Below are 57,671 nucleotides of genomic sequence, written 5' to 3' on the forward strand. Positions count from 1 at the left end.
AGACGGAGTTAGGTCATGTATCTGATTACATGTATCGCCTAGCTTTAGCGCATCCGAACATCGCATTTACGTTGAAGCATAATGGAAACCAATTGATGCAAACCTTAGGTAATGGAGATTTACAACAAGTTATCGCTGCGATTTATGGTACAGCGGTAGGGAAGGGTATGCTTCCAATCAAAGGGGAGACATTGGATTACCAAGTGCATGGATTTATTTCCTTACCGGAGATTACGCGTGCGAACCGTGGTGGGATTACTCTGATTATCAATGGTAGATATGTGCGTAATTTTGCAATAAACGCTGCAATCTTACAAGGTTATCATACCTTATTACCCATCAATCGTTATCCAATTGTCGTGCTTCATATTGATATGGACCCATCACTGATTGATGTGAATGTCCATCCTTCCAAGCTGGAAGTGAGATTTAGTAAAGAAACGGAGCTCACTCAGTCGGTAGATCAGCTGATTAAGATGACACTAGGTCGTGAGGTGTTAATTCCTCATGCTGGGGCAGGGACTGTATCGACTCGCACTAAAGGTGTTGTGATTCAAGAACAGATGGATTTATATCGCCCACAAGCTGAAAATCGCGCTCAGAGGCCACCTTCTAGCTCTATACAGCCCAAAGTAGATCGTCCATTGCCAGCAGATAATCAGTCTGATTATCGTAAGGATAACCTGCCAATTTCTTATTCGAAATTTCCGGAGTCAGATCAACCGAAGTCTGGTAATTTGCCCTCGAATCGTTTCCAAGGTACAATGAACAGGAGTGCCGAGCCCATACGCAATTATAGTCCATTGCCTTCTCGGACGGAATATTCGGCTGCAGATATTCGCCAAGGGACACGAGCATTTATGGATGCGATGCCTCTTCCACAGGAAGAAAGCAAGACAACTCCATCGTTCCCAAGTTTATCTCCAATAGGACAATTGCATGGCACCTATTTATTAGCTCAAAATGAACAAGGATTGTACATGATTGATCAGCATGCAGCACATGAACGGATGAATTATGAATACTATTTCCACAAGTTCGGCAATCCGGAGCAAGCGAGTCAGCAGCTGCTTGTACCGTTAACGCTGGAGTTTACACCGTCAGAAGCACAAATATTGGAGCAGAAATTGAACCAATTAGAGCTAGTTGGTGTACACTTGGAAAGTTTTGGTGGAAACTCTTTTATCGTAAGATCCTATCCGCACTGGCTGCCAGAGGGTGAAGAGAAAGCCATTGTGGAAGAGATGTGTGACCTGCTGTTGAATGAGAAAAAAGGAATTGAACTCGCCAAGCTTCGTGAGAAAGCGGCGATTATGTGCTCTTGTAAAGCATCAATTAAAGCAAATCAGAATCTAAGCATAGCAGAAATGGAAGCCCTACTAGATCGACTCGGGGCTTGCTCCAATCCGTATACGTGTCCGCATGGTAGACCGATTGTAGTCTCCTTTACTACCTATGAATTGGAAAAAATGTTTAAACGGGTGATGTAATCAGCGTGATAGTAACAACTTCGTATTCTCCTTCTTCGGAACTGCTTGCCAAAGCGCATGACCTAGCAGCGCAGCTGGGTTGGCGGTTTGTGCCGCGGTTTCGGGAATCCATGGAAAGCCTGAGAATCAGTCATAATTGTGACCAGATATTACTCGTAGGCAGAGATCAATTGCAATGTTTTGTGGGAGATGCTCCTCCTATTTATTTTCATCCCAGCATGGCACAAATTCGAGTTAAACGCTTAATGCATGGGGAACAAGATGGACTCATAACGGCAGCAGATGTTCAACAAGGGGATAGCGTTCTAGACTGTACAGCTGGCTTAGCTGCGGATTCAGTCGTGCTCTCTTATGCGGTTGGGGACACAGGAACAGTTGTAGCATTGGATAGTCAGCTTGTCATCTGTTTGTTATTAGCAGAGGGATTACAGCGGTACGCCTCAGAGGTAAAAGCGCTTGAGCAGGCGATGAGGCGCGTGGAGATCAAATGCAGTGATCATCTTTCTTATTTACAGCAGCAGGCTGATAATAGTGTAGATATTGTTTATTTTGATCCGATGTTTCGTCGTCCTATTGAGGAGTCCAGCTCCATTAGTCCACTACGCAGAGTCGCTAATCCGGATGCGCTAACGGCAGCAGCTGTCAGTGAAGCCATGCGCGTTGCACGCAAACGGGTTGTAATGAAAGAAGTCTTTTATAGTGGTGAGTTCGCTAGACTCGGCTTTACAACCGTACATCGGAGTGGCTCGAAACTAGCTTACGGAGTGATTACATGTTAACAAATATAGAACCGAAACCGCCGCTTCTCGTCTTGGTAGGGCCAACAGCAGTAGGAAAGACCCAATTAAGCTTAACCCTTGCAGAACAGTATAAGTGTGAGATTATCTCCGGTGATTCGATGCAAGTGTATCGAGGTATGGATATTGGAACAGCTAAAGTGAGTATGGAAGAGCGTGCGCGCGTTCCACATCACATGATCGATATCCATGATCCAAGCGATGCTTTTTCAGTAGCAGAATTCCAAGAACGTGTGAGAGACCTAATTCCCCAGATTAACAATCGGGGACATTTACCTTTCATCGTGGGTGGAACCGGACTCTATGTGGAGTCTGTCTGTTATAATTATCAATTCTCAGAAGCTAATTCAGATGAACAGCTGCGACAAGAACTAGATACATATGCGATTGAGCATGGTGATCAAGCTCTTCACGATATGCTAAGAGAAGTTGATCCTGCATCTGCAGATCGATTGCATCCGAATGATCGTAGACGAATCATACGCGCAATTGAGGTATTTCGTGTAACCGGAACGAAACTTTCTGAGCAGCTTGCTGGTCAGAAGAAGGAGTCTCCTTACAACTTATGCATTGTAGGTTTAACAATGGATCGAGCACTTCTTTATAAGCGTATTGAAGAGCGTGTGGATGAGATGATGCAGCAGGGATTACTGGATGAGGTTAAACGATTGCTTGCTGAAGGATATGATCCCTATTCCGTAGCCATGCAAGGGCTTGGATACAAAGAAATGGTCGGCCATTTGCAAGGTGAATATTCGCTCGAGGGTGCTATAGAGCTGCTCAAACGAGATACAAGACGTTTTGCTAAACGTCAATTATCCTGGTTCCGCCATATGAAGGATATTCACTGGGTGGATGTTACGGAGATCACAAATTTTTCTGCCCATTTGGCAAATATTAATGATATAATAACAGGAAAGATTGTACAATAAAGCGAATATACTTCAAGACAAAGTTTCGTACACAATAGACGACCAAATAATGAGAGCTTATTTATGAGGGGGACCTTCTGATGAAAAATTCCATTAATATTCAAGACACTTTTCTTAATCAGTTACGTAAAGAAAGCATTCCGGTTACCGTTTATTTAACGAACGGTTTTCAAATCAGAGGGATTATTCGTGCATTTGACAATTTTACAATTATTATTGATTCCGAAGGCCGTCAACAAATGGTGTATAAGCACGCCATTTCTACTTTTACACCACAACGCTCGGTGTCTTTGATGCAAGAAAGCCAGCCCAATGTATAGAAACGCAACCTTTACCACAAATTGAACGTATAATACAATACGACGCAGGAGAGCAACCTTATCCAATAGGGTTGTTCTTTTGTTAAGTCATCATTATAGAAAAGACTCGATGAATAAATCGGGCTCGAGAAAGAAAGGGAGTCGGTAGAGGATGGAATCATCTAACAAGAAGCCTAACCGCAGGTCCAGCTCACAGCCGAAAAAAAATAAGAAAAAGTTTAATTTTAAAAAGTTTATTTTCGGTTTAGTCATTACCATGATTGTAGGGATGATTTGCGCAGTAGGATTGTATATTTTCATTATGGTTAATGGGAATCGAATGCTAGAAGAGAATCAAGACAAGTATGAGATGCCAGTAGCAAGCAAGATTGTAGATCGTGACGGAAATGAAATTACAAGCTTATACCGTGAAAATCGTGAAATTGCAAGTGCAGGTGATATTCCTCAATTAGTAAAAGATGCGTTTATTGCAACAGAAGACCAACGTTTTATGAGTCATAAAGGAATAGATTTTATGGGTATCGGGCGTGCGATTGTGAAGGATATTACGCACCGTGGAGCTGTTCAGGGTGCATCAACGATTACACAACAGCTTGCTAAAAATATGTTCTGGGAAAAAGCACCGAAAACTTTTTTCCGAAAAGCGACAGAAGCGTCTCTTGCGATTGCTTTAGAAAATAAAAATACAAAAGACGAAATCATCACAATGTATTTAAACCGGATCTATCTGGGCAGTAATGCATATGGGATTAAGGCCGCGAGTAAGAAATACTTTGGGAAATCGGATCTAAAAGACCTTCAAGTATGGGAAATAGCGACTTTAGCAGCACTTCCAAAAGCTCCGACCACATACTCGCCGCTTCGAGATCCAGATAAATCCAAGGAACGCCGTGCTGTTGTGCTTCGATTAATGACGGACCAAGGATTCATTACGGAAGCACAGCGACAAGAGGCTGCTGCCATTGATTATGATCCGAAGAATAGTAGTGCAGATAACCAAGCCTATCCTTCATTTACGGATTATGTCTTGAAAGAAGCCCAGGATGAGTACGGCATTGAAGAAGGAAATCTTCGCATAGGTGGCTATACCATCAAAACGACAATGGATCCAAATGCACAGAAGATTATGGAATCGACTTATTCACAAGATAAATTTTTCCAGAAACCTGCTAATGATGGAACCAAGATTCAAAGTTCGATGGTGATTCTTGATAATAAGGATAGTGGGATCATTGCCATGATTGGTGGACGTGATTTCAAGACGAAAGACTTTAACCGTGCTTATCAGGCAGAACGGCAGCCAGGTTCGGCATTTAAGCCGATTGTCGCATATGCTCCAGCCCTTGAGAGCGGTAAATACACGCCATATTCGATGTTAAATGATAAGAAAGAATGTTTCGCGGGGTATTGTCCGAACAACTATAACAATCAATATCAAGATCAGGTTACCATGATGGAAGCTGTTCGTGTTTCGAAGAACATTGCACCGGTATCCTTGTTAAATGACATGGGAGTCACGACGGGCTTGGATATGGCTATAAAAATGGGTATTCCACTTGATCCGAAGAAAGATAAAAACTTAGCAATCGCACTTGGTGGTCTAACCACAGGTGCTACCCCAATGCAGATGGCAGAAGCTTATACCATTTTCGCTAATGGAGGAATTAAGAATAAAACGCACGCCATTATTGAAATTAGTGGTACAGATGGCAAGAAGAAAGAGTTTAAGCAAGAGAGTAAACAAGTTCTATCTTCAAAAACAGCGTATTATATGACGCAAATGCTACAAGGTGCCGTACAAGGCGGAACAGGTAAAAATGCGGGATTCGATCGCCCGGTTGCAGGGAAAACGGGTTCAACAGGGCTTGATTGGAAAGGTCTTGAGAAATATGACCGTGATGTTTGGTTTGTGGGGTATACGCCAGAATGGACAGCATCGGTATGGCAAGGCTTTGATAAAACAGACAAGAATCACTATGTGACTGTTGGCAGTGGAAGTACTGCAACTATTTTTAAAGAAGTCATGTCTAAGGCACTAGCGAAAATGCCGAAAAAAGGATTTACGAAGCCAAAAGATGTGGAAGAACTTAAAGAACCGGCTAAAGGTATTACGGATCTGGCTGCCTCATTTGTTCGTGAGACGAAGTCTGTGAAGCTATCTTGGAGTGCACAAGGTGACAAATATCAATACCAAGTGTTCCGTAGAGGTCTATTAGATGTTGATTACAAGCAAGTAAGCACAGTAGCAACTCCTGAGTTCAACGACATTGCGGTTGAAGCAGGAGATAAATATTCGTATTATGTAATAGGCACAAACGGAACGAATACGACTGAGAAATCGAATGCTGTTGAGGTGGAAGTGCCGCAAGATGGATTAATACCAACGCCGAGTCCATCACCATCACCAGACATTTCACCATCACCACCTCCAGGTGGGACAACTAAACCAACCAAATCGCCGCCTCCTACGCCAGGAGATGGAGGAACCAATCCAACACAAACCCCTCCGTCTGTTCCAGCAAATGGAAGTGGTAATGGAAATGGAAATAAGCATGGCAATGGTAACGGTAATGGTAAGGAAAAACCTAACAAGAATGTAAGTGGCGATCCGAATGCAAATCGAGAAATTATTACGGATGAAGGCCAAGATTAATACTTTCGAAGAAGCAATGAACATGAATGAAAGGGACGTTAACTAAACATGAAAACATTTCGTTTCAATAAACGTAACTTATTAGTTTCAATCACTGCGCTATCCCTTCTTATGGTCTTATCGGGTTGTGGGCAAAAGAATGCAGCACCATCTGCTACTCCAAGCACACCACCACCTGCAACTCAGGTACCGGCAACACAAGGTAAACAATGGGATGCTCCACCTCCTATGACGATTAAACAAGATAAGAAATACGAGGCGCAAGTAAAGACGAATAAAGGTGACTTTACGATTGAATTGTTTGCAAAAGATGCGCCGATGACAGTGAATAACTTCATCTTTTTATCTAAACAAGGCTTCTACAATGATATAGTGTTTCACCGAATCATCAAGACGTTTATGATCCAAACGGGCGATCCGAAGGGGAATGGAACAGGTGGCCCTGGATATAAGTTTAAAGATGAACTAAGTAAAACTCATCAGTATGAGCCTGGAATTGTTGCTATGGCAAATTCAGGAAAGAACACGAATGGATCGCAGTTTTTCATTTGTTCGGGTACAGATTCAGACAGTTTAAATTCACAGCCTAACTACACGATTTTTGGTAAAGTTACAAAAGGGATGGAAACTGTGATGACGATTGCAAGCACACCTGTTGTGATGAATTCGAATTCATCCGATCGTTCGCCAAGCAAGCCAGTAGATGAAATAAAAATTATGTCCATTGAGATTGTAGAGAAATAACAGCAGGTCAAGACAGAGAAGCGTGGAAGCACGCTTCTCTTTGTTTAATCACTTTTAAATTTAAGAATGACTGGGAGGCCTAACTGAATGAAGCGAATAAGTCAGAATAACAAGACTCGTAACCTTCTTCTCCTATGCGGTCTACTTGTGATGGTGGCACTAGCTTGGGTTGGATATGTACAGTGGAAAATACAATCTGCGCCGTATGGGAAGACGCCTGATCATGCCGATGTTGGCATTGTGCTTGGTGCCGCTCTCTGGAAAGATGTCCCGAGCCCTGGTCTTGCTGAGCGGTTGGATCACGCGGCAGATCTTTATACCAAAGGCGTCTTTTCACAAATCATCGTATCGGGTGGTATGGATGCAGGTGGGATGATTACGGAAGCAGAAGGAATGAAGCGCTATTTAATAAATAAGCAAGTTCCTGAGTCTAATATATCTCTTGAAGATCGATCAACATCGACTTATGAAAATTTATTGTTTTCCAAGCAGATCATGAATGAACATAATTGGCAAAGCGCAGTCATTGTAACCCATCATTATCACGGAGCAAGGGCACTTGATATTGCGAATTTTTTAGGATTACCGAATACATATTTATCAACAACAGATTCCAAAGTACTATATATGCCATGGCATCAAGCCCGTGAAACGTTAGCTTTTACAAAATGGAAGTTGGAGTCTTGGTTTTTGTAACCAAATTGATACCTAAATTTAAAAATCTGCGCTTATAATTAATAAGCGTATATTTATTCATCTAGGAAAGTAGGTTGCATGGATGAGAAGAGCTTCAAGAAGATCAACAAAAACACGAAAAGTACTATGGATTATACTTGCAACACTTCTGGTAGCAGTTATAAGTGCGGGATCTTTTGCTGGATATTTATACTTTAAAGGGAATCAAATATTAGATAAAATAAGCGTTAGCGGATCAGATTCCACGGGCAAAGAAGTAACAACGACTGATGTAGCACCAGCCAAACCGATTACACTTCTACTTATGGGGGTCGATTATCGGAAAGAAACAAGTTCAATGAATTCTGATGTTATCATGGTAGCATCCTTAAACCCGGAGACGAAGTCAGCTACGATTGTGTCTCTTCCACGTGATTTTCAGATGAAGCCAAAGGATAATAATTTGCAATCAAGAAAAGCGAACTATTATTACCCTCATTTTTATTTGCAAGATAAGCTAACTGCCTTTTCGAATACTAAAAAATTGTTTAGTGATTTCTTACAAGTGCCGATTGATGCAGCGGTGACGATTGATTTTGATGGATTCCGTAAAGTCATTGATGAACTTGGCGGTATAGATGCAAATGTTAGCATGGATATGCGTTATGTAGATGAAGAAGATGGCACCAATATTAACTTAAGAAAAGGCCAGCAAAAGTTAAATGGTAAACAGGCGCTGGATTATGTACGCTATCGTAAATCGAATATGGGAACAGAAGGAACAACCGATTACGACCGAAATTTACGGCAGCAAGAAGTCATGAACCAGGTGTTGGAGAAGGTAATGTCTCTTGGTGGAGTAATGAAGTTAGGACAACTGATGGATGTAGCAGGAGATAGTATTCGCACAGATATTCCAAGTAAGCATTTAGTAGGATTTTTCCAAAAATATATTGGCATTGATCGTTCTAAAATTGACTACATTAGTCTTGAAGGTGAGTGGGAAAGTCCTTATATTGTATTAACACCCAAAGACATTGACCGCGCTAGAGAGGCATTAAAGACTGAACTACAGATTCCTTAACGTCATTTTTTCGTTCAGATTTCATATACAAAACCATCCTAGAAGCCAATTTGGTAGGGATGGTTTTTTTGTGTTTATTTTTTCGAAAATACATTGGTCATGCGCACGAAAGTTTGTGTTGACAAAAAAAGTTTCCCGAGTACAATAAATATTATCAAGCACAAATTTTTCTAGTCATTCATACAATAAATCATATTTTTTTAACTAAAAAGTTGTGCGTGACCAATAAATTTAGAGCTGTGCAAAGCAAGCTGTGAATAAATTAGATACACTTGATTACATTAAAGGAGAGAAGTTATTATGAACAGTGATCTGCAAGCATCATCACTTCCAAGTAATAAACAAGGATGGCGAATGGATAAAGAAAGTCGAAGTTTACCTGAGGTTTATCGTTCGATCAAAGTACCGACAAGCGGTTCATGGATCAAGAAATTTTTAGCTTTTGCAGGACCGGGGTACTTAGTAGCTGTTGGATACATGGATCCTGGTAACTGGGCAACGAGTATTGCTGGAGGGGCTCAATTTGGTTACACGCTATTATCAGTCATCTTATTATCTAATCTTATGGCTATTCTATTGCAAGCACTTGCCGGAAAGCTTGGAATTGTCACCGGACGAGATTTAGCTCAAGCATGTCGGGATCACTATTCAAAGCCAGTAGCGATGGGCTTATGGGTGATATGTGAACTTGCAATTGCTGCTTGTGATTTGGCAGAGGTAATCGGGTCTGCAATTGCCCTGCAACTATTATTCGGTATCCCGCTTATATATGGGGTACTCATAACAGCGGTCGATGTATTGCTTGTCTTATTTTTACAAAATAAAGGGTTTAAATTTATTGAAGTATTGGTCATTGTCCTCATCGTCACCATCGGTGGTTGCTTTGCGTTTGAACTGTTTTTGGCTAAGCCCAATATGGGCGAGATGATGGCGGGATTCGTTCCAAGCTCCCAAATTGTGACCAATCCAACAATGCTTTATATTGCAATTGGGATTTTAGGGGCTACTGTCATGCCGCATAATCTATACTTGCACTCATCAATCGTTCAAACACGGGCATTTGAGAGTACAGAGCTTGGAAAGCGTCAAGCAATTAAATATTCGACTTGGGATTCAACGATTGCTCTATTCTTTGCACTATTCATTAACGCAGCTATTCTGATTCTCTCTGCCGCAACTTTCCATCATGCAGGTATGACGGACGTGGCTGAACTAAATGATGCGTATAATCTGCTTACCCCATTATTAGGTACAGCGGCAGGTTCAATTCTGTTCGGGGTTGCATTACTTGCTTCAGGTCAGAACTCAACGCTTACTGGAACTTTGGCAGGTCAGATCGTTATGGAAGGCTTCCTGAATATTCGATTAGCACCATGGCTTCGCAGATTAATTACACGCTTAATTGCAATCATTCCTGCGGTCATTGTAACTGCGATATATGGTGAAAAAGGAACTGTAGATTTGCTGATCTTATCTCAAGTAATCTTATCCTTACAGTTATCATTTGCTGTTGTACCTTTAGTACAGTTCACAAGTGATAAGAAGAAGATGGGTGTATTTGCGAATAAGATGTGGATTAAGGTGTTGGCTTGGAGCGTGACGATTGTGATTATCGTATTAAATGCCTACTTATTATATGAAACATTGTTTGGCGGTTAATAACCCTTCGATATAGAAGAGAAATCAGCTACTTTTTTTAAAAAAGTAGCTGTTTTTTGTTATCCAAAAACCAATGAAATATGTTTGGACAAAAATCTGAATTATGTGTATATTATAGTTCTCATGCAGAGATAGGGGAGGGGAAAATATGAGATATCGTGATTTTCATCGGAATGTGAAATTAAGAATATGGCTATCTTTTATGAACAACATGATTCGAAACATGGTATTGCCATTTATGGCTATTTATTTTGCGGATAGACTTGGGGCATCCATAGCAGGTGTACTTATTGTTTCATTCATTGTGATAGGTCTAATTTGTTCAATCATCGGCGGTTACTTGTCAGATCGAATAGGACGTAGACAACTAATGATTCAAGCAGAAGTTGCTATGCTGGTTGGGTATATCGGCATGATGATGTTCAATTCCCCCTGGTTTCACTCAGCTTGGATAACGTTTGCCATGATGCTTGTCGTTTCGGCGGCAGGAGGGATTCATACGCCAGCAAGCCAAGCTATGTTAGTGGATGTGACGGAACCTCATACACGGAAGTATATGTATCAGATGTTATACTGGCTCCGTAATATTGCAGGTGCAATTGCTGCGATCATTGGAGCGTACTTATTTAAGGATTACTTTTTTGAACTATTAATAGGTTTGTGTCTAGCTACGATGATCTCGATTATAATAACTGTGGTATTTATTCAGGAGAGCTATTTTCCTAAAAAAGATCAAGGTAACCAGAAACAGTCGGGCTTTTTGCATCAAATGAGTCAAATGGGTAAAAGTTATGCCGCTGTACTTAAGGATACAACCTTCGTAATTTTTATTATATCTAGTATGCTAATCGGGTCTGTAGAATTTCATTTAACCAATTACGTCGGAGTACGATTATCACAAGAAATAACAGAGGCATCAATCTTCTCTTGGGGAAGTCTGAACTGGACGGTTGATGGAATTCGAATGATGGGTTTATTGCAATCCGAGAATACGGTTCTTATTGGTTTATTTTCAATTCTAATGGGGTATATTCTTAAAAAATATAATGAGAAAAGAATTGTGTTTATTGGATTTACCTTATACGTTCTTGGGTATAGTTACATTGCATACAGTAACTCCCCGTGGATGCTTATACTTGCGATGTTAATAGCAACAATTGGTGAATTATTCTTTGTACCAGTAAAGCAAGCGTATTTCAGCTACATTACTCCTGATCATGCACGGAGTTCCTATATGGCAGTTAACGAAATGTCATTCCAAGTGGCTATGTTTATAGCAGGGGCAATGGTATCTCTAGGTTCAGTACTTTCATCGGTGATGATGGCAAGTATCATTTGCATTTCAGGTATTGTGGGCATTTTCTTGTTCGCATTGATCCTGCCCAAATTAGATGACAAGCGTGATGCAATGATAGCGAGTAGTTCGCAGGGCATTTCTGCTTAGGAGTACAAATTAAATAAGAATAGGCTGTCTCAAGTTGGTAATACCTTGAGGCAGCCTATTTATGATTATACTAAATGACAAGCAACGAAATGATTCCCACCCATGTCTCTAAAAGCAGGTATTTCTTGTTTACAACGATCAACTGCAATTGGACAACGGGTATGGAATTTACAACCTGAAGGTGGATTTGCAGGGCTCGGAATATCGCCTTGCAGTACGATCCTCTCTCTTCGAAGAGTTGGATCTGGTACCGGAATTGCAGATAACAATGCTTTGGTATACGGGTGAAGCGGTTGGTTGAATAACTCATCACGAGGTGCAAGTTCTACCATCGATCCCAAATACATCACACCAATTTGCGTACATAGATGCTGGACAACACTTAGGTCATGGGAGATAAAGAGATAGGTCAATTGCTTTGTTTGTTGTAAATCTTGTAGTAAGTTAATGATCTGTGCTTGAATAGAAACGTCTAGTGCAGATACAGGCTCGTCCGCAACGATAAAATCAGGGTTTAGGATAAGGGCACGAGCAATTCCGATCCGTTGTCTTTGACCGCCGGAAAACTCATGCGGGAAACGGTCAATATGATAAGATGCCAATCCACAAATATTTAATGTTTCATGGACCAATTCACGAACTTCAGATTTACTATGGTAAATTCCATGATCAAGTAGTGCCTCTCCAATAGCATCACCAATCTTTATCCGGGGGTTAAGAGAGCTGTAAGGATCTTGAAATACGATTTGCAGCTTTGGACGCATCGCACGTAACTTAGAATGAGAAAGGCTGTATAGGTCTGTTCCTTTATAGAGAACATCACCTGATGTTTTCTCGTGCAAGCGTAAAATGGTACGACCTATTGTACTTTTGCCGCAGCCAGATTCTCCAACAAGACCGAATGTCTCACCTTTGTTGATTTGGAAAGAGACATCATCGACTGCTTTAACATGTCCAATTGTCCTTTGGAATACGCCACCACGAATCGGGAAGTATTTTTTAAGATTGTTTACTTGGAGTAATACTTCACTCATTGTTGTCTCTCCTCTCCGTACAACCAGCACGCAACTTTGTGTCCGTTCTGATCTTTTAATAAAGGTGGCTGTTGTTGTCTGCAAATATCCATGCAGCGATCACAACGATCACTGAAATAACAATTATCACCAAGTTCGATTGGGTTCGGTACTTGTCCAGGGATAGAATAAAGTCGTTCGGCTCTTTGGTTCAAAACTGGCTTGGCTTTTAATAGGCCTTGTGTATAGGGATGCTGTGGATTCTTAAACAGTTCGATGACCGCAGCTTCTTCAATAACTTTACCCGCATACATGACAACCACATAATCAGCCATCTCAGCAACGACACCAAGGTCATGCGTGATTAGCATGATAGAAGTGTTAAGCTTAGCTTTGATGTCTCTCATGATATCAAGAACTTGGGCTTGAATGGTGACATCTAATGCCGTTGTTGGTTCATCCGCAATCAATAATTTTGGACTACAGCTAAGTGCAATAGCAATCATGATTCGCTGACGCATTCCTCCACTTAATTCGTGGGGGTATGCGTTAATAATTTGTTCCGCTCTTGGAATACCGACTAATTTAACGAGATCAATTGCTTTAATACGAGCTTCTTTACGGGATAGCATTTGGTGCTCCATGATCGGTTCAATAATTTGATCGCCAATCTTAAGTACAGGGTTGAGTGAAGTCATGGGCTCTTGAAAAATCATTGCGATATCGTTCCCACGAATTAAACGCATCTCATGATGATTAAGCTTTAACAAGTCCATGTCTTCGAATAATATTTCCCCACCGGCAATTTTCCCAGCAGGTTTCTCGACGAGGCCCATTAGTGACATGGCAGTAACACTTTTACCGCATCCAGATTCACCCACAACGCAAAGTGTCTCACCTTGACGTATATTAAAACTAACATCATTCACAGCCTTCACAATACCGGCTTCTGTATGAAAATGTGTCTGCAGATTGCGAAATTCCACTAGATTCTTAGCCATATGCAATTCTCCTACCTCTTCAGTTTTGGATCTAAGGCATCACGTAATCCATCACCTAGTAAATTTATGGCGACCACCGTGATAAAAATACTTGCACCAGGAGGAATCCAGACCCAAGGTCGTTTCTGGAATTCAATGAAGTTCTGTGCGACTTGAACCATATTACCCCATGATGGAGTAGGGGGTACAACACCAAGTCCCAAGAAGCTTAGTGTAGATTCAGCAAGAATGGCTCCAGCGACCGAGAGTGTAGCTACGACAATAATGATAGGAATCGTATTTGGTAAAAGGTGTCGGAAAATTTTACGTCGATCCCTCAAGCCCAAGGCTTCAGTTGCCACCATAAATTCCTGTTCTCGAAGGGTTAGGATTTGACTTCGAACAAGACGAGCGAGACCCGGCCATGCAAGTAGGCCTAGTAGGAACATAACGATATATATTCTTTGATCGGGTGGGACTTTCATATCTGACAGTAGTGTTCCTAAAATAATGAGTAAGGGTAGACTCGGGATGGATAGAAAAATGTCAGCAATTCGCATGATGATTGTATCGATAAAACCTTTGTAAAAGCCAGCTAATGCGCCTAAAGCACTACCAATAATTACGGTTATTAATGTAGCTACAATACCAACTGTTAAGGAAATTCGACCTGCAAGCATCGTACGCAGCAGAACATCTCTTCCGAGGTTATCTGTACCGAAAATGTGTGTAAGAGTAGGTGCTTTGTTTCCTTGAACGATATTAATTTTACTATTGTCAAACGGGGATAAAAGCGGACCAATAAAGCAAATGGCGAACATCAAGATTATAATAATAAGTCCAGCCATCGCCAGATTATTTTTACGTAACCTCCGAAATGCTGCTTTCCAGGGGGAGGATGTATTTTTCGTTTTTTTGTAAGCGCTAGCATTTGGCTGTGTTACTTCTAATGACAAGGGTACCTCCTCCTTATTTTAAGCGAATTCTTGGATCAGCTACGCCATATAATACATCCGATATTACGTTTCCTAATAAAGTAAGAACAGCAGTAAACATCGTGAAACCAAGCATTAATGGGTAATCGCGTACACCAATTGACGTATAATAAACCTTCCCAATACCTGGCCAAACAAATATTGTTTCCGTAATAATTGCACCTGCGAAAAGGTTAGGTAATTCAAAGCCCAGAAGTGTAATTGCAGGAAGCAAAGCATTACGAAAAGCATGTTTGAAAATCACAGACTTTTCTCTTAATCCTTTCGCACGTGCAGTACGGATATAATCCTGTCTGATTACATCGAGCATACTTGTCCGGAAGTAACGTGTTAGACCACCGGCGCTCAGCATGACGAGTACGAGTACAGGTAAGAAAATGTGGTGGGCAACATCTGAGATATAATCCCAACCGGTAGCATCGCTAGCTCCAGCTGTTGTCATCCCCCCCAGAGGGAATAGCTTGAAATCTACGGCGAATATCTTAATGAGTAGGAGGCCGAGAAAAAATGATGGGAGTGACATGGCAGCAAAGACGCAAAATGTGACGAATTTGTCTGCAAATGAATATTGTTTTAATGCAGAATATGTGCCAACGACGACTGCGATCACCCAACTAATAACGGTAGAAATTAAAGCGATGAAGAATGAATTCCATAAGTAGGTTTGAATGACTTTCGTTACAGGCTGTTTGTGTTGAAGTGAATCACCTAAATTTCCCTGAATCATATTACCAGCCCAAGTGAAATAACGAGTATGTAACGGTTGATCTAATCCATATAAGCTTCTTAACTGGGCTGCTCTCTCAACGGACATGTTTGGATTCTTGCTAGAATCAACAAAATCGCCAGGAATGAGTACGGAGACGAAAAAGATGATGAGTGAGACACCGATGATCGTTGGAATCGTTTGTATCAGTCGTCTAATGATATACTGCCACATAGTAATCCTCCTTGGGAGTAATGGATATGCTCAGCCCTGAAGGGCTGAGCATATTGTTTTTATTGAATTTGAACTTTGGCTAAATCCCAAGTGAAGTTTTTGTAAGGAGACATATCAAAGCCCTTCAATCTACCATTTACTGGCCACATATCACGTCTTTGGTACATAAAGATGTAAGGAAGATCATCATTTAACACTTTATACATTTCTTTATAAATAGGCTTACGTTTCTCAATATCAACAGTTTTTAATGCATCAGTTAGCAATTGATCGACTTTTGGGTTGGAGTATTTGCCCTCATTTTGAGTTCCGTTTGTTTTGAAAGCAGTACTTGCATCAGGGTCAGGAGTTAATCCAGTAGCTAGGAACGCCATGTCAAAATCGCCTTTTTTACGTTTTGCTCGCATTGCATTGAAGTCCATTTGTTCGGCTACGAATTTAATACCAAGTTCTTTATAGTTAGCAGATGCAACTGGAATAAGGGCATCGTTTACAACGTTCGGTGTAGTGGCTGTAAAGTTAATTGTGAATTTCTCGCCGCCTTTTTCACGAATACCGTCAGCGCCAACTTTCCAGCCTGCTTCATCCAAAAGTTGTTTTGCTTTATCTAAGTTGAATTCGTATTTATTAATGCCTTCATCCGTATATGCCCATGAAACTTTAGATTGCGGAACGTTAATAACATCAGCAAAACCTTGGTATACGGCATCAACAATTTGTTTACGATCCAAACCATATGTTAATGCTTGGATGACACGCTTATCTTTAAATTTAGGTTTAGTGTGGTTGATGTCAATATATCCATAACCATTGGTAGGATAAATATTAACATCAAGGAATCCGGATCCAACTAAAGATTCTACATTATCTTTACTTACTGTAATCATATCCAGGTCAGTCTCACCAGCCTGCACACTTTGCATGTTTGTACTAGAGCTGGTTACTTTAAAGATAAGATTCGGAACTTTTGGAGCTCCTAAGAAGTAGTTCGGGTTTGCTTTAAGGACAACCTCTTGACCTGCTGCATATTTGCTAAGTATGTAGGCTCCTGATCCCATTGGTTTATCAAGTAAGTTTTTCATATAATCCAGATTACCTTGCTTGTAATCTTTACCGTAATAAGCTTTAGACAAGATACCAATAAGACCAAAATCATTTAACCCAGAAGCAACAACTTGAGTTGTCGTAACTTGTACTGTTAAAGGATCGACAACTTTAATACCTTCAATGGAAGTTGCTTTACCATCTCGGTATGCGTCACCACCTTTTACATGGTCAGTCGAGATATCATTAGGGCCATCGTATGATTTATCATGGAGAACTGTTAATGTGAAAGCTACATCATCAGCTGTCAGTGGTGTTCCATCACTGAATTTAACATCTTTTTTCAATTTAAATGTGTATACCAATCCATCTGGAGAAATTTGATAACTCTCTGCTAAGTGAGGACCCAGAGTTGCATCTTTTTTAATAGATAATAAATTGTCAAAGATGACTGAGTTTACATACGAATCATAGGTACTATCGCCATAAATTGAACTAAATACACCTTCTGGTGCATCGATACCGACAATCGTCGTATCTTTACGTGCTGTTGCATTACCTGGGTTTTTCGTCATATCCCAAGCAGCCATGATTCCGTTGTTAATGATGGCGGGTTTTTCAGCTTTCTTTGGAGTCGGAGTAGCAGTCGCAGCTGCAGTAGCTGCTGCTGTAGATGCAGGAGTCTCGCTAGGTGTAGCTGTTTTTGTAGAACATGCTGCAAGCAAAGTTGTTGAAGAAAGTACTAGACCAAGCGAGATAGTTACCAATTTCTTCAAAGTAAAATCCTCCCTTTTATAGATGAATTGTCCATTCACAGTCAGTATACATGATTCTAATTATAAATTGTTAGAAAAATTTAAATATTTTGAAATTTTAATTACATGAATTAACTTTTGGTTTATAAATATGTTTGCTAGAATGCGAAATATAAGGGTTTTCATTTATTTAGATTGCATTTAAAAAGACGTGAACAAGTGGATGTTCGACGTCTAATGTGTGGCTGAAATGTCATATTTGCTATTAATTTGGCATTTTATTTGCTGGAACGTACATTCCTAAATAAATTGATCATAAATAATAGAATCCCAATTGAGACGAGTGTACCGCCAGTCGCAATAATAGGTTCCATATTTTCAACATCTGATACAAGAAGGATTAAGCCAATCATCATAATAGGCAGCCCGATGTTATGCAGCCAGAAGTGTATTTTGCCAAGTAATGAACGACCTGCATTCGGAAATAAGTGATAGATGATGCCTGCAAGGGCTAATGATGCCCAGCCTAACAAATTAATGTGAGCATGGATAGAAGCAAAATCGAACTTGTGTGAGATCGACATAAACATACCCAAACAGATCCCAATTACAAAGTAAACGGATGCAATTTTGATTAATCTGATTCCCATATTCGTCCTCCTATAATGATTGATTTTTTTCAGTAGTAAGCTTATGAATTATTCCTAAATTCCATGACAATTTAGATACAAAATTAAGAAAAAGTAAATATTAACATTTTGTCAAAATATTGCTATTCAATGTGATATTTTCCTGATATAATAGAGACAAGCTTAGGCAGAAGTCTAAGTATTTGGGAGGGATTAGATATGGAAATGGAATCCGTTAATGAAGAATTCGTAGCATCAGAAGAATCTGCTGAAGAAGTTGAAGAAGTTGTTGTAGATGAAGTTGAAGTTGAAGCAGAATTGTCTGAAGCAGAGGCAGAAGCAGCTGCATCCGAAGAAGTATCTGAAGAAGAAGCAGAATCCGAGTCAGAAGTAAGCGAATAATATTGTTATCATCCATTTACCCAATTCCCTTAAGATCGATTTAAAAGAATATCTTCATACAAAGTCACAAACCTGTTCAATATGAGCAGGTTTATTTAATTTTTATTGCAAATATTTTTCCGTTTCCTTCAATATAATGTTAGATAGAGAAGATGGAAAAGAGGTGGAGGCTGTGAATGGACGTATGTCGGACAGTTTAAGCGCAGCACGAAACTCGAGTCAAATTAATGTCGTGCTGAGACAAAATGATGGGCCAACATCGACTGTACAGCAGATTCCGATAGCAGCAAGCTCATCGATTGCGAATCGAGCCTTTCCTGGCCAAGCACAGTTTACGGAAGTCATGCAGGAACTTGATCGGATGATTGGTCTGGATAATGTGAAGGAATTGGTGTACGAAATTTATGCGCTTCTGCAAGTGGGTCAGTACCGCTCATCGGCGGGGCTGCATTCTAGTGCGCAAGTGTATCATATGATCTTCAAAGGAAATCCAGGTACAGGAAAGACGACGGTAGCGCGAATCATGGCGAAGCTTTTTCAGACGATGGGTGTATTATCAAAAGGGCATTTAATTGAAGTAGAACGTGCTGATCTGGTTGGGGAATATATTGGTCATACCGCGATCAAGACACGTGAATTAGTAAAAAAGGCGTTAGGTGGCATTTTGTTTATTGATGAGGCTTATTCTTTGGCGCGTGGCGGTGAGAAAGATTTTGGTAAGGAAGCAATCGACAGCTTAGTGAAATCAATGGAAGATCATAAAAATAGTTTTATTTTAATTCTTGCAGGCTACTCACTTGAGATGGAGCAGTTTCTATTGACGAATCCGGGGCTACCTTCTCGATTTGCGATTCAGCTGGACTTTGCAGATTATATGGTTGACGAATTGATGCAGATTGCGGATTTGATGACGAAGGAGCGAGAATACACTTTTTCTAATGCGGCAGAGATGAAGCTTAGGCAGCATTTAGCGAGTGAAAAAATGACTTCTCTTACACCTTTTAGCAATGCACGATATGTTCGGAATATTATTGAAAGAGCGATGCGCCATCAAGCTGTTCGCTTGCTTCAGCAACATCCGCATCCCAAACAACCGTCCAAACAAGATTTAATGCAGCTTCGTCCAGAAGATATTCGGTTTGAGAAAAAGGCAGGATTATTCTAAATGGAGATGCGCGGTGCAAGCCGCGTTTTTCTATGAAAAAGATGTTCATGAAGAATTGGTCATGTTTCGGTATTAATGGTATGCTATATGGAAAATAACAGGCTTTGGCCGGAGCTACATAGGTGATGGAATGAAAACAACCTTACATGAAGTTAACGTAAAAATCCAAGATCGAGCAGTGCTCGTTTCTTTAGTTACACAAAAGATGAAGAAACGCGAGGAATTGAACGAGTATTCCTTGCAGGAACTCATTAAATTAGCGGAAACTGCTGGCGTTGAAGTGTTGGAGACATTGGTTCAAAATAAAGAATCCGTTGATACGAAATGGTTCATCGGTAAAGGTAAGGTTGAGGAGCTTAAGGAACGACTAGAGGAACTGGATGCAAACACGGCAATTTTTGATCAAGAGCTGTCCGGTGCTCAAGTAAGGAACTTAGAGGCTGCCCTTGATGTGAAAATTATTGACCGTACACAGTTAATTTTAGATATCTTTGCACAGCGAGCACGTACTCGTGAGGGTATCATTCAAGTAGAGCTGGCTCAACTCAGTTATTTATTACCGCGTCTTTCGGGACATGGTAAGAACTTATCTCGTCTAGGTGGTGGGATTGGAACGAGAGGTCCAGGTGAATCTAAGCTGGAGACAGATCGCAGACATATCCGGGGGCGGATTGATGATCTTAAAGCGCAGCTTTCTGAAGTGACGCGTCACCGTATCTTACATCGCGAGCGTCGCAAAAAAAGCGGCGTGTATCAAGTTGCCCTTGTTGGCTATACGAATGCAGGTAAATCGACACTGCTTAAGCAATTTACGGATGCAGATGTGTATGTCGAAAATCAATTATTCGCAACACTTGATCCAACTTCACGTACCATGAAGCTGCCAAGTGGAAAAGAGATTGTTCTTACGGATACCGTTGGATTTATTCAAAATTTGCCGCATGATCTAGTGGCTGCGTTCCGAGCTACATTAGAAGAAGTTTGCGAAGCAGACTTAATTTTGCATGTTGTTGACTCATCGGCTGAAATGCGCTTGGAACATATGCGGGTTGTGGAAGAAGTATTAAAAGAACTAGGCGCACAAGGGAAGGAACAGATCACATTATTTAACAAAATTGATTTGTGTCCGCAAGAAGAGCAGGAGTTACTCCCACTAGGTGGCGGGGATACGATGAAGTTGTCTGCGTACCGCTCGGAAGATTTGGAACAATTGCGAATGATCATTCAAGAGAAATTGATGGGTGACTCTGTCCAGTTTGCAATCCCGGCTGAACGTGGTGATTTGACAGCATTGGTGTATCGCATTGGGGATGTGCTCAATACAGAAGTTGTGGATGATAAAATGATGTTTGAAGTAAGAGTCAATGCAGATGATTATGCCAAATTTGGACATAAATTGAAGAGCTTTCTTGTTGGGGATGCTGCAGATGTGAAAGATGAACAACAAGAAGAGCAGTATGAATAGAAGGAATGAACTCGATCACCATGAGTGGAACTATGATGGGAGCGTAAAGTTACATGTTTTTTGATCAAAAGATTACGGATATGGCAATCCAAGCAGAAGTTAAAGTGCAAGACTGTTTTCGTGAGGTTGAACAGGTGATTGATCAGAATCAATGGAAGGTCATTCGTGCTTTTCAAAATCACAAAGTCAGTGATTTCCATTTTGCAAATTCAACCGGGTATGCCTATAACGACCGCGGACGTGAGACGCTTGATTTGGTGTACGCTGAGGTGTTTGGAGCTGAGGCTGCGCTTGTGCGTCCGCATTTTTCATCGGGGACACATACGATTGGTACAGCGTTATTCGGCGTTCTGCGCCCGGGTGATGAACTATTGTATATCACAGGTAGACCTTACGATACTTTGCATAAAGTAATTGGTAAGGAAGGCGACGGAACTGGATCACTGCGTGATTTTGGTATTGCTTATGACGAAGTACCTCTGCAAGAGGATGGTGCACCCAACTGGGAAGGTATACGTGCTGCAATCAAGCCAAACACGAAGGTGATCGGCATTCAACGCTCGCGCGGATACGACTGGAGACCGTCGTTTACGGTCGCGGAGATCGGTGAGATGGTCCGCTTTGTAAAAGAGATCAAAGCGGATGTTATTGTCTTCGTCGATAATTGTTATGGCGAATTTACGGAGGAAATGGAGCCGCCTCAAGTCGGCGTCGATTTGATTGCGGGTTCTTTAATTAAGAACCCGGGGGGTGGCATAGCCGCTACGGGCGGCTATATTGCTGGGCGGCAGGATCTAGTCACACTTGCCGCTAATCGGTTAACAGCGCCAGGTATCGGCGCTGAAATCGGTGCCATGCTGGGCGAAACGCGCAGCATGTTCCAGGGTCTGTTCCTTGCCCCACACACGGTGGGGCAAGCGATTAAGGGCGCCGTGTTTGCGGCGGCCTTGTTTGAAGGGCTCGGTTTTACGACGAGCCCAGCTTGGAATGCGCCACGAACGGACCTCATTCAAGCAATTCGTTTTACAAGCAGCGAGCATCTAGTGAATTTTGTGCAAGGGATTCAGAAAGCATCGGCAGTTGATGCGCATGTAGTGCCAGAACCGTGGGACATGCCTGGTTATAAGCATCCTGTTATTATGGCAGCCGGTACGTTTATTCAAGGTGGTTCACTGGAATTGTCAGCAGATGCTCCAATTCGAGAACCTTACATTGCTTATATGCAGGGTGGTCTAACCTACTCACATAGTAAGTTTGGAACGCTTCATGCCTTGCAAAACATGGTGAATAATAATTTGTTGTAAACTTTCCTCACATATCTTGACACATGTGCGTTAGTAAAGGTACAATGAGCACATGTTTATTGATACGGGAGTGATAGGTCTTGAGCGATGAAATTCGTAGAAACATGGCGCTATTTCCGATTGGCATCGTAATGAAGTTGACCGATCTAACTGCGCGTCAAATTCGTTATTATGAGCAGCATGAATTGATTATTCCTGCACGAACTCCGGGTAATCAAAGATTATATTCTTTTAATGATGTAAGTAGATTGCTAGAAATTAAGGCGTTAATTGAAAAAGGCGTGAACATTGCGGGTATTAAACAAGTGCTGCTCCCAGTGTCCAAAGACTCTGAGGAAGCCACTGTCATTAACGAGCAGACAGAAGTGAAACGCAAAGAAATGTCTGATTCCCAGCTCCATAGGATGTTGAAACAGGAGCTTAGGGTTGGTAACAGACGTGGGCAGGTATCGCTGATTCAAGGCGAATTATCTCGCTTTTTTCACTAATGTTCTCTAAATAAAAAGAGCTTGTAACCATGGAGGAGGAGTTAAGATGAGTTTCACAAAAGAGGATATTCTACGTATTTCTCGTGAGGAGAATGTTCGATTCATCCGTCTACAATTTACCGATCTATTAGGTACAATTAAAAACGTTGAAATTCCTGTGAGTCAACTTGAAAAAGCGCTTGACAACAAAATGATGTTTGATGGTTCTTCCATTGAAGGTTATGTTCGTATTGAAGAATCCGATATGTATTTGGTTCCGGATCTCAGCACGTGGGTAATTTTCCCATGGGTGACAGAAAGCCGTGTTGCTCGTTTGATTTGTGATGTTTATATGCCAGATGGTGCTCCATTTGAAGGAGATCCACGTGGGATTTTGAAAAGAGCACTAAAAGAAGCAGAAGCGATGGGCTACACGTCTATGAACGTAGGTCCAGAGCCAGAGTTTTTCTTGTTCAAAACGGATGAAAAAGGTAATCCAACATTAGAGTTGAATGACCAAGGTGGATATTTTGACCTTGCTCCGACTGACTTGGGTGAGAACTGTCGCCGCGAAATCGTATTAACTCTTGAGGAAATGGGCTTTGAAATTGAAGCATCTCACCATGAGGTTGCTCCTGGTCAGCACGAAATTGACTTTAAATACGCAGACGCTATTAAAGCGGCAGACCAAATTCAAACCTTTAAGCTTGTCGTTAAGACAATTGCACGTCAACATGGCTTACACGCTACATTTATGCCGAAACCACTATTTGGTGTGAACGGATCAGGTATGCACTGTCACCAATCTCTGTTCAAAGGCAAAGAAAATACATTCTATGATGAAAGTGACAAGCTTGGTCTAAGTGAAACAGCTCGTCAGTACATGGCAGGTATTTTACACCATGCACGTGCTTATGCAGCGATCACAAACCCAACTGTTAACTCCTATAAACGTCTAGTTCCTGGTTATGAAGCACCTTGTTATGTTGCTTGGTCAGCTTCCAACCGTTCCCCAATGGTTCGAATTCCAGCTTCTCGTGGACTAAGTACACGTATTGAAGTTCGTAACCCAGATCCAGCTGCGAACCCATACCTTGCGCTTGCTGTAATGCTTAAAGCAGGTTTGGATGGAATTAAGAATAAAATGCAAAGCCCGCCTCCAACAGATCGCAACATCTATGTCATGACAGAAGAAGAGCGTATTCAAGAAGGCATCCCTAGCTTACCGGTTAACTTGAAAACTGCACTAGATGAACTAGTAGCTAATGAAGTGATGTGTGAAGCATTGGGTGAGCATGCAATACAACATTTCTATGAGCTTAAAGAAATCGAGTGGGACATGTACCGTACTCAAATTCACCAATGGGAACGCGATCAATACATGACACTATACTAGACTTTTCAAACCCTTGGCGCTGTAGGCGTTGAGGGTTATTTTTATTTTCGGGTATTTTTGAGATTAGTAATGTAGAGTAAATTTAATAATGTCGGCTTAGCAATCTACTCCTTTGTAAGTTATGCACTTGACATGGAAAAAACTCACACGAGAGAATGAACCAACTTTCCTCACAAACCGAATGAACGAATAACCTCGTACTTTCATCCAATCAGTTGAATTTATCAAACATATTATATCTTGATAGGACGGAAGGGGGGGTTCAAATGGGAGAATTCTTTGAACGTGGCGGCTTGTTTACTTCCACAGGTACAATATTAGTTCTGTTTATTCTTTTAGTAATTATCACTAGAACATTTTTGTTCTAACTTATTAAGCGGTTTGGCCGCTTGTTATGAAGTGACCCCATAAAGTTAGACAGGTTATTTTGTTAGGCGATTAGCTGGGCATGAGTTCGGTATTGTAACGGACTCATGCCTTTCTTCAAAGCGTTCAAGAAGAGAATCCCAGAGTATAGGAATAACCCTTTGTTGCTCTGTATGAAAATAAATAAACGAATAAATGGTAATAATAAGTTAATGAAAAAAGAGTGAAGGATGATTATATGATATACATATATAATGATTTTGGTGGAACCCATACGACATCATTAGCTGCTGCTTATCATCTAAAAAAATTGCCCACGAATCGGAAACTTACAAAAGAAGAGATTCTAAACGTTGATTATTTTAACAAACTACAAACTTCCGATATGGGAAAGCTCATTTTTCATGGTATAGATGAACATGGGGATTCAGTTTACACTGTTGGACGTGGGGCATCAAAGGTTGTGGCTCCTGCTTTAACAAATCTAACCTTATTATTACTAGAAAGATATAAGATTAATGAAACAATCGTGTATTCGAATACATCTCCTACCGTACCATTGGCTATGACTATTGGTGGCTTATTGTCTAGAAGGTTAAAACTACATTTTATTGGTGTTCCGCTATTGGTATTAGGAGCAAAGCAAATCTGCGAAAAAATCAGTTATCTGGTTATACATACTAAAAAGACAGCAAAGTCCCAAACTGGATCACTTCTTATAATGGAAAACAAAAATGTTCCCAAGTACTCAGTCGGAAATAGAACATGACTCATGTTTGTACTTATTTTTAAGGTAATCGAATCTCAAATTCTCTTAATGAGCCTAGATTTCCTTGATAACTTAATTTTCCGTATTGTTTTAGCTATTTTGTTACCATTGAAACAACAAACACCTCCACTAAAATGCCATTTAAGGCACAGTGGAGGTGTTTGTTTCATGTTAATACTGGATTAAATACCTCGAAATAGTCCGATGACTTTACCAAGAATAGTCACATTATTGAGGCGAATAGGCTGCATAGTAGTATTCTCAGGCTGCAAACGAATATGGTCTTTCTCTTTGTAGAAACGTTTAACGGTTGCTTCGTTGTCTTCAGTCATAGCAACGACAATTTCACCGTTATGGGCAGTTTGCTGCTGACGAACGATGACGTAGTCACCATCGTGAATGCCAGCATCAATCATAGATTCACCCATAACACTAAGCATAAACACGTTATCTTCTTTCACATAGTGAGCGGGAAGAGGGAAATAATCTTCGATATTCTCTGTAGCTGTAATAGGTAAACCTGCTGTAACTTTACCGATTAATGGAACTCGAGCTACGGATGGGAAGTTTTCAATGCCTGTTTCGTTCTCATTACCATGCAAAACTTCGATGGCTCTAGGCTTTGTTGGATCTCTACGGATTAACCCTTTTCTCTCTAGACGATCTAAGTGACCATGAACGGTAGATGAAGACGCAAGTCCAACAGCCTCTCCAATCTCACGAACAGAAGGTGGGTATCCTTTTGCTTTTACTTCAGTTTTAATAAAATCTAGAATAGCAAGTTGACGCTGAGAGACCTTGCTCACGAGTATCCCTCCATATATGTAATAAGTAGGTTAATTATATCATAGAACTCGAGTTCGTACAAACATAAGTTCGAATAATTCCTGTATTTATCAAATCGGTCTCATAATTTGTCATTGTGAAGCATTGACACAAACGTTTGTTCGTGTTAATTTAAAAACAAGAACAAACGTTTGGGGTGTATATTCATGTACTATATGACGAATTATGATTCTTCTTCAGTTACAAAACATACAACAAATAAGAGAGTGAGTTTCCGTTCAAAACAAAATATGGGGTCAAAAAAGATTGTTACCGCTATGACAGGGACAAGCTCTCGTCATAATCGATTGCTTCGTGTCGTGATGTTGGTTTTGATCATTGCTGTAGCTGCTTGTGGTGGAGCAATTGTACATACTTATGCGGCGCAACCTGGGATTACTCCGACATCCAAGTTTGAACAAGCAATAGTGTCGGCCAATCAAGTTGCTTATGACAGAATTACTGTGAATGCTGGTGAAACACTTTGGTCAATCGCAACTGAGTTTGCACCTAAGGGTGTGTCGGTTAGAGATTACATGAGGAAAATTCAGAAAGTAAACGCAATGTCATCTACTTCTTTGCAAGCTGGGCAATCGTTATTGATTCCTTAGTTTGACGATTTTCCATGCTTCGGTTCGATTCGAAGTTCCAATTGTGCTTCAAGCTTGACATTGTCCGGACGTAGTGGCAAAGTATTAGCAGAATCCACTGAACGAATGATGTTACGAGGAGGCAATTGACAGATGGAACACACAATTAATCGTATTAATGAATTAGCCCGTAAGCATAAAGCAGAGGGGTTAAGTGAAGAAGAACTAGTTGAACGAGATGAACTTCGTAAAAAATACATTCAGTCCGTAACTGGTAATTTGGAGTCTCATTTAAAAACGATTAAAGTTGTCGATGAGCATGGTAATGAACTTAAGCGGAAGAAGGGGAAATAGGGATGACGATTAAAGCGATTCTTTTTGATCTCGATGATACGTTGTTATGGGATGAACGAAGCATTAAAGAATCTTTTCGCGTAACATGTGAGGAAGCGGCTAAGCATGCATCAGTCCTTCCAAATGAACTAGAAGCGGCGGTTCGACAAGAGGCTCGTGCCCTTTACGAGACATATGAAACTTTCCCTTATACGAAAAGTATTGGAATTAACCCATTTGAAGCACTTTGGGGTAATTTCCTTAAAGGCGAAGATGAGAATCTCAAGAAATTACGTGATCTTGCGCCTACATATCGTACGGAAGCTTGGACACGTGGACTTCGTGTATGCGGTGTAGAAAATCATGAACTTGGCCAACGGTTAGGCGAGATGTTCGCAGCGGAGCGTCGTATGCGTCCTATCATCTATGAAGAAACATTCAAAGTCCTTCAACAGCTGAAAGAAAAGTATATGTTGTTGCTATTGACGAATGGTTGTCCAGACTTACAGCAAGAGAAGCTAGATGGTGCTCCTGAGCTTGCATCTTACTTTGACCAAATTATTATTTCGGGTAATCATGGACAAGGCAAACCTGCTGAAACGATTTTTTGGCGTGCAGTTGAGGCTCTTGGTATAGAACCATCAGAGGGCGTGATGGTAGGCGATAAGTTAACAACAGATATTCTTGGATCGAATCGAATCGGGATGAAGAATATGTGGATCAACCGTCATGGTGTAACTCGTACAGATGAAATTATTCCTACTTATGAAATTAACCATTTATCACAAATTCAACAATTGATTGATAGCGAGCAGCTCTAATCTTTTTTATAGAAGTAAATAATACAAGTATATCGAATGAATTTGAAAAAGAGGGTGCTACCAAAGCCATGAATATGGCTAGGGACACCCTCTTTTATTTATATGGATAATCGGTAATGGAATTAGGCCTTAATGAAGGAATCATCTTGGAAAGGATGTGCAATCCAACCTTCAGTTTCGATAAATAAACGAACAGCCACAATTTGCTTATTATCCATTAAAGTGAAGAAATGCGGTTTATGTTCTGGAACGGAAATAACATCTCCAGCTTCAAGTTCTACATCAAAGTAACCTACTTCATCTGTTCCTTTAATGATGAAAATCCCTTTACCTGCAGCGATTGCGCGAACTTCGTCTTCCGTATGTGTATGAACTTGCTCGAATTTTTTGAGAAGTTCATCTAAATTTGGTGTAGCTTCGGATAAAGCGATGATATCCCAAGTCTGATACCCACGACGAGCTGCTAAATCTTTAATCTCTGGTTCAAACGTCGATAAGATTTGTTGTTTCTCTTCATCTGAGAGAATGAATTTTTCTTGAAGTTCTGCTGAAAGCTTGCTTGGATTCCAATGCTCATACAGTACTTCTTGAGAATCTAGAAAAGCGCGAACGTTTTCTTCGCCGCTAATACGCTCGCCAGTATTACGAATAAGAATTTCAGCCATGTTAATCCCTCTCTTTTCCAATAGGATATTAAGTATTATAGTGCAAATTAACATTGATGTCGATTCATTCAGAATATTGTTTTTGAGTCTATCTATTTTGAAAATAGGAAGGATATTCTTTTCAGGGGAGAATGATTCTGATACACTTATTTTTAAAATATTTCATTGTTCTTAATCTTATTAAGAATGGCGACCAGAGTAGAGAGAAGGAGAGCAGAGAAATGACGAAACGTACATTACAAGAGCAGTTAAAACATAAAATTATGATTTTAGACGGTGCCATGGGAACGATGATTCAAGCGGAGAATTTAACTGATGCCGATTTTGGTGGTGAAGAGCTCGAGGGTTGTAATGAAATGCTCGTTCTCACTCGTCCTGATGTAATCCGAAATATACATGAACAATATTTTGCTGCAGGTGCTGACATCGTTGAGACGAATACATTCGGAGCGGCTAGTGTCGTACTTGCAGAATACGATATTCCTGAACGTGCTAGAGAGATAAACCTAGTTGCAGCAAAGCTTGCCATTGAAGCAGCAGAGAAATATTCAACTCCTGAATGGCCACGTTATGTAGCTGGTGCTATTGGGCCTACTACGAAAACGTTGTCAGTAACTGGTGGTATTACATTTGAAGAGTTAGAAGAAAGTTACTATGAGCAGGCTCGGGCACTCGTTGAAGCAGGTGTCGATGCGATATTACTAGAAACCTCTCAGGATACATTGAACGTGAAAGCTGGATCAATAGCGATACGTCGTGCTTATTCTGATCTTGGTATTGAGCTTCCAATCATGATCTCTGGAACCATCGAGCCAATGGGTACTACGCTTGCTGGGCAAAATATTGAATCTTTCTATGTGTCTCTTGAGCATTTAAAGCCGATTTCGATAGGTTTGAACTGTGCGACAGGACCAGAATTCATGCGTGATCATATTCGGACGTTATCTGAAATTGCCAATACATCGATTTCTTGTTACCCGAATGCGGGGTTACCCGATGAGAATGGTCACTATCATGAATCGCCAGAATCTTTAGCTAAAAAGATGGCTGCGTTTGCCGAACAAGGCTGGCTGAATATAGCAGGTGGTTGCTGTGGTACAACGCCTGATCATATTCGGGCATTATCTGAAGCGTTGTCTAAGTTCAAGCCTCGTCTACAAGAGGGAACACATTCACCAGCTGTTTCGGGTATTGAAACGGTATATATTGAACCAGAGAATCGTCCTTATATGGTCGGTGAGCGGACAAACATATCAGGATCTCGTAAATTTAAGCGATTAATTAAAGAAGAAAAATTTGAAGAAGCTTCTGAGATTGCACGAACGCAAGTGAAAAATGGAGCGCATATCGTCGATATCAACTTACAAGATACGGACATTGATGAAGCGTACGCAATGGAGACTTTTATTCAGCAAGTTGTTAAAAAAATCAAAGTTCCAATCATGATTGACTCCACTTATGATCACATCATTGAATTGGGACTAAAATATTCGCAAGGTAAATCAATCGTCAACTCGATCAATTTAGAGGATGGCGAAGAGAAATTCAAGAATGTGGTTCCTTTATTGCATAAATACGGAGCAGCGGTCGTATGTATCCTGATCGATGAACGTGGTCAAGCTGTAAGTCGAGAAGCGAAGATGGAAGTCGCGACAAGAGCCTATGACTTATTAACCGGTAAATATGGCATGCAGGCGCATGATATTATTTTTGATCCGAATATGTTCCCAGTCGGCTCTGGTGATCCACAGTACATTGGTTCTGCGGTTGAGACTATCGAAGGTATTCGTATGATTAAGGAAAAATATCCGGCTTGTAAGACCATTCTTGGCTTAAGCAACATTAGTTTTGGTCTTCCAGATGCAGGTCGAGAAGTGTTGAACTCCGTTTATTTGTACCATTGTACGAAAGCGGGCTTGGATTATGCGATTGTAAATACGGAGAAACTTGAACGCTATGCATCCATCCCTGATCTTGAGCGGAAGCTTGCGGAAGACTTGATTTATAACACGAATGATGAAACTTTAGCTGATTTTGTTGCACATTTTCGTGAAAAGAAAGTAGAGAAGAAAGAAAAGATCTCGAATTTATCATTGGAAGAACGCTTAGCCTCTTATGTCGTAGAGGGAACAAAGGAAGGGTTGATTCCTGACCTAAATTTGGCTCTTGAGAAGTATGCACCTCTTGATATCATTAATGGTCCTTTAATGGCGGGTATGGCAGAAGTTGGTAAATTGTTCAATAACAATGAATTGATCGTTGCTGAAGTATTGCAAAGTGCTGAAGTGATGAAGGCATCTGTTGCTCATCTCGAACAATTCATGGAAAAAGATGAATCAGCAGTCAAAGGTAAAATAATTCTTGCTACAGTAAAAGGTGATGTACATGACATTGGGAAAAATTTGGTCGAGATTATTTTATCAAATAATGGCTACCAAATTGTCAATCTTGGTATTAAGGTTCCACCTGAACAATTGATCGAGGCATACCGGAAAGAAAAGCCAGATGCAATTGGCTTATCAGGACTTCTAGTGAAGTCTGCTCAACAAATGGTTGTTACCGCTCAAGATTTGCGTAATGCTGGAATTGATGTTCCAATCATGGTGGGCGGCGCTGCATTAACTCGGAAGTTCACAAAAACTCGGATTGCGCCTGAATATGAAGGTATGGTTCTTTATGCGAAGGACGCAATGGATGGTCTTGATATTGCTAACAAATTAAGTGATCCAGAACAACGTAAACGTCTCGTTCAAGAGCTTCGTGAGAGCAAGGAATCCGATGTGATGGAAGCGGGTAAGAGTGAGGACTCCCTGCCTAAATTAACACGGGTGAAAAATTCTACTGTCAATCGAAATTTACCTGTTCAAATACCACCAGATACAGAACGTCATGTGCTTCGAGATTATCCAATTGGCCATTTAATGCCGTATGTGAATATGCAAATGCTTCTTGGACATCATTTGGGTCTGAAAGGCAAAGTTGAAAAACTAATCGCTGAAGGTGATGAGAAAGCAATTGGATTGAAAGAAACTGTAGATGGTATTTTACAGGAGGCACAAAGAGACGGTATTATTAAAGCACAAGGGATGTACCGATTCTTCCCTGCACAATCCAAAGGCGAGACGATCTTTATCTATGATCCAGAAGATCATTCGAAAGTGCTTCAAACTTTCACATTCCCACGTCAAGAGACTGAACCGTATTTATGCCTAGCAGATTACTTAAAATCTGTAGAGAGCGGAGTGATGGACTATGTAGGATTCCTCGTTGTCACGGCAGGTCACGGCGTTTCAGAGATTGCTCGTGAATGGCGCGAGTCTGGCGATTACTTACGTTCTCATGCTTTGCAGTCAACGGCGTTAGAGCTTGCTGAATCGTTCGCTGAGAGAATTCACCACATCATGCGTGATGTATGGGGGATTGCGGATTCGGCGACAATGACGATGCAAGAACGTTTTGGGGCAAAGTACATCGGACAGCGATTCTCCTTCGGTTATCCGGCTTGTCCAGATTTGGATGACCAGAAGCAATTATTTGCTCTGATGAAACCTGAAGATATCGATGTCGAATTGACAGAAGGATCGATGATGGAGCCAGAAGCATCCGTTTCTGCTATGGTGTTCTCACATCCTGAAGCTCGTTATTTTAACGTCGATAAAGTGTAAACCATATAGAATGGAGCAAGTAATAGATTGGAACTTTATTTTCTAGGAACAGGGGCAGGAATGCCGTCCAAAGAGCGCAATGTCACTGCTATTGCTCTAAATCTACTTGCTGAACGCGGCACTTATTGGTTGTTTGATTGTGGGGAAGGGACGCAGCACCAAATTCTCCGCACACCAGTGAAACTCAGTAAGTTAGAGAAGGTTTTTATTACCCATTTGCATGGGGATCACATTTTCGGACTACCTGGTTTATTGTCTTCACGCTCCCATCATGGTGGTGATACACCGCTAACCCTATACGGACCAAGAGGGATTGAAACATTCGTGCGTCAATCACTTGCGATTAGTGGTTCTCATCTGAACTATGATCTTCACATCATTGAGATCGTTGAAGAAGGAGTCATTGATACGGATGATACTTTTTCTGTTGAGGTTAAGCGTCTTGAGCATCGTGTAGAATGCTTCGGTTTTCGGATCGTAGAGCGTGATTTGCCAGGTCCGTTATTAACGGATAAACTTCGTCAAGAAGGCATCCCTTCAGGACCCATCTATGGTCAAATTAAACAAGGCGGAGTTGTTACCCTGTCAGATGGTCGAATGATTAAAGGTTCGGATTACATTGGGCCGTCCATTTCTGGACGCGTGATTACGATTTTAGGAGATACGAAGCCGTGCGCTGCTGCGGTTGAGCTTGCTCATCAAGCAAATGTATTGGTGCATGAGGCGACATTTGAAGCTGAGAAAAGTGATCTTGCTCAAGCTTATGATCACTCCACATCGGCTGAAGCTGCAAGAACTGCGAAACAAGCCGGGGCTGAGGTATTAATCATGACGCATATTTCTGCCCGTTATCAAGAGATCGGCGCTCAACAGTTGTTAAAAGAAGCACAAACTATACATGCAAATGCACATCTTGCTGAAGATTTCTGGTCTTACACAATCTCCCGCTAGGCGGGGGATTTTTTTCTTTTAATTTGCTAGTTGTTCAGCGAAACATTTGGCTGATTTTTGCGTATATATCATGGGGGGGACATGTCAATGAAGCATGCCATGATTCGAATCATGAACATTTTATTAATAATAGGACTACTTGTTGGTTGTTCTCAAGCACAAGCACGTCCAACTAAGCATACAATTATGGATGTAACGCCATCGCATGCGCCCAGATTTTCTTATCGTAATGTATTAAGTACACAGAACGTTTATAAGCAAATGGATAGTATGTTTTGCCTCATGAGAAATGCTAAAAAGATGAATGGGTTTATTCGATGGGGACGACCAAGTTCGAATTCATTTAAAGATAAAATTAAAGATAGTTTGAAGAGCTTCTATCATAAGAAGCGTAATGGAACATCCCAAAGAATATCTCTTCAAGCATGAAAATGTTCGTAAAAGCTGAATGATCACACCGTTTTCAGGGAAAAATAGGGTGTAGATTCCTTTGCTGAGGTGAAATGATGAAATATACCAGTCAAGACATTATCATTATTGAGCAAGCCCTGCAAACAGCTATGCAAGTCGAGAAGAATCCTAGTAAAATAGAGGGAATTCGTGAAGTATTAACCAAACTCCGTGAAAGTTCGGAGTCTGCACTTCAAAGAGAGCGGGATATGAGTATCGAGGATGATGCATACGGTGGCATACGATTCGATTATGATGATTCCTCTGATTCGATCTAACTTTTCCCGGGAAAGCGCAGGATACGACAGATATGTCAGATCTGCGCTTTTTTTGCGTGAGCTGAAGTTCATTTCTTGGATTGAAAAGCGAACGTGTATTCTGTAAGATAGAGTTATGAAGCAGTAAAGGGGAACGTGTGTTAAATGAATCATTTGACTGGAAAAGTATCCTCGATTGAGGAATTTATCGATGTAATGCGAGGGAATGAGGAGATCATGTCAGGGGTTACCTATTGGCATACGATTCCGGAGAGAGATGCAAAAACGGCACACTTTCCAGAAGAGCTGCACCCTAAAATCCGTGAAGCATTGTCGCAAAGAGGTATTCATCACTTATATACACATCAACGGGATGCGTTCGTACAAGCTGCGGCAGGAAATCATGTCGTAACTGTAACGCCTACGGCATCAGGTAAAACACTATGTTACAACCTTCCTGTCCTCCAGCAAATCTTGGAGAATGACAGCAGTAGAGCATTGTATTTATTCCCGACAAAGGCACTAGCTCAAGACCAAGTATCCGAATTGCAGGAAATGATAAACCTGATGGGTGTTGACCTGAAATCAAGTACGTATGACGGAGATACGCCTCCATCTGCACGTACCGCCATTCGTAATGCAGGTCATATTGTGGTGACGAATCCAGATATGCTGCATTCGGCGATTCTACCCTTACATACGAAATGGGTGAAATTGTTCGAGAATCTCAAATACATCGTGATCGATGAGGTCCATGCGTATCGTGGTGTATTTGGTTCGCATGTTGCCAATGTGATTCGGCGTTTGAAGCGTATTTGCCGTTTTTATGGGTCAAATCCGCAGTTTATTTGTGCGTCAGCAACAATTGCAAATCCGAAAGAACACGCTGAGAAGCTGATCGGAGAGTCCGTCCAGTTAGTCGATAACAACGGTGCGCCTGCGGGCGAGAAGCATTTTGCCTTTTACAATCCGCCTGTTGTGAATGCACAGCTTGGTATACGCAGAAGTTCAGTGCTTGAAGCTCGGAAAATAGCAGCTTTGCTGCTTAACAGCGGTATTCAGACGATTGTTTTTGCGCGTTCGCGTGTTCGGGTAGAAATCTTACTGTCGTACTTACAGGAATTAATTCGTAAAGATTTAGGGCCAAAGTCGATCAGGGGGTATCGTGGCGGATATCTCCCACAACAACGGCGTGAAATTGAGCGGGGACTGCGCCAAGGCGAGATCCGCGGGGTTGTAAGTACGAATGCGTTAGAGCTTGGAATTGATATTGGTCAACTACAAGCTTGTGTCTTATGTGGGTACCCCGGAACAATTGCATCAACTTGGCAGCAAGCAGGTCGTGCAGGGCGTCGAATGGAAAGTTCATTAACCGTACTTGTAGCGAGTTCAGGACCTCTTGATCAATATGTGATATCTCACCCTCGATTTTTCTTTGAACGACCACCTGAACAGGCACGAATTCATCCAGATAATCTATTGATTCTTGTGGATCATGTCAAATGTGCAGCTTATGAGCTTCCTTTTGAAGAGGGGGAGGAGTTCGGTGGTGAACCACTTGTGGATCTGTTAGATTTTCTAGCAGAAGAGAAGGTGCTTCATCACGTTGGGAATCGCTGGTATTGGATGGAGCAATCTTTCCCTGCTCAAACCATTTCACTGCGCTCAGCTGCGCAAGAGAATTTTGTTATTATCGATATTTCTCATGGTTCACGTGTCATTGGAGAAGTCGATCGTTTCTCAGCGCCGACTTTGATCCATGAAGAAGCGATCTACTTGCATGAAGGTGTGCAATATCAGGTTGAAAAGCTCGATTATGAAGAAAAGAAAGCGTTCGTACGTGAAGTCAATGTCGATTATTATACGGATGCGAATTTGGCCGTACAGCTTAAAGTACTTCATGTGCATAAAGAAGAGAAGAAGTATAGCTTAGATCGGCAGTATGGTGAAGTGACGATTAATGCGCAGCCTACTATTTTCAAAAAAATTCGTTTGCATACACACGAAAATATAGGATCGGGCCCCATTCATCTTCCAGAAGAGGAGCTTCACACAAGCTCCTACTGGTTCTCCTTCCATGACGAAGCAGCAGAACATTTTTCGAAAAATGAGATGCAATACGCCTTACTGGGACTTGCGAACATACTGGTTCATATTGCACCGCTTTATCTAATGTGCGATCCGATGGATATACGGGTAGTACCACAAGTGCGTGCTCTGCACAATAAGAAGCCGACAATCTTTTTCTATGATCGATATCCAGGCGGGATTGGGCTAAGTGAGAATTTGTATGAACTGCATGGCTCGTTACTTGAAGAAGCACAGCGCATTATCCGGGAATGTGGATGTTTAAGTGGTTGCCCAGCATGTGTAGGGCCTATTGAAGAGGTTGGATTACAAGGTAAAGAGTTAGCGATGAAGTTATTAACGGTTATGGAAACAGATGGGTAAACTTGATTCGTGTCTTGAGGTAATACGAGGAGCTGATGAAACATGAGCGGACTAAGAGAACGATTGCTGCGATTAAAAAGTTCTGGACAAGGCTCTCTACAAACGAAGAGTACAGAGCATAATGAAAATGAAATGGAACTACCTGTAAGTTATCAGAAGTTCATAGAGCCGGTACAAGAGGAGTCAGTTGAAGAACAAGTGGATTTGCCGATGTTAGACTCTCTTGAGACAACTTCTAAGGAGTCTGACTTGCCTGCTGGTTGGCGTCTATTGGGTGCAGAGCTTGTGTCGAACGAATGGGGTTCATTTATTTTACGGCGTAAAGTATTCTCTCCATCAAAGTTTCATGGCGATTATGAGCTTCGTACGATTATGGAATGTGCATCTGCACTGGACGCTTTTCAAAAAGAGGGCAAGGCAATTGAATCCCATGAACAGTTGTTGTTTTTTGATACGGAGACAACAGGGCTTGGTGTTGGAGCGGGGAATGTACCCTTCTTAATCGGAATGGGGTATTACCAAGGGGAATCGATTGTCATGGAGCAGTTGTTCATTCGTAATGCAAGTGAGGAAAGAGCCATGCTGCAATATTTCCTTGAGCGTTTAACGAAGTGCACCCATCTTGTTAGTTATAATGGAAAATCGTTTGATTGGCCGCTCGTCTTAAATCGTCTTGTGCTTAATCGGATGGTGAGTGATTGCCCTGAACTACACCATATCGATTTGCTTCATGCATCACGAAGTGTATGGAAGCATACATTGCCGACTTGCAAACTTAGTACGGTGGAAGAAGATCGCTTAGGCGTACACCGTCATGATGATGTACCGGGTTCGCTTGCGCCAGTCCTGTATTTTCAATATTTAGCTGAAGGAAACCCGACGCTGCTTAGCGGTATTTTTGATCATAATGAACTTGATGTATTGTCGCTTGCTTCATTAGCCATTCATTTCGCTCAATTGTTAGAAGGAAAGGTACTCTCGTCTGCTGTACCGACGGAGGAACGATTTCGTTGCGCATTGTGGCTGGAGAAAATGGGACGCGTGGATCTCGCGAATGAGCGGATGGATGAGCTGTTTCAGGAAATCGTATTGTCTTGCACGGAAACAAATCGCATCTGGCGTAGTGATGTTCCGATTCAGTTGGCTGCTTGGTATAAAAAACGTGGGCTGTTTAAGCATGCAGTAGTTTTATGGCAGCGATTAATTGATTTTCGAACAGATCAATTCGGTATCTTAATTGAGCCATTTGTGGAGTTAGCGATGTATTATGAACACCGGGAACGCAACCTAGGACGGGCTCTAGATTATGCACAAACTGGTGAGCAAATGTTGCGTAAACGAAAAGTACTCAATCGTCGCTCAGGTACGGATACGACACCACTATCTGAATTAACACATCGTATTAATCGATTAAAGCGTAAGATGGGCGGGAGCAGCATATAACTTCGTAACGATTATCTTACGAATAAATCAGCTTCATTATGGCAATATAGAAGACGTAGAAGTCATCCTGGTGAAATTCACCTATGTCTGGATAGGGCTGGAGCGAAGTTGTATGTATTATGTAGGTGCGCATGTATCGACGGCAAAAGGGTATCTAGCAGCTGCTAAGCAAGTTCAAACAATAGGCGGCAACGCCTTTCAATTCTTTCCGAAAAATCCACGAACCTTGCTTCCAAAGCATTCGATTAATAGGAATGATGCGGGAGCATGCGCAGCGTATTGTATAGAGAATGATATCATATCGATTGCACATGCCCCGTATCCATTAAATCTTGCCGTAGACCCTGAAGAATCGGGTATCATGCTTGAAGCGCTACTTAATGCGTTAATGATCTCGGAGGCATGCGGAGCGATCGGGCTTGTCGTTCACTTTGGAACTTATTCCCATAAGGACCGTCTAAAAGGATACCATAACCGGATTCAGCTGCTCAATCAAACATTATCGATTTGGTCTGGGGAAGCGCTCATTCTTATTGAGAATCAGGCTGGTGCAGGAGATGCTGAAGGATCCACTTTTGAAGAGTTAACAACGATACGTAATTTATGCGACCAACCGGAACGTATCGGATTTTGTTTGGATACTTGTCATGCTTTTGCATCTGGGCTTTGGAAAGGGTACGATTGGGAAGAGGTTGTTCGTTCGGGGCAATCTTCGGGTTACTTTGATCATTTGAAAGCGGTTCATTTGAACGAATCCAAATTTGCGGCAGGTGAGAAGCGTGATCGACATGCGCCGATAGGTCATGGGATGATCGGTGAGGAGCATATGCGTAGGATGCTCCAATCTCCTTTTTTAAAAGGAATACCGATCGTTCTGGAAACACCATCAATAGTGACTGCAACACATCAACAACAAATTCATTACGTTAAACAACTATTGCATGTATAATCAATGAGGGGGAAAACGACTGTGATTCACGTGTACTTGGACGATGCGAGACGTTGTCCGAAAGGGTTCGTACTTGCTAGGAATGCTGCAGAATGTATTCTCTTGCTTCAATCAAGCGAGGTGGATATATTATCATTAGATTATGATCTAGGTTGGGATCAGCCTAACGGCGGCGAAGTTGTCAGATGGATTGTGGCAGCAGGGAAGTTCCCAAGTCGTATTTATTTACATACTTCATCTCATATTGGAAAAACGAAGATGTACGAAGAGCTTTACGCGGCAAAACCAGATAAGGTTTATATACATAATGGACCGATGCCAGATGAATTGATTGTACAAATTGCTCAAAAAGAGACATAATCATGGATAGGTAACTTTTTTGGGGAGAATCGGGGGAAGAGTCATGATTTCGTTGTCGAATATCGATTTTATTCGGGAAGAACGACATATTTTACAAGATATTCATCTAGAGATTGGTAAAGGTGAGCATTGGGTTATCCTAGGTCGGAATGGTTCTGGTAAGACAACGATGCTTGAACTTGTGAATGGCTATGAGTTTCCAAGTAAGGGTAAGGTTGAAGTGTTGGGTAATGTATATGGCAAGTGCGATGTGCGAGAAGTTAGACGACGCATCGGGTATATATCGCAATCCTTATTTGAAAAGCAAAATCAAGGTGATCCTGTATGGGAAGTTGTTGCTACAGGGCAATATGCATTTTTGCGTTTTTACGAAGCGATAGAACCTGAAGTGATTGATAAAGCTGTTGCGATGCTAAAACGCATGGGCTTAGACCACTTGAAAAATCAACCCCTAGGGTCGTTATCTCAAGGTGAGCGTAAGAAAGTAATGCTTGCTCGCGCATTGATGACTGAACCAGAGATTCTCATCATGGACGAGCCTTGCTCAGGTCTTGATTTGTATGAACGTGAGAAATTACTAGACACAATTACAACAATGAGCAATGAAATTACAGTCGTCTACGTCACGCATCATATCGAGGAAATTGTACCCATGTTCACGCATGCAGCGCTTGTTGAAAGTGGCCGCATTATCGCATCTGGTGTTAAAAGAGATGTATTAACAAGTGAGAATTTGCAGCAGGTTTACGACGTTCCTGTGGAAATTGAATGGTTCCGCGAACGGCCGTGGATCAAGGTATTATAGGTTTGTAAGGTTGTAATGAATGAAGGATGTGGAAGAATGGAAAATCAACTAGAAATGAACAACTCCCGTTCCAAGTGGATTGGTACGTCGAATCGCGGTTTTGCCGTGTATGCAATTGAAGAATTAAGAAGACTTTTACCAGGATTTAAGTTTTCCTACTTGATGCCAGCTGAGGTATTCATGTTTGATGTGCCGATGACTAAAGAAGATGTGCTTGCAGCCATTTATCGGGAAATGCCGATGTTCTTACGTCACTTGCAGCCTGTCGAGTATGAGATTGAGCGTGTAAATGAAGAAGTTGAAAATGCTGAGTCTGAAGAACTTGCTGAAGTGAATCATGCAGACCTAACAGCGCTCTCAAACATGCTTGCAGAACACTACTCGTTTGCAGCAGATGAAAAAGTTACAGTTCAAGTACGTAAGTCAGAAGGAATCCCTATGGCTTATCCCCTGGCCGCTATTCGAGAAAAGGCTGACTTCTTACTTCGTGAAAAGTTCGGTGCTGAGCCTGTTGTGCGTGGCGCAGATCGTATAATCTCGATCTTCCTTATAGAGGATATGATGTTCGTCGGGGTTTCCCGCCCACAAGATAATGTGTCTGACTGGTCGGGTGGCGCCATTCGTTTTCGTAAAGAAGATGGACAGGTATCACGGGCGAAGTTCAAGCTGCTTGAAGCAGAATATGTATTCAGTCTCGATTTTACCCAATACCGCAGCGCGGTTGATCTTGGAGCTGCTCCAGGAGGATGGACAAGCTTGCTTCTAGAGAGAGGTCTTGAAGTTACGGCTATCGATACAGGTACCCTTGATCCCTCACTAATGAAGAATAAGAACCTGAAATTCATACGTAAAAATGCAAGTTCAGTGAAGCTTCCAGAGCGTGGTTTTGACCTGATTGTATGCGATATGAGCTGGAATCCGCGTCAAAGCGCAGGTCTTTTGAAAGATTTATTGTACGCTTTACAGTATGGTGGTACAGTTATCGTAACAGTGAAGCTTATGAACAAGAAAGCGTTCCAGACAATCAAAGATTTCGTGCGTCAATTGGAGCCTGAGCTTCAGCTTCAAGGTGCTAAACAGTTATTCCACAACAGAGAAGAATTGACATTATTTTTACTAAAAAAATAACAATGAAAGTTGGGGAACTGGAAGATGAAAATCCAATTTCTAGGTCATTCTTGTTTTTTGGTTGAGGCTAATGGATCGCGGGTCATCATTGATCCTTTTTTAACGGAAAATCCAAGTGCAGCAGTTAAAGCCAATGATATTCAAGTGGATGCCGTGCTGCTAACTCATGGTCACTTTGATCATGTTGGGGATGCACTTGAAATAGCCCTTGCGAACAATTGCCCCATCGTAGCGAATTATGAGATTAGCATGTATTTCGGATCACAAGGTGCTAAAGTAGCGCCGATGCAACTAGGTGGGGCACGAACATTCGATTGGGGAAAAGTGAAACTAACGATTGCGTTCCATGGTTCAGGTTTGGAGCTTCCAGACGGATCAATCATTAATGGAGGTAATCCTTGTGGGATCTTGCTTACGATGGGGGATAAGACCTTCTATCATGCAGGGGACACGGCTTTATTTGGTGATATGAAATTAATCGGTGAATTACATCAGATTGACGCTGCGGCACTGCCGATTGGGGACGTATTTACAATGGGACCGGAAGATGCCTATCTGGCTGCTTCATGGATTAATGCGGGTCAATACATCCCTATACACTACAATACATTTGAACCCATCGTACAGGATGCAAATGCTTGGATAGCTGGATTATCTGAGCGTGGTCTTCGTGGTACGGCATTATTGCCTGGTGAACATATTCAGCTTTAAAAAATAAAGGACTATGCGTGGATGCTTTCCTCGTCGTAGTCCTTTTTCTATGCTAACGGCTCGTCCGTCCGTTCAACATTTCTTCAGCCATTTGTACTAAACGCTTTGTCATGTTGCCACCGATCGTACCGGCATCACGTGTTAACATGTTCCCATAATACCCACCTGACGAGAGATCAATTCCAAATTGCTGGGCGACTTCAAGTTTTAATTGTTCCATAGCGTGAGCAGCGCGTGGCTCTAATAAGCGATTCGTACTTCTACGGCTTGCCATGTATATGCCTCCTTAAATAATGGGTTCGGATGTATTCTTAGACAATTAAACAAATATTATCCAACTTATTGCGAGGAAAATGAGTCTAGATTTACTGAAATTTCTGTGAGATGATGGGTAAGTTGAGTTTTGAAGTCTATTTTCAACCAAGAAGGAGAGATATCGAATGCAAGAACGACTTAAACGTAATGAAGTACCGATTGAAGCAACCTGGAATTTGGCGGACTTGTTCCCATCTGATGAGGCTTGGAAAGAGGAATTGCTTCAGATTCAAAATGATTTATCCGCTGTGACCCAATATAAAGATTTACTTCATGAAGGACCGAAGAACTTGCTTGCATGTTTGCAAGCACAAGATACACTCTTAGCCCGTTCAGTTAGAGCTGCTACATATGCAAGTCTGAAACAATCCCAAGAGAGTACGAACCCTGTTAATCAAGCAAATTCGGGAATTGCTGGCGATGCGATCTCCAAGATCGGTGCAGCATTATCCTTTGTGAATTCTGAGATTTTGGAACTTCCAGAAGGTACGATTGAGCGCTATTTAACGGAAGAACCTGATCTTACTATTTTCAAAAAAAATCTAAACGATCTGCTCGAACATAAACCACACAAGCTTTCAGCGGAGACAGAAACTGTACTTGCGTCGCTGGGAGAGGTAATGGGATTGCCGCAGCGTGTTTATTTGCGTAGTAAACTATCGGATATGACTTTCACAGGAATTGAAACATCCGACGGTGAAAAGTTACCCGTTTCTTTTGGCTTGTATGAAACTAGGTACGAAATGTCTTCAAACACGGAGCTGCGTCGCAATGCGTATGCATCCTTTTCCAAAACATTGTCTCAGTATAAAAATACATTTGCTGAAGCGTACGGTACTGAGGTTAAGAAGCAAGTTGTGATGTCTCGCCTTCGTGGATATGAGTCCGTTACCCATATGCTCTTGGAATCGCAGCAGGTAACAATTGAGATGTATCATAACATTCATGATATCATTCTAAAAAATCTAGCTCCGCACATGCGTCGCTATGCTCAATTGAAGAAACGAGTTCTTGGACTTGATAAAATGCTCTATTGTGATCTCAAGGCTCCGCTTGATCCTACCTACAACCCCAAAATTACGTATGACGAAGCTTGCACCCTTATTCAAGATGCACTGCAAGTGATGGGTGACGAATATAGTGAGATTATGAAAGAGGCGGTAGCGGGTCGATGGATCGATTATGTAGATAATGTGGGCAAATCGACAGGTGCTTTCTGTTCGTCACCATATGGTGCTCATCCGTATATCCTGATTTCTTGGGCAGATAGTATGCGAGGTGCATTTACGCTAGCGCATGAGCTTGGTCATGCGGGACACTTCCGACTTGCGGGACGTAATCAAATTTATTCGAACACGCGTCCATCCCTGTATGCGATTGAGGCACCATCGACGATGAATGAACTTCTGCTTGCACAGCATATTTTGAAACAATCCAATGATACTAGACAAAAACGATGGGTTATCACGCAGTTATTGAATACGTATTATCATAATTTTGTGATGCATTTGCTCGAAGGTGAGATGCAGCGAGGTGTGTACGAATTAGCAATGGCTGGGGAATCATTGACTGCAAAACGCTTATGTGAGCTTAAAGGTCAAGTATTGTCATCGTTCTGGGGAGAAGAAGTCGAGATCGATGAGGGGGCTACGTATACATGGATGCGTCAGCCGCATTATTACAGAGGTCTTTATCCTTATACGTATTCTGCTGGACTGACTGTTTCTACAGCAGCATCGAAAATGATTCAAGAAGAAGGTCAGCCTGCGGTGGATCGCTGGTTGCAAGTATTGAAGGCAGGTGGTACTTTAAAGCCACTTGAGTTGTTCCAGATCGCAGGTGTGGATATGAGTGGAACCGAGCCCATTGAACGTGCAGTTGCTTACGTAGGAGAACTTATTGATGAATTGGAAGCTTTGTACGAGGTTGAATAATTCTTAGTCTTGTCTGAACTTGGAAAATATGCTACAATTTTCTCAAATTCTATCGTTATTAAAAGCGGAAGCACCGCTGATGGCAATTATTTGCCTTCAGTGTGTGCTTTTTTTGTTTTTTCTAAGGGGGTATGGGTTTCAGAAGTGGATAAAAAGAATATTTTTCGTGGAGCAGTAGCCCTTGCGGCATGTGGGATTGCACTATTGATATATGGCATCTTGCAAATGTAGTCAAGTTAGAATGAAAGTGAATCATCTAAAGGAAAGGGGAGCGAGATGAAGCCATACACGTTCGTGGTTGTGATAGAAGATCAAATGTATACCGATGGTCTCATTGCATTTTTACATGGATCGGGATTCGGAAATAAAGTAGAACTGGTCGTATTTACACAGGCATCATCAGCATTTGAATATTTGGATCGAAGCAGTTATAAACCGCTTGTAATTGTTTCAGAAACGCTTGAAGAGGAAGCATCAAAGCGTGTTGATCGGGCTGGTATGGTGGTGCTTTATGAGAAGAATGATTTTAAACAAGAGATCGAGCTTGCTGGTACATACGGTCTCTATAAATACCAACCTCTAACTCGATTATTTAATCAATTGGTTGCGTATGAAGTGGAACGTCAGCAAAAGTTTACACAGTTTGAAGTTGAAGTGGAAAGTCGCACGAAGACGATTTCTGTATTTTCTGCGGCTGGTGGATGTGGAAAGACGACAGTGGCTCTCCATACAGCCATTGGACTTACTTCGATGCAGTATCATGTGTTGTATTTGTCGCTAGAGTCGATTGGTTCTGCGATACAGTTTTTGCAAGGTGAGGCTGGAGAAGATCTAAGAGGAAATACCCTCTCTCAACTGCTCTACCACTGGAAAACAGATGCGACGAGGCTGCTAACGAAGCTTGAGACTCTAAAGGGACATGATGCGGCAAGCGGACTTGATTACATCGTGAATACCAATCAAATGCGAGAGATGGAAGTGATGACGCGCAGAGATATTGCTGATTTCATAGCGGCAATTAAGATGACCAATCTCTACGATTGGATCATACTCGACCTAGAAACATCGGTACATCCACGCATACTTGGCGCGCTTGAAAGCAGTGATGAAGTGCTATGGCTGCTTGGTGACGACACGATCTGTTTGAGTAAAACAAAAGCAATGAAAAAACTGCTGCCGGTCATTAAAGAGATGCATTTTATCGTAAACAAATATACGGGTACTATGCACAATGACCTTGATCCATTTGATTGTGCTGCTTCATTCTACCTTCCGTACATACCAGAGTGGAAGACGGTATCAAACCCTGTGTCCATGCTTGCTCACCCTCATTTTCAAGATAGTATCCGAGTTTTGTTACGGCGTATGATCGCGGATGCATCTTTAAGTGGGGGAATGAAGTAATGCGTCTTGAGCAGTTACGTCATTTGAAAAATAGAGTATCACAGCAAATGGATTTATCTATTTCCATTTCAGATGAAGAATTGATGGACCTCATAGAGAAAGTGGTTCTTTCTGAAGAGCATCCTCATGCATTAACAGCAGCAGATATCCAAACCTATGTCAGGCGAATATTTAGCAGTTATCGGGGGCTGGATGTGCTGCAGCCCTATGTGAATGATCCAGCTATTACGGAAATCATGGTGAATGGTCATCGGGACTTGTTCATTGAAAAAGATGGCCGTGTGATCAAGCTTGAAGAAGGCTTTGAGAGTCGGGAGCGCTTGGAGGATATCATTCAAGGGATTGTCGCAAAAGTGAACCGGACAGTGAATGAATCTTCACCTATAGTCGATGCTAGATTGCCAGATGGTTCTCGTGTCAATGTGGTGCTTCCGCCTATTGCATTGCAAGGGCCAACAATGACGATTCGAAAGTTTCCTGAAAGCCCGATGACGATGGATAACTTAATCGTAAGAGGAGCGCTGTCCCAAGAAGCTGCTGAACTCCTTCATCTGTTTGTAATTGGGAAATATAACATCTTTATTGCAGGTGGGACGGGCTCAGGCAAGACAACTTTCTTAAATGCCTTGTCTCAGTGGATTCCATCAGGTGAGCGGATTATTACGATCGAGGATTCAGCTGAACTGCAAATTCGAACGGTTCCGAATCTCGTATCACTTGAAACGCGCAATGCCAATACGGAAGGCAAAGGTGAAATATCGATGCGGGATTTGATCAAATCGTCGCTGCGAATGAGACCGAATCGGATCATTGTCGGGGAGGTTCGGGGTGCAGAGGCGTTAGATATGCTGAGCGCGATGAACACCGGACATGATGGTAGCCTTTCGACCGGTCATGCTAACTCCTCGCAGGATATGTTAAGTCGATTAGAGACGATGGTGCTCAGTGCAGCTCCTCTACCGATTGAAGTTATTCGTAAACAAATTTGTTCCGCGATTGATGTCATTGTACATCTAAGTCGAATGCGGGATTCTTCTCGCAGAGTACTAGAAATTAGTGAGGTTGTTGGCATGAAAGATGGCGAGGTGCAGCTTCATCCTATTTTCAAATTCCAAGAAGAAGAGCATTCAGATAAAGCGAGGGTACAAGGAAAACTTCAGTACTGTAATAACGGACTTAACCATTTGCAAAAATTACAGATGGCTGGATTGCAGCCACCCAAATGGCTGTTTTCATCTAAGGAGGAATCTAGTTGATTTGGTTGATCGTCATCGCTGTCTTTGGTGGAAGCTTTCTTGCTTTTACTATATGGGACCGTTTGAAAGTAAGAAAAAATTTGGAGCGGGTGGAATCAGAAAAGGTTTCAAAAGTTAAAAGGGGTGTTGAAGCTTCTGAACAGCGTGGAATAAGTTCAATTAGATCAGGACAATCCCGATCCATCTTTTATGATGACTACTCATTAAGTAAGAAAGAGCGGGTCACAGTCATTGTGATTGCGGGGTTGATTGCTGGTGCAATTGGTTTTGTTTTTTATAAGCATGTGATTATAGCCATTTTGTTTGCTTGCAGCGGATTACTCTTTCCAAAGATTTGGCGGAAAACACAAATCACAAGAAGAAAGGACAAGCTGCTTCTGCAATTCAAGCAAGCCTTGTATTGTTTATCGTCGTCTCTCAATTCAGGAAAATCAATCGAGAATGCTTTTGTGGATGCATTAAGTGATTTACGGATGTTGTATATGGATGGTTCGACTTTGATCATTATGGAATTCGAAAATATCGTCAATCGGATGGAAAATGGGGAGCCAATGGAGCGTGCCATTGCAGATTTTGCGGATCGAGCCAATTTAGAAGATATTACGAATTTCTCGGATGTTCTCATCACTTGTAAGCGAACGGGTGGGAATTTGCTAGAAGTGATGCGTCGTACAGCAGCAATACTCAGTGATAAATTGGAAATTCAAATTGATATTGCCGTTATGCTTTCTCAAAAGAAATTCGAATCCCGTGTACTCATGGGCGCACCGATTGCTATCGTCGCTGTTCTTAGTCTGACTTCGCCTGAGTATATGGAGCCGCTATTTCAAGGTGTTAAGGGTCCTATTATTATGACAATTTGTTTGCTTGTTCTGGCGATGTGCTTCTGGTTATCGCAAAAATTAATGAGAATTGCGGTGTAGCGAATGTGGATGTTCATCCTTTTTGGAATTGAATTGCTATTACTGCTGGTCGTAATAAGCTTAGGACGAGGCAAATATACCGATTTGTTCTTGAGCATCCCTTATAAGTTCAAACTCCCAGCAGCTGCTTCAGGTGCGATGTATGTGCTTGAACACTTGAAGTTTATGAAGTATCTGGATTTTTTCACGGTGAAAGCGCATGAAAAGGTTGTTGTGATTCATGGGAATAAACAAGCGCGCGAGATCACACAGTTTTTTACTGCAGATACGATGATAACCTCTTACCTTTGTTTACTCGTTGGAACTCTATTAGGAGCAGTTAGTGAGGGTGATGCTAGCATACTTGGTTTTGGTTTCATGTTCATGCTGATTATACCTTTCCTTTCTCTAAAAGGTTTAGCAACGGAAGTTGAGCGCCGGAAGCGGAGTATCGTATTGGATTTGCCAGAAGTGCTCAATAAATTAATCTTGCTTATAAATGCTGGGGAAACTGCGCAGGGTGCGTTCGCCCGAGTGATGAAGGGTATGCCAGTAGATGATAAACGACCGTTGCTTGCGCAGCTTCAGCTTACAGCATTGGAGTTACAGATGGGTATTTCTTTTACCAAATCACTTGAAAATTTAAGCCGGCGTTCTGCAGTCAGTGAAGTGTCTTTATTTACGACGACACTCATGCTGAATCATAAAAGAGGAGGTGATGAGCTTGTAACAGCACTGCGAGGTTTGGCAAAGGAATTATGGGATCGCCGTAAAGCCGTATGTCGGACCTTAGGGGAGGAAGCTTCGTCTAAGTTGCTCTTTCCGATGGTTATTATTTTCGTCATTGTCATGATCATTGTCGGAGCACCGGCAATTATGGTGATGAATAACTAAGTACACAATTCGAGGAGGAAATGACATGAAGAAGTTAGTGAAGGGGTTAAAACGTTTTTGGAATAATGAGGATGGATTAGGTACACTTGAAATTTTGCTAATTGTAGCAGTGTTAGTTGCGATTGCGATTATTTTTAGAAAATGGATTGCAGCCTGGTTTAATGATCTGATCGGAAAGGCAGATAAAAATCTTAATGATAGTGGCACTCCTACTTGCCAACCTGTAAAGGGTGTTACTTGTTAATAGTATGAAAAATAATCGGGTGAAACTCAGCCGACTTCTTATTTGTGACAAAGGAAGCTTTACACTGGAATCCACACTTCTATTCCCATTTATATTAATTTCAACCGTTATTCTAATTTTTGTCGTGTTCTATGTGTATCAGAATGTATTTCTACATAGTACGGCAGGTATGTCAGCTGAACGAGCAGCATTTGCATGGGGGAATTCGAACAAGATTGTGAAGACGGGTGAATTAAAATCTAACGCCACAGATGGGCTTTATTGGCGGATTGGAGATTTCTTCTCAGGTGGGTTTGGTATTTTCGGAAGTTCGGCGGGTGAGGTTGTGATTCCAACTTCAAGTGCTTCATCGGGTGGACTAGTCTCGAAGAAGCTAACTCGAACAGCAATCGATATTCCGGGTGGGATGAAGGGAAGTGTCAAGTATGTGAATCACGGTTTGATGAGTCGTGTGGAAGTTCAATTAAATAAGCCGTTTCGCTTCCCGTTTGGTGGAGATAAACAAGCGGGAGCTTCGGCTTCTTCTTATGTGACAGATCCAACGGAGTTTATTCGGATTGTCGATCTGACACGGACCTATGTCGGGGAGATTAAAGGGCTTATTACACCTAAAAAGGCGAATACGGTGTTTAAAGAGCGTGGGAATCAGGAGGAAGGTAAGGAGCTTAAGATTGCGAATCACACAGAAGCTTTAAACTTTATAGTTAATATGGTCAATGGAAAATCTAAGGAAAAAAGGCAGACATCTGATGGAAGATGGAGAGAGCTGGATGCTCTTGATAAACAAAATATAGCCCATCAAGTGTATTTTTCAACACCTGAAAAGGCTATTCGAGAAAACCAATTTCCTAAAGATGTTGATCTGTTGAAATCCGGTAAAGTGAATGGAGTTGTATACTACTTTTTTAAAAACGGAAATGTTCCTTCACCTCAATTTAGAGCTGAACTAGAGCGTGCAGGCATTGCTGTTGTTATTTATTAAGGTTGGGGGGAATCCATTGAAGAAACGATTTTTTCGAGCACAAGATGGGGCGGTGACGATGTATTTGGTATTGATTATCGTCCCTATCTTTCTACTTATAGGTGTATTGATCGATTTCAGTCGAACGAAAGCCGCAGAAATGGAAACTGAACAAGCGGTCAAGGCGGGTGTGCGTTCGATATTATCAGCATACAACCCAGATTTACATAAATGGGGCTTATACGGTGTAGGAATTAGTGATGCCGATGCAAGTAAAATGTTTTCTAACGTCGTTTCACAAAATGTATCAGGAGCAAATTATACGGATGCCTTTCGTTATTTGTATTTGTCGAATGAGTCGGAGAAAAGTCAAGTTGAGCTCACACGCACATTGGGTCAACATGCGGTGTTCAAGCAGCAAGTATTAGAAGAAATGAAGTATCGCGCACCAATCTCTTTTACCCTTGAAATCGTAGATAAAATTATTAATACAGGCGCTGCAAGCCATATGACCAAAGGCTCAGAGTTCTCAAAACATGCAGAAGAGATTCAGAAGTTGATTGATAAACGTGAAGATTTATTAGATGAGGCTTGGGATGAATCTGAAAAAATGCATAAATATACGACCAGAATTCACAGCACATATGATGAAGGTATTCGTAAATTGCAAGAATTGGCAGGTAAAATTGGATCAAATACTAAAGAAATGCTGCAAAGCCAGTTAGATACGTTGACTAAAAATAAGACTGATGATAAGGAAGAGGATGCGAGTAACAAATCCGCTAGAGAGGCAATTGAAGAAATTCTCAGATGGATTGCGGAATACGAATTGTTACGTGCTGCATTGAATTTATGCACCAACAATGACTTGCCCAAACTAATGGATCATCAGGTCAAAATTGACCAACTGGTAAAGAAAGCGAAAGATGAGAATAGCAAACTGCGTACAGAGATTCAAAAATTAAGAACAAAAGCTGGAGGTTCTTCAACAAATAATACGACAGATGCATCAAGTAGTCATGGTTCATTGGCAGTTGAAGATGTCTTCGACCATGTAAAGATCCGAGATGATGAATATTTCACTAAGTTCCAAATAGGACCTGCACAAGTACCTACCTCCTTCAAAAGTTTTCAAGTCACATTAAGTGGAATCCAATTGCAATATGGAACCGATTACGATACAGCAATTAAGGCAAATGATGCTTATTACAATCTTATGAATACCTTTTACAACACACAATCTGTCATTGAAAAAAAACGGATGGACGAGAATTTAGAAGTTGAGAATCAGAAGAATAATAATCGAAAGAAAATTAAAGATGTGCTGCGTCAAATCGATCAAGTTGCGAATGTCTGCGATGATAAGGCAACTGATCCTGTATATGAGAAATTGGAAGGAAAAGGAAAAGGCGATACTGGTTTATTCGGAAAATATTTAGATCTGAATACTGGAAAAGGTGGGGCTACGCCAGTTTCGTATGAAATGAAAGATCCTGATAATACGACCAAGAAATCAATGAACCTCATGGGACTTATTGCTGAAGCAGCTGAAGGTGCCCGTAATGAACTGCTTATGAATGAATTTGCACTAACAAAATTTAATTATCGTACATTTGGTGACGAGATGAATAACGCGAAGCAGGTGAAGAAGAATCTAAGTCTTAATGATCCTGCTAATCATAAACTGCCAAAGCAAGAAGCGGAATACTTACTGTACGGATTTTCCTCTTGTAAAACGAATTTACGTGTAGCGTATGCGGAGATGTTCTCGCTGCGATTCGGCATTCGAACGATGGAAGCACTTATGGATCCTAAGAACAAGCCGCTTGCTCTAGGGTCACCTTTACTCGTTATTCTAGCTGCAGCAGCGGAAGGTGCGTATGAAGCTTATAAAGATATGAACGCACTACTTAAAGGAGAAGCGGTTGAAATATCAGCAAAGCTTGCTGGCAAACTCTTTACGTTTAATTACAGCGACTATCTTCGATTGTTTTATCTACTGCATACCAATGATACCAATTTGATGGCTCGAATGCAGGCGCTGATCGAAATGAATACAGGAGCAGACTTATCGAATACTGCAACATATGTGAGAGGAACAACCAGTATAAAGTCATCGCTCTGGTTTGTTCCCGGTATGATGAAATTGATCGGACTGGGCAGCGGTTCTGTATGTACGATCGAAGGTCGAACGTGTGAAATAACGAAGTCGGCGGATATGGGTTATGAATAAGATCAGGGGACTGCTACACAAGCAAACAGGCGGAATTACGTTAGAAGCTGCCGTTGTAATGCCGGTATTTATCACATTCATTCTTGCACTCATTACGATGGTGAGAATGGCCTCTGTTGATATGGCCTTGCAATCGGCAGCTGCTGAATCGACCAAAATTGTAGCGACACATATGTACCCCGTTGAATTGTTGGTGAACGAAGCGAAGGAACGTTTCGGTAATACGAAGCTCAGTGCATCAATCGATAAGATCATCGAGCGTGCGAGTAATGTCAAAGGGAAGCTGGAGAAAGCAGAGGAGTTTGTTGATGATTATGCAGCGTATATCCCAGAGCCGATCGTTAAATTAATGGAATGGGAAAAGAAAACCAAAGATGCCGCAATCGATAATGCAGGTGAAGCCTACGACAATGTCATCGAAAATGTGTTAAAGCCAGAGCTATACAAAATAATGACGCCTGTTGTATGGCAATTTGCCGATTCGAAAGTGTTAAAGGAAAATCGTATGGAAGTGAAGGGCGTGGATTGGCCAAGCTTGTCGGATCGAAACAAAGCGTTTCTAGGTATAGAGCTAGAGTATCGTTTCCCACTCCAACTACCATTTTTCAAAAGAGATATCATATTAAGAAAGAAAGCTTATGAACGAATTTGGTTAGGCGCTTAATATAAATAGCCTCTTAATCAAGCTGGGGATCGTATATCCGTGCAAAATCTTTGGATCGCGTTGATCCTAATCTTGGACGAAGAAGGAGGTTACAGGTGTGCTTCAAATTATATTAGCAGTATTTATACTTATTGCCTTCGTGACGGATGTCCGTCGTCGTGTGATCCCGAATGTGTTGACGATAAGTGCTGTGCTGATTGGCTTGATCCTTCAAGGATTTGTGGGTGGCTGGGATGGTCTGATTCAAGGGTTGATTGGGATGGGTGTAGGGTTTGGGATTATGCTTCCCTTGTATTTATTCGGCGCTCTTGGAGCGGGTGATGTGAAACTTTTTGCAGGAATTGGAGCACTTACGGGACTATCTTTTGTGATGAGTTCGATGATGTATTCCTTATTATTCGCTGGACTTATTGGGGTCATCATTCTGATCTGGCGTAAACAATTGTTGCAAAAAGGAGCTAATCTACTGCACGTAATTGGCATCACGCTTATCCATCGTGATCTTCAAGCTGTTCAAACGGTTCGAAATGGCAAAAATATTACTTTTCCTTTCATGTATGCGGTTCTGCCAGGATCGATCATTGCGATGATGGAAGGGTTTTGGTAAATAAATGGGAGGGGGAGTATAGGCTTGACTGATGAATTATATGGTCTAAGGGTAAGGTTTATCGAAACAGGGACTCATTTTATGGTCATTGAACGAAGTGATGGCATGCGTCGAGAAGAGCTCGATTCGTTGCAATTGAATATGCTATTAGCGAATACACCAACCAATCTGATTCCGCTTCGTCTTCAAGAAGTGAATGAAGAGGCGATACTGCTCTACAACATATCTTCGTTAAAAATGCTCAGTTATTCCTTGAGGGGAGGAGCTTTCACCGAACAAGATGCGTTTGAGTTGCTGTCAGGTATTGTACAAGCCCTAGAACAAGCGGCAAACTACATGCTTCATGTCGAACGCTTCGTCCTGCACGAACAGTTTATTTTTATCGGAAATGGCTGGAGAGATGCTTCGCTTATCTATCTCCCGATGCATGTGCCACAAGCACCGGCATTACGTGTACAGATGAAGCAGTTACTTGCTGTTATGTTACAACATCTTGCCGGGGAACGTACAAACCGTTTATCGGAGCTTGCAAGGCAGTGTGATCAAGAAAATTGGAGTTTATCCTTATTTAAACAGCAGCTGCAGCAGTTTGCTTCGGGAATGAATGAAACACACTCGCAACCACGAACGGGTAGCCAAATCATTTCCAAAATGCAACAAGAAATACAGCCTCACTCCCAACTACAACAGCAATCTCAATCGCAAAATGGTGGGAACAACACCTTTCCACAATATCAGCAGACGCCAAGCCCCAAAAGCGAAGTCTCTTCAAGTGCGGGAAAGCTTAAGTCCCCAGTTCAATCCAAGACATCCACGACTCCAGATCAGCCAAAGAAAGAGAAACCGGCTTGGGGATTAGGAACGCAGGTAAATAAATCGCAAAAAAAACAAACGGAAGATGAGGCTACTTCCAATAAAAATCTTCTTGTCATTGGTCTAGTTGCAAGTCTCCTCGGGTGTGCTTTTGCATGGAGTCAATACATCACATTGATGACAGAAAGTTGGATGTATATCGCACTGGGGCTTACGCTTGTATTGGCAGCTTTTCTGTTGGTTTATTTGCCAAGGGGCTTAAAAGATTGGAGTATCTCGCGGAATAAGAAGATGAACAAGCCGAAGTTTGTGCTAGAGGATGAAGGGTCGGAATACGATGTTGCGATACCTGAAATTGCCGCTGCAGTTGTGAAACCAGTTTCTAATATCAGGGATTCAGCTCACACTTCTCTAGCTGATCCTCCTGTATCTGGTGCTCAAACTACAGCACAGTCAACTTTTCAACCTACAGTTCCTTCATCTACACAGTATGAAAAGAAGCAACTTGATTACTATTCAGACTTGCCTCAACATACAACCTTATTATCCCGTGAAGATTCGCAAGCAACCGTTTATTTAGGGAAAAATGCTTTGGGCAAAGCAGAAGTATCGCTACCCATCGACCAAGCTGTACCTAAACCTTTTCTAGAAACAGTTCGTCAAGGAACTACAATTCAGATTCCGATTCATGGAGATCCTTTTATAATAGGTCGGGGAAATGAAGCCCATGTGAAAACGGAATCCTCTATAGGTGTATCTCGCATGCATGCTGAAATTACGCAAAAAGACGGCAATTACATCATTCGTGATCTTGGCTCGAAAAATGGAACTTCACTTAATCAGACACAGCTTGTTGCTTATGAGAGTTATCCACTTGCCGAAGGTGATTGCATCGAAGTATTAACCAATACCTATCTATTCAAAAAAACTATTCTTTGAAATTTCAGCTATGGTATAATAAGGGACAAACTTATGAAGCTTAGCTGACAAGGAGTGTTTACGAATGTTTACGCACGTTGTATGTTTTAAACTTAAAGATCGTTCACCTGAAGCAATTGAAGTAACGCGTCAAGTTTTGGCGAACATGGAGGGGAAAATTCCGCAGCTTCGTTCAATTGAGGTTGGTGCGGATGTGCTTCGTTCCGATCGTTCTTATGATCTTGTGCTGATCACGAAATTTGACTCATTGGCGGACATGGAAACTTACCAAGTGCATCCTGCTCATCTTGAAGTTACAGCACATATGAAACAAGTATTGGATGGGACATCCATTGCAGTTGATTACGAGGGATAATTGTAGATATTTCCCATTTTCTACTTTCTATTAAGATGATATTTGTTTGAAAAAATAAGGAAAACAGTGTAGTATCCATAAGTGAGACAGCACTGTTTTTTATTATGTAAAAAAGTGTGAATAGAGGGGATACTCGATATGAAAAATCCATTTGATCAAACTTATTTGCTTGAAATTTTGCAAGATTTATTAAATACACCAAGCCCAACAGGTTATTGTCACCACATTATAGATAAGGTTCGTCAAGAGACAGAGAAATTAGGATATACTTTCTCAACTACGAATAAAGGCGGCGGCGTCATTACGGTTCCAGGACTATCGAGTGAAGTACTTGGTATTTCTGCGCATGTCGATACATTAGGTGCAATGGTCCGTTCCATTAAATCATCTGGTCATCTGCGTCTAACTTCAATTGGTGGATACATGGCAAGTTCCATTGAGAATGAGTACTGCCAAGTGCATACACGTGATGGACGCACGATCGATGGTACGATTTTGACGACAAAACCATCCGTTCATGTCTATGGAGATGCTCGCGATATGAAGCGTGATGAAGCCGCTATGGAAGTGCGTTTGGATGAAATTGTGAATTCCAAAGCAGATGTAGAAGCACTAGGCATTCGTGTAGGAGATTTCGTATCTTTCGATCCGCGTGTGCAAATTAAACCGAATGGTTTTGTAAAATCCCGTCATCTAGACGATAAAGCGAGTGTTGCCGCGATTTTCGGTATGTTAGAGTGGCTAAAACGCGAAGAAATCGTACCACAGCGTACATTGAAAATTTTCATTACAACCTATGAAGAAGTAGGTCACGGTCTATCTCACTTGCCTGCTGAAGTAACAGAGCTTCTTGCAGTGGATATGGGCGCAATGGGGGATGACCTCAGTGGGAATGAACAGCAAGTATCGATCTGTGCCAAAGATTCCTCAGGTCCATATGACTATGCAATGACTTCTAGATTAATTGAGCTTGCTGAGCGTGATGGAATCGCTTATGCAATTGATATTTATCCATCCTATGGCTCGGATGCTTCTGCTGCACTTCGTGGAGGAAATGACATTCGTGCGGCCTTGATTGGTCCGGTTGTTCATGCTTCTCATGCGATGGAACGTACACATTTACATGCGATCCTGGGTACTGCTGGCTTGATAGCTGCATATGTAACAGATGCGGCGGTGACGTCGAAGTGAATATTTTGCAAGTGCTGAATGTATCGAAGAGCTATGGGGAAAAGGTGCTTTTTGATGATATCAGCTTTACCTTGAATGAAGGTCAACGAATTGGACTCATTGGGGTAAATGGAACTGGGAAGTCGACGTTACTTAAACTTTTAGCAGGTTTTGAAACAGCAGATAGCGGTAAACTGGAACATGCGAATCATTTTCGAGTAGAGTATTTATCACAAGATCCGCAATTGCCTAAAGGGGCAACTGTAATCGAAGCGATGTTCTCGGCCGATTCGGAACTGGCCACCGTAATCAATGAATATGAGCAGCGTCTTCGTGAGCTGGAAGTGAATCCGAACGATACCCATGCCCAAGAAAGATTACTCGTTGTGCAAGAGCGCATTGAGGTGCTTGGTGCTTGGGACGTGATGACTACGATGAAGACTGTTTTAACCAAGCTCGGCATTACCGATTTTGAAAAACAAGTGGATCAGATGTCAGGTGGGCAGCGCAAGCGTGTTGCCATGGCGCGTGCGCTTATTCAACCGGCTGATCTACTTATTCTGGATGAGCCTACGAACCATATTGATCACGCGACGGTAGAGTGGTTGGAAGACTATTTGCACAAATGGAAGAAAGCTCTACTTATCGTTACCCATGATCGATATTTCCTAGACCGTGTCACGAATCGAATTTTAGAGCTTGATAAGGGTAAAATGTACAGCTACGATGGCAATTACGCTTATTTCTTGGAAAAGAAAGCCGAGCGACTTGCGATGGAGGCTGCTATGGAAGACAAGCGGCAAAACCTGCTGCGCCGTGAGCTGGCTTGGCTTCACCGTGGTGCGAAAGCACGCACCACGAAGCAGAAGGCGCGCGTCGAGCGCGCCGAAGATTTACGGGACCGCAAAGTTGCCGGTCCCGATGACAAGCTGGACCTCGCGCTAAGCGGGTCCAGGCTAGGTCGCAAGGTGCTGGAAATTCAGCACCTGAACAAGAGCTATCACGGGCAGACGCTGATCCGTGATTTCAATTACATCGTGATGCCGAATGATCGTCTCGGCATCATCGGCGAGAACGGCAGCGGCAAA

General features: G+C 41.7%; 56 protein-coding genes (2 of these 56 running past the window's edge). 47 read left to right on the forward strand and 9 right to left on the reverse strand.

Features of this window, described 5'->3' with window-relative positions; genetic code table 11:
• The 10 genes from mutL to ACSBOP_RS08775 all read left to right on the forward strand — a co-directional run.
• Positions 1-1,490 carry the 3' portion of a DNA mismatch repair endonuclease MutL gene (mutL, locus tag ACSBOP_RS08730; RefSeq protein ID WP_442604023.1) on the forward strand. The gene continues 493 nt to the left of window position 1, outside the view, so 1,490 of the gene's 1,983 nt are visible here — the last part of the coding sequence; its start codon lies off the left edge, out of view; its stop codon occupies positions 1,488-1,490.
• Between the two features lie 5 nt (positions 1,491-1,495).
• Entirely contained in the window at positions 1,496-2,269 is a 774-nt protein-coding gene (locus tag ACSBOP_RS08735; protein WP_442604024.1) for a class I SAM-dependent methyltransferase, read from the forward strand.
• Positions 2,263-3,219: a tRNA (adenosine(37)-N6)-dimethylallyltransferase MiaA gene (gene miaA / locus ACSBOP_RS08740; protein WP_442604025.1), complete on the forward strand. Its 957-nt coding sequence runs from the start codon at positions 2,263-2,265 to the stop codon at positions 3,217-3,219. Before ACSBOP_RS08735 ends, miaA begins: the two co-directional genes overlap by 7 nt.
• 80 nt (positions 3,220-3,299) lie before the next feature.
• On the forward strand, positions 3,300-3,539 hold the full coding sequence (gene hfq, locus ACSBOP_RS08745) for an RNA chaperone Hfq (RefSeq protein ID WP_442604026.1): 240 nt from the start codon (positions 3,300-3,302) through the stop codon (positions 3,537-3,539).
• A gap of 151 nt (positions 3,540-3,690) precedes the next feature.
• Positions 3,691-6,192, forward strand: coding sequence for a PBP1A family penicillin-binding protein (locus ACSBOP_RS08750; protein WP_442604027.1), 2,502 nt, complete (start codon positions 3,691-3,693; stop codon positions 6,190-6,192).
• Between the two features lie 48 nt (positions 6,193-6,240).
• The gene (locus ACSBOP_RS08755) at positions 6,241-6,936 is read left to right on the forward strand and encodes a peptidylprolyl isomerase (protein ID WP_442604028.1); all 696 of its coding nucleotides are present in this window, start codon (positions 6,241-6,243) and stop codon (positions 6,934-6,936) included.
• Between the two features lie 87 nt (positions 6,937-7,023).
• Positions 7,024-7,632, forward strand: coding sequence for a YdcF family protein (locus ACSBOP_RS08760; RefSeq protein WP_442604029.1), 609 nt, complete (start codon positions 7,024-7,026; stop codon positions 7,630-7,632).
• An 82-nt stretch (positions 7,633-7,714) separates the two neighbouring features.
• Positions 7,715-8,695: an LCP family protein gene (locus ACSBOP_RS08765; RefSeq protein ID WP_442604030.1), complete on the forward strand. Its 981-nt coding sequence runs from the start codon at positions 7,715-7,717 to the stop codon at positions 8,693-8,695.
• Positions 8,696-9,049: 354 nt separating this feature from the next.
• Positions 9,050-10,354, forward strand: a complete 1,305-nt coding sequence (locus ACSBOP_RS08770) for an Nramp family divalent metal transporter (RefSeq protein ID WP_442604426.1) — start codon at positions 9,050-9,052, stop codon at positions 10,352-10,354.
• A 148-nt stretch (positions 10,355-10,502) separates the two neighbouring features.
• Positions 10,503-11,798 (forward strand): MFS transporter, encoded by a 1,296-nt coding sequence (locus ACSBOP_RS08775; RefSeq protein WP_442604031.1) that lies wholly within the window; start codon positions 10,503-10,505, stop codon positions 11,796-11,798.
• A gap of 65 nt (positions 11,799-11,863) precedes the next feature.
• On the opposite strand, the gene ACSBOP_RS08780 is transcribed toward ACSBOP_RS08775, so the two are convergent.
• The 6 genes from ACSBOP_RS08780 to ACSBOP_RS08805 all read right to left on the reverse strand — a co-directional run bounded on the left by ACSBOP_RS08780 (position 11,864) and on the right by ACSBOP_RS08805 (position 18,175).
• A complete protein-coding gene (locus tag ACSBOP_RS08780) occupies positions 11,864-12,832 on the reverse strand; it encodes an ABC transporter ATP-binding protein (protein WP_442604032.1) in 969 nt (322 codons plus the stop codon).
• Entirely contained in the window at positions 12,829-13,812 is a 984-nt protein-coding gene (locus tag ACSBOP_RS08785) for an ABC transporter ATP-binding protein (protein ID WP_442604033.1), read from the reverse strand. The genes ACSBOP_RS08780 and ACSBOP_RS08785 overlap by 4 nt, the downstream gene beginning before the upstream one ends.
• 11 nt (positions 13,813-13,823) lie before the next feature.
• On the reverse strand, positions 13,824-14,747 hold the full coding sequence (opp4C, locus tag ACSBOP_RS08790) for an oligopeptide ABC transporter permease (RefSeq protein WP_442604034.1): 924 nt from the start codon (positions 14,745-14,747) through the stop codon (positions 13,824-13,826).
• Positions 14,748-14,760: 13 nt separating this feature from the next.
• Positions 14,761-15,726, reverse strand: coding sequence for an ABC transporter permease (locus tag ACSBOP_RS08795; protein WP_442604035.1), 966 nt, complete (start codon positions 15,724-15,726; stop codon positions 14,761-14,763).
• Between the two features lie 59 nt (positions 15,727-15,785).
• On the reverse strand, positions 15,786-17,546 hold the full coding sequence (locus tag ACSBOP_RS08800; RefSeq protein ID WP_442604036.1) for an ABC transporter substrate-binding protein: 1,761 nt from the start codon (positions 17,544-17,546) through the stop codon (positions 15,786-15,788).
• Between the two features lie 257 nt (positions 17,547-17,803).
• The gene (locus ACSBOP_RS08805; protein ID WP_442604037.1) at positions 17,804-18,175 is read right to left on the reverse strand and encodes a cytochrome-c oxidase; all 372 of its coding nucleotides are present in this window, start codon (positions 18,173-18,175) and stop codon (positions 17,804-17,806) included.
• A 198-nt stretch (positions 18,176-18,373) separates the two neighbouring features.
• Here ACSBOP_RS08805 and ACSBOP_RS08810 point away from each other — a divergent pair, with 198 nt between their 5' ends.
• From ACSBOP_RS08810 to ACSBOP_RS08845, 8 genes are all read left to right on the forward strand, one after another.
• Entirely contained in the window at positions 18,374-18,556 is a 183-nt protein-coding gene (locus tag ACSBOP_RS08810) for a hypothetical protein (protein ID WP_442604038.1), read from the forward strand.
• A 172-nt stretch (positions 18,557-18,728) separates the two neighbouring features.
• Positions 18,729-19,721 (forward strand): AAA family ATPase, encoded by a 993-nt coding sequence (locus ACSBOP_RS08815; protein WP_442604039.1) that lies wholly within the window; start codon positions 18,729-18,731, stop codon positions 19,719-19,721.
• A 130-nt stretch (positions 19,722-19,851) separates the two neighbouring features.
• Complete coding sequence (gene hflX, locus ACSBOP_RS08820; RefSeq protein ID WP_442604040.1) at positions 19,852-21,186, forward strand: GTPase HflX; 1,335 nt, start codon at positions 19,852-19,854, stop codon at positions 21,184-21,186.
• Between the two features lie 80 nt (positions 21,187-21,266).
• Entirely contained in the window at positions 21,267-22,490 is a 1,224-nt protein-coding gene (locus ACSBOP_RS08825; RefSeq protein ID WP_442604427.1) for a methionine gamma-lyase family protein, read from the forward strand.
• Positions 22,491-22,570: 80 nt separating this feature from the next.
• Complete coding sequence (locus ACSBOP_RS08830; protein WP_442604041.1) at positions 22,571-22,978, forward strand: MerR family transcriptional regulator; 408 nt, start codon at positions 22,571-22,573, stop codon at positions 22,976-22,978.
• 46 nt (positions 22,979-23,024) lie between these two features.
• The gene (glnA, locus tag ACSBOP_RS08835) at positions 23,025-24,353 is read left to right on the forward strand and encodes a type I glutamate--ammonia ligase (RefSeq protein WP_442604042.1); all 1,329 of its coding nucleotides are present in this window, start codon (positions 23,025-23,027) and stop codon (positions 24,351-24,353) included.
• Between the two features lie 266 nt (positions 24,354-24,619).
• Complete coding sequence (locus tag ACSBOP_RS08840; RefSeq protein WP_442604043.1) at positions 24,620-24,721, forward strand: YjcZ family sporulation protein; 102 nt, start codon at positions 24,620-24,622, stop codon at positions 24,719-24,721.
• 236 nt (positions 24,722-24,957) lie between these two features.
• A complete protein-coding gene (locus tag ACSBOP_RS08845; RefSeq protein WP_442604044.1) occupies positions 24,958-25,488 on the forward strand; it encodes a DUF3189 family protein in 531 nt (176 codons plus the stop codon).
• Positions 25,489-25,670: 182 nt separating this feature from the next.
• On the opposite strand, the gene lexA is transcribed toward ACSBOP_RS08845, so the two are convergent.
• On the reverse strand, positions 25,671-26,294 hold the full coding sequence (gene lexA / locus ACSBOP_RS08850) for a transcriptional repressor LexA (protein ID WP_442604045.1): 624 nt from the start codon (positions 26,292-26,294) through the stop codon (positions 25,671-25,673).
• A gap of 186 nt (positions 26,295-26,480) precedes the next feature.
• Between lexA and ACSBOP_RS08855 the strand changes: the two genes are divergently transcribed.
• From ACSBOP_RS08855 to ACSBOP_RS08865, 3 genes are all read left to right on the forward strand, one after another.
• Complete coding sequence (locus tag ACSBOP_RS08855; RefSeq protein WP_442604046.1) at positions 26,481-26,924, forward strand: LysM peptidoglycan-binding domain-containing protein; 444 nt, start codon at positions 26,481-26,483, stop codon at positions 26,922-26,924.
• Between the two features lie 132 nt (positions 26,925-27,056).
• Complete coding sequence (locus ACSBOP_RS08860; protein WP_442604047.1) at positions 27,057-27,257, forward strand: DUF896 domain-containing protein; 201 nt, start codon at positions 27,057-27,059, stop codon at positions 27,255-27,257.
• A gap of 2 nt (positions 27,258-27,259) precedes the next feature.
• Positions 27,260-28,057 carry an HAD family hydrolase gene (locus tag ACSBOP_RS08865; RefSeq protein WP_442604048.1) on the forward strand — a complete coding sequence of 266 codons (798 nt, stop codon included), beginning with the start codon at positions 27,260-27,262 and terminating at the stop codon, positions 28,055-28,057.
• A 122-nt stretch (positions 28,058-28,179) separates the two neighbouring features.
• On the opposite strand, the gene ACSBOP_RS08870 is transcribed toward ACSBOP_RS08865, so the two are convergent.
• Positions 28,180-28,722: a 1,2-dihydroxy-3-keto-5-methylthiopentene dioxygenase gene (locus tag ACSBOP_RS08870; RefSeq protein WP_442604049.1), complete on the reverse strand. Its 543-nt coding sequence runs from the start codon at positions 28,720-28,722 to the stop codon at positions 28,180-28,182.
• 221 nt (positions 28,723-28,943) lie between these two features.
• Between ACSBOP_RS08870 and metH the strand changes: the two genes are divergently transcribed.
• The 11 genes from metH (at position 28,944) to ACSBOP_RS08925 (ending at position 41,892) form a co-directional block, all read left to right on the forward strand.
• Positions 28,944-32,387, forward strand: a complete 3,444-nt coding sequence (metH, locus tag ACSBOP_RS08875; protein ID WP_442604050.1) for a methionine synthase — start codon at positions 28,944-28,946, stop codon at positions 32,385-32,387.
• Between the two features lie 27 nt (positions 32,388-32,414).
• The gene (gene rnz, locus ACSBOP_RS08880; protein ID WP_442604051.1) at positions 32,415-33,338 is read left to right on the forward strand and encodes a ribonuclease Z; all 924 of its coding nucleotides are present in this window, start codon (positions 32,415-32,417) and stop codon (positions 33,336-33,338) included.
• An 87-nt stretch (positions 33,339-33,425) separates the two neighbouring features.
• Entirely contained in the window at positions 33,426-33,767 is a 342-nt protein-coding gene (locus ACSBOP_RS08885; RefSeq protein WP_442604052.1) for a hypothetical protein, read from the forward strand.
• A gap of 74 nt (positions 33,768-33,841) precedes the next feature.
• Positions 33,842-34,066, forward strand: a complete 225-nt coding sequence (locus ACSBOP_RS08890; protein WP_442604053.1) for a hypothetical protein — start codon at positions 33,842-33,844, stop codon at positions 34,064-34,066.
• Positions 34,067-34,210: 144 nt separating this feature from the next.
• The gene (locus ACSBOP_RS08895; RefSeq protein ID WP_442604054.1) at positions 34,211-36,496 is read left to right on the forward strand and encodes a DEAD/DEAH box helicase; all 2,286 of its coding nucleotides are present in this window, start codon (positions 34,211-34,213) and stop codon (positions 36,494-36,496) included.
• 42 nt (positions 36,497-36,538) lie between these two features.
• Positions 36,539-37,939, forward strand: coding sequence for a ribonuclease H-like domain-containing protein (locus tag ACSBOP_RS08900; RefSeq protein WP_442604055.1), 1,401 nt, complete (start codon positions 36,539-36,541; stop codon positions 37,937-37,939).
• Between the two features lie 112 nt (positions 37,940-38,051).
• Entirely contained in the window at positions 38,052-38,888 is an 837-nt protein-coding gene (locus ACSBOP_RS08905) for a deoxyribonuclease IV (RefSeq protein WP_442604056.1), read from the forward strand.
• Positions 38,889-38,909: 21 nt separating this feature from the next.
• Positions 38,910-39,248: a cyclic-phosphate processing receiver domain-containing protein gene (locus ACSBOP_RS08910; RefSeq protein ID WP_442604057.1), complete on the forward strand. Its 339-nt coding sequence runs from the start codon at positions 38,910-38,912 to the stop codon at positions 39,246-39,248.
• 43 nt (positions 39,249-39,291) lie between these two features.
• Positions 39,292-40,053, forward strand: a complete 762-nt coding sequence (locus tag ACSBOP_RS08915; RefSeq protein WP_442604058.1) for an ABC transporter ATP-binding protein — start codon at positions 39,292-39,294, stop codon at positions 40,051-40,053.
• Positions 40,054-40,089: 36 nt separating this feature from the next.
• The gene (locus tag ACSBOP_RS08920) at positions 40,090-41,181 is read left to right on the forward strand and encodes an SAM-dependent methyltransferase (RefSeq protein WP_442604059.1); all 1,092 of its coding nucleotides are present in this window, start codon (positions 40,090-40,092) and stop codon (positions 41,179-41,181) included.
• A 24-nt stretch (positions 41,182-41,205) separates the two neighbouring features.
• A complete protein-coding gene (locus ACSBOP_RS08925; protein ID WP_442604060.1) occupies positions 41,206-41,892 on the forward strand; it encodes a metal-dependent hydrolase in 687 nt (228 codons plus the stop codon).
• A 52-nt stretch (positions 41,893-41,944) separates the two neighbouring features.
• On the opposite strand, the gene ACSBOP_RS08930 is transcribed toward ACSBOP_RS08925, so the two are convergent.
• Entirely contained in the window at positions 41,945-42,166 is a 222-nt protein-coding gene (locus tag ACSBOP_RS08930) for a small, acid-soluble spore protein, alpha/beta type (RefSeq protein ID WP_442604061.1), read from the reverse strand.
• Positions 42,167-42,332: 166 nt separating this feature from the next.
• Between ACSBOP_RS08930 and pepF the strand changes: the two genes are divergently transcribed.
• The 15 genes from pepF to ACSBOP_RS09005 form a co-directional block, all read left to right on the forward strand.
• Positions 42,333-44,141 (forward strand): oligoendopeptidase F, encoded by a 1,809-nt coding sequence (gene pepF, locus ACSBOP_RS08935; protein WP_442604062.1) that lies wholly within the window; start codon positions 42,333-42,335, stop codon positions 44,139-44,141.
• Positions 44,142-44,150: 9 nt separating this feature from the next.
• The gene (locus tag ACSBOP_RS08940) at positions 44,151-44,372 is read left to right on the forward strand and encodes a hypothetical protein (RefSeq protein WP_442604063.1); all 222 of its coding nucleotides are present in this window, start codon (positions 44,151-44,153) and stop codon (positions 44,370-44,372) included.
• Between the two features lie 45 nt (positions 44,373-44,417).
• Positions 44,418-45,545, forward strand: coding sequence for an AAA family ATPase (locus tag ACSBOP_RS08945; protein WP_442604064.1), 1,128 nt, complete (start codon positions 44,418-44,420; stop codon positions 45,543-45,545).
• Entirely contained in the window at positions 45,545-46,801 is a 1,257-nt protein-coding gene (locus ACSBOP_RS08950) for a CpaF family protein (protein WP_442604065.1), read from the forward strand. Before ACSBOP_RS08945 ends, ACSBOP_RS08950 begins: the two co-directional genes overlap by 1 nt.
• A complete protein-coding gene (locus ACSBOP_RS08955) occupies positions 46,798-47,724 on the forward strand; it encodes a type II secretion system F family protein (protein ID WP_442604066.1) in 927 nt (308 codons plus the stop codon). Before ACSBOP_RS08950 ends, ACSBOP_RS08955 begins: the two co-directional genes overlap by 4 nt.
• 3 nt (positions 47,725-47,727) lie before the next feature.
• Positions 47,728-48,597 (forward strand): type II secretion system F family protein, encoded by an 870-nt coding sequence (locus tag ACSBOP_RS08960; protein ID WP_442604067.1) that lies wholly within the window; start codon positions 47,728-47,730, stop codon positions 48,595-48,597.
• 25 nt (positions 48,598-48,622) lie between these two features.
• Complete coding sequence (locus ACSBOP_RS08965) at positions 48,623-48,841, forward strand: Flp1 family type IVb pilin (protein ID WP_442604068.1); 219 nt, start codon at positions 48,623-48,625, stop codon at positions 48,839-48,841.
• Between the two features lie 4 nt (positions 48,842-48,845).
• The gene (locus ACSBOP_RS08970; RefSeq protein WP_442604069.1) at positions 48,846-49,823 is read left to right on the forward strand and encodes a hypothetical protein; all 978 of its coding nucleotides are present in this window, start codon (positions 48,846-48,848) and stop codon (positions 49,821-49,823) included.
• Positions 49,824-49,839: 16 nt separating this feature from the next.
• Positions 49,840-52,035, forward strand: a complete 2,196-nt coding sequence (locus ACSBOP_RS08975; protein ID WP_442604070.1) for a hypothetical protein — start codon at positions 49,840-49,842, stop codon at positions 52,033-52,035.
• Complete coding sequence (locus ACSBOP_RS08980; protein WP_442604071.1) at positions 52,028-52,699, forward strand: TadE/TadG family type IV pilus assembly protein; 672 nt, start codon at positions 52,028-52,030, stop codon at positions 52,697-52,699. Before ACSBOP_RS08975 ends, ACSBOP_RS08980 begins: the two co-directional genes overlap by 8 nt.
• A 97-nt stretch (positions 52,700-52,796) precedes the next feature.
• Complete coding sequence (locus ACSBOP_RS08985; protein WP_442604072.1) at positions 52,797-53,306, forward strand: A24 family peptidase; 510 nt, start codon at positions 52,797-52,799, stop codon at positions 53,304-53,306.
• 24 nt (positions 53,307-53,330) lie between these two features.
• Positions 53,331-55,058 carry a DUF6382 domain-containing protein gene (locus tag ACSBOP_RS08990; RefSeq protein WP_442604073.1) on the forward strand — a complete coding sequence of 576 codons (1,728 nt, stop codon included), beginning with the start codon at positions 53,331-53,333 and terminating at the stop codon, positions 55,056-55,058.
• A 64-nt stretch (positions 55,059-55,122) separates the two neighbouring features.
• Entirely contained in the window at positions 55,123-55,413 is a 291-nt protein-coding gene (locus ACSBOP_RS08995; RefSeq protein ID WP_442604074.1) for a Dabb family protein, read from the forward strand.
• 138 nt (positions 55,414-55,551) lie between these two features.
• The gene (locus ACSBOP_RS09000) at positions 55,552-56,604 is read left to right on the forward strand and encodes a M42 family metallopeptidase (RefSeq protein WP_442604075.1); all 1,053 of its coding nucleotides are present in this window, start codon (positions 55,552-55,554) and stop codon (positions 56,602-56,604) included.
• Positions 56,601-57,671, forward strand: the 5' portion of a protein-coding gene (locus ACSBOP_RS09005) for an ABC-F family ATP-binding cassette domain-containing protein (protein WP_442604076.1). The gene runs 873 nt beyond the window's last position; only the first 1,071 of its 1,944 coding nucleotides appear in the window; its start codon is at positions 56,601-56,603; its stop codon lies beyond the right edge, outside the window. The genes ACSBOP_RS09000 and ACSBOP_RS09005 overlap by 4 nt, the downstream gene beginning before the upstream one ends.

It is taken from the genome of Paenibacillus sp. KN14-4R, assembly GCF_052180255.1.
In the GTDB taxonomy this organism is placed as follows: Bacteria; Bacillota; Bacilli; order Paenibacillales; family NBRC-103111; genus Paenibacillus_AM.

Bases quoted from the DNA above. Each gene is read 5' to 3' on its own strand.
- miaA (WP_442604025.1), top strand. From the start codon at position 2,263: ATGTTAACAAATATAGAACCGAAACCGCCGCTTCTCGTCTTGGTAGGG.
- hfq (WP_442604026.1), top strand. From the start codon at position 3,300: ATGAAAAATTCCATTAATATTCAAGACACTTTTCTTAATCAGTTACGT.
- ACSBOP_RS08750 (WP_442604027.1), top strand. From the start codon at position 3,691: ATGGAATCATCTAACAAGAAGCCTAACCGCAGGTCCAGCTCACAGCCG.
- ACSBOP_RS08755 (WP_442604028.1), top strand. From the start codon at position 6,241: ATGAAAACATTTCGTTTCAATAAACGTAACTTATTAGTTTCAATCACT.
- ACSBOP_RS08760 (WP_442604029.1), top strand. From the start codon at position 7,024: ATGAAGCGAATAAGTCAGAATAACAAGACTCGTAACCTTCTTCTCCTA.
- ACSBOP_RS08765 (WP_442604030.1), top strand. From the start codon at position 7,715: ATGAGAAGAGCTTCAAGAAGATCAACAAAAACACGAAAAGTACTATGG.
- ACSBOP_RS08770 (WP_442604426.1), top strand. From the start codon at position 9,050: ATGGATAAAGAAAGTCGAAGTTTACCTGAGGTTTATCGTTCGATCAAA.
- ACSBOP_RS08775 (WP_442604031.1), top strand. From the start codon at position 10,503: ATGAGATATCGTGATTTTCATCGGAATGTGAAATTAAGAATATGGCTA.
- ACSBOP_RS08780 (WP_442604032.1), bottom strand. From the start codon at position 12,832: ATGAGTGAAGTATTACTCCAAGTAAACAATCTTAAAAAATACTTCCCG.
- ACSBOP_RS08785 (WP_442604033.1), bottom strand. From the start codon at position 13,812: ATGGCTAAGAATCTAGTGGAATTTCGCAATCTGCAGACACATTTTCAT.
- ACSBOP_RS08795 (WP_442604035.1), bottom strand. From the start codon at position 15,726: ATGTGGCAGTATATCATTAGACGACTGATACAAACGATTCCAACGATC.
- ACSBOP_RS08805 (WP_442604037.1), bottom strand. From the start codon at position 18,175: ATGGGAATCAGATTAATCAAAATTGCATCCGTTTACTTTGTAATTGGG.
- ACSBOP_RS08810 (WP_442604038.1), top strand. From the start codon at position 18,374: ATGGAAATGGAATCCGTTAATGAAGAATTCGTAGCATCAGAAGAATCT.
- hflX (WP_442604040.1), top strand. From the start codon at position 19,852: ATGAAAACAACCTTACATGAAGTTAACGTAAAAATCCAAGATCGAGCA.
- ACSBOP_RS08825 (WP_442604427.1), top strand. From the start codon at position 21,267: ATGGCAATCCAAGCAGAAGTTAAAGTGCAAGACTGTTTTCGTGAGGTT.
- glnA (WP_442604042.1), top strand. From the start codon at position 23,025: ATGAGTTTCACAAAAGAGGATATTCTACGTATTTCTCGTGAGGAGAAT.
- ACSBOP_RS08840 (WP_442604043.1), top strand. From the start codon at position 24,620: ATGGGAGAATTCTTTGAACGTGGCGGCTTGTTTACTTCCACAGGTACA.
- ACSBOP_RS08845 (WP_442604044.1), top strand. From the start codon at position 24,958: ATGATATACATATATAATGATTTTGGTGGAACCCATACGACATCATTA.
- ACSBOP_RS08855 (WP_442604046.1), top strand. From the start codon at position 26,481: ATGTACTATATGACGAATTATGATTCTTCTTCAGTTACAAAACATACA.
- ACSBOP_RS08860 (WP_442604047.1), top strand. From the start codon at position 27,057: ATGGAACACACAATTAATCGTATTAATGAATTAGCCCGTAAGCATAAA.
- ACSBOP_RS08865 (WP_442604048.1), top strand. From the start codon at position 27,260: ATGACGATTAAAGCGATTCTTTTTGATCTCGATGATACGTTGTTATGG.
- ACSBOP_RS08870 (WP_442604049.1), bottom strand. From the start codon at position 28,722: ATGGCTGAAATTCTTATTCGTAATACTGGCGAGCGTATTAGCGGCGAA.
- metH (WP_442604050.1), top strand. From the start codon at position 28,944: ATGACGAAACGTACATTACAAGAGCAGTTAAAACATAAAATTATGATT.
- ACSBOP_RS08885 (WP_442604052.1), top strand. From the start codon at position 33,426: ATGAAGCATGCCATGATTCGAATCATGAACATTTTATTAATAATAGGA.
- ACSBOP_RS08890 (WP_442604053.1), top strand. From the start codon at position 33,842: ATGATGAAATATACCAGTCAAGACATTATCATTATTGAGCAAGCCCTG.
- ACSBOP_RS08895 (WP_442604054.1), top strand. From the start codon at position 34,211: ATGAATCATTTGACTGGAAAAGTATCCTCGATTGAGGAATTTATCGAT.
- ACSBOP_RS08900 (WP_442604055.1), top strand. From the start codon at position 36,539: ATGAGCGGACTAAGAGAACGATTGCTGCGATTAAAAAGTTCTGGACAA.
- ACSBOP_RS08905 (WP_442604056.1), top strand. From the start codon at position 38,052: ATGTATTATGTAGGTGCGCATGTATCGACGGCAAAAGGGTATCTAGCA.
- ACSBOP_RS08915 (WP_442604058.1), top strand. From the start codon at position 39,292: ATGATTTCGTTGTCGAATATCGATTTTATTCGGGAAGAACGACATATT.
- ACSBOP_RS08920 (WP_442604059.1), top strand. From the start codon at position 40,090: ATGGAAAATCAACTAGAAATGAACAACTCCCGTTCCAAGTGGATTGGT.
- ACSBOP_RS08925 (WP_442604060.1), top strand. From the start codon at position 41,206: ATGAAAATCCAATTTCTAGGTCATTCTTGTTTTTTGGTTGAGGCTAAT.
- ACSBOP_RS08930 (WP_442604061.1), bottom strand. From the start codon at position 42,166: ATGGCAAGCCGTAGAAGTACGAATCGCTTATTAGAGCCACGCGCTGCT.
- pepF (WP_442604062.1), top strand. From the start codon at position 42,333: ATGCAAGAACGACTTAAACGTAATGAAGTACCGATTGAAGCAACCTGG.
- ACSBOP_RS08945 (WP_442604064.1), top strand. From the start codon at position 44,418: ATGAAGCCATACACGTTCGTGGTTGTGATAGAAGATCAAATGTATACC.
- ACSBOP_RS08950 (WP_442604065.1), top strand. From the start codon at position 45,545: ATGCGTCTTGAGCAGTTACGTCATTTGAAAAATAGAGTATCACAGCAA.
- ACSBOP_RS08960 (WP_442604067.1), top strand. From the start codon at position 47,728: ATGTGGATGTTCATCCTTTTTGGAATTGAATTGCTATTACTGCTGGTC.
- ACSBOP_RS08965 (WP_442604068.1), top strand. From the start codon at position 48,623: ATGAAGAAGTTAGTGAAGGGGTTAAAACGTTTTTGGAATAATGAGGAT.
- ACSBOP_RS08970 (WP_442604069.1), top strand. From the start codon at position 48,846: ATGAAAAATAATCGGGTGAAACTCAGCCGACTTCTTATTTGTGACAAA.
- ACSBOP_RS08980 (WP_442604071.1), top strand. From the start codon at position 52,028: ATGAATAAGATCAGGGGACTGCTACACAAGCAAACAGGCGGAATTACG.
- ACSBOP_RS08995 (WP_442604074.1), top strand. From the start codon at position 55,123: ATGTTTACGCACGTTGTATGTTTTAAACTTAAAGATCGTTCACCTGAA.
- ACSBOP_RS09000 (WP_442604075.1), top strand. From the start codon at position 55,552: ATGAAAAATCCATTTGATCAAACTTATTTGCTTGAAATTTTGCAAGAT.